This window comes from Pseudomonas sp. NPDC099000 (assembly GCF_044759925.1).
Taxonomy (GTDB): Bacteria; Pseudomonadota; Gammaproteobacteria; order Pseudomonadales; family Pseudomonadaceae; genus Aquipseudomonas.
Map to the genome: position 1 here is coordinate 1 of NZ_JBIWAF010000039.1, position 44,000 is coordinate 44,000.

Here is a 44,000-nt window from a genome sequence, read left to right on the forward strand (position 1 = left end):
CACAGTTACAACGGTTACCACTCACCTGTAGCAGCGGAAAAGCTGGCGGCGTGAGAACCGAAAAAAATGTCCAAAATTACTGGACCAGTTCAAGCTCGCTCCCACTGATCGTTCCCACGCTCTGCGTGGGAATGCAGCCCGGGACGCTCTGCGTCCCTACCGAAGCGGACGCGGAGCGTCCATTGAGGCATTCCCACGCAGAGCGTGGGAACGATCAGTGACTCGGGATCAGGGCCAATGCTGTTAAACTCCCGCGCCAAATTCCCTCCTGCAAGGCGCACAGCATGTCTTCCTTGAATCAGGCGCTGCGCGCCGCCCTCGATCATCGCCAGGACCTGCTCGCCGAGCTGCATCAGCAAGGCACCGATTGCTATCGCCTGTTCCACGGCAGCCAGGAAGGCGCCGGTGGCCTGACCATCGACCGCTACGGCCCGCAACTGCTGGTGCAAAGCTTCCACCAGGCGCTGGAGTGTGACGCGCTGCTGCAACTGCACGAGACCATCAATCAACACCTGGGCCTCGAAACGCTGCTGGTCTACAACGACCGCTCCCGTGGCAACTCGCGCATCGACCGCGAAGACACGGTCTACCGCGCCGACGAGGCCGCCCTGCAAGACTTGATCGGCCACGAATGGGGCCTCAACTACCGGGTTCGCGGGCGGCATGCCGGTCAGGATCCGCTGCTGTTCCTCGACTTGCGCAACACGCGCGGCTGGGTCAAGGAGCACAGCAAAAACAAAAGCGTGCTCAACCTGTTCGCCTACACCTGTGGTGTCGGCCTGAGCGCTGCGGCCGGAGGGGCAAGTGAGGTGTGCAACCTGGATTTCGCCGAGGGCAATCTGGCGGTCGGCCGCGAGAACGGTCTGCTCAATCCGCAATTGCCTGCGATGGAGTTCATCCAGTCCGATTACTTCCCGGCCATCCGCCAACTGGCGGGGCTGCCGATCAGTCAGCGGCGTGGGCAGAAACTGCCGAGTTACACGCGTCTTGAACAGCGTCAGTACGACCTGGTGCTGCTCGACCCGCCGGCCTGGGCCAAGAGCGCGTTTGGCACGGTCGACCTGCTTCGCGACTACCAGAGCCTGCTCAAACCGGCGCTGCTGACCACTGCCGACAACGGCGTACTGATCTGCTGCAACAACCTGGCAAAGGTCAGCATGGACGATTGGCGCGAACAGGTTTTGCGTTGCGCAGAGAAAGCCGGGCGTCCGGTGCGTGAGTGGACCGTGATGAAACCAGGCGGCGATTTCCCGTCGATGGATCAACAGCCGCCGCTGAAAACGTTGATTCTGCAACTCTGATCACACAGGAAATTTCCTACGCTAATTTCTGAAAAACCAGAAGAGTGCGATCACTTCGGAACCGGAATCGCGTGCCATACTCCAACGCACTCCGATTCAGACAGATGAAGCCGCACATGCCCAAAGGATTGATTCGCGCTATTGGCGCATTGTTGACTGCTCTGGCCCTTTACAGCCTGCTGGGGTTTCTGATTTTACCGGGCATCGCGTTACGGGTCGCCAATCAGCAATTGGCCAATTACGCCACGATGCCCGCTACGATTTCGCGGATCGAACTCAACCCCTTCAGCCTGGAAGTGACCCTCTGGGGCCTGATCATCGGCGAACCGGGCAAGGAACAGGTCGGTTTTGAACGCCTGTACGCCAACCTGCAGATCGACAGCCTGTGGACCAAGGCGCTGCACCTGTCCGATATCGAAATCGACAAACCCAAGACCGAAATCCTCTTCGGCAAGGACGGCAAGCTCAATCTGCTGGGCCTGTTCAAGATCCCTGCCAGTGAACCGACCCCGGCTGACCCGGACGCCAAGCCGTTTCCGTTGCGCATCGAGCGGATCAAACTGGCTGACGGCTTTGTGCACTTCCAGGACGCACGGCCCAGCGAGCCCATCGAGTTTCTCTACGACAAACTCGACTTCGAGCTGAAAAACCTCAGCACGCTGCCGGAAGATAACGCCGACATGACCTTGGTGGCCGTCGGCCCGGCAGGCGGGCAGATCGACTGGACCGGCAATTTCAGCCTGATCCCGATTGCCTCCGAAGGTAAGCTGAAGATCACCGACGGCAAGATGAAAGCCTTTTGGCCCTATGTACGTGACGCATTACCGCTGGTGCTGGAAAACGGCGTCGTCAACCTGAGTACTGACTACAAGCTCAACTTGTCCAAGGAAACCGAACTGCTGCTGAGCAACGTCGCCGTCAGCATCGCGCCCTTCGCCATCAAGGCTCCAGACGGTCGACCGCTGGCGAAACTCGAGCGTCTGGACATCAGCGAAACCACAGTGGACCTGGCCAAACAGCAAGTGGTGGTCGGCAAGATCCGTAGCAAGAAACTGGAAACCTGGGCCGCCCTGGAAGCCGATGGGCAACTGGACTGGCAAAAACTGTTCGCCAGCCAACCGTCCAAGGCAGCCGTGAAAGCTGATGCCGAACCGACCAGCACGCCGGCGGCCGCCGACTCACCAAAACCAGAACCCGCGCCACCGAGCAAACCGTGGCAAGTCCTGCTCAAAGACGTACAACTGCGCGATTACCAGGTGCATCTGGCCGATCGTAAAGCGCAACCCGCCGTGGCGTTGGACGTTGGCCCGCTGAACCTCGACTTGCAGAATTTCGACAGCCTCAACGGCTCGCCTTTCAACCTCAAGCTCGACACCGGCGTGGGCAAACAAGGCAAGCTCATGGCCGACGGCGTGGTCAATCTGGCGCCGGTCAGCGCCAAACTGAACGTGCAGACCAAGGACATCGACCTGCGTGTCGCCCAGTCCTACATCAACCCGTTCATTCGCCTGGAGCTGCGCAGCGGCATGCTCGGCAGTGATCTGGCGGTTGATCTGAAAAGCACCGAGCCATTGGCGTTCAGCGTCACCGGTAAAGCGCAGGTCGATCAACTGCACACCCTCGACACCCTCAAGACCCGTGACTTCCTCAAGTGGCAGCAGTTGGTGCTCGAAGGCCTGAACTATCAGCACGGCGACAGCCTGTCGATCGACAAGGTCAACCTGTTCCAGCCTTACGCGCGGTTCATGATCAACGATGACCGCACCACCAACATCGATGACCTGCTGATCCCGCAACCAGCCGACACCGCAGTTGCCAAGACCGCCGCAGGCAAACCCGCCAGCAACGAAAAACCGCTGGGCATCCACATTGGCGGCATTGCCATCAATGACGGTTCGGCGAACTTTGCCGACTTCAGCCTGACCCCGAACTTCGCCACGGCCGTGCAACAGCTCAACGGGCAGATCGGCACCATCGACAGCCGCCAGGCAAAACCGGCCACCGTCGATATCAAAGGCAAGGTCGATCGTTACGCGCCCGTGACCATCAAGGGTTCGGTCAACCCGTTCGACCCGATGTCCAGCCTCGACATCGCCACCAGCTTCAAACGTGTGGAACTGACCACGCTGACACCCTACTCCGGCAAGTTCGCCGGTTATCGCATCCGCAAGGGCCGGCTCAATCTCGACCTGCACTACATCATCGTCAAGGGCCAGCTCAAGGCCGAGAACAAAGTGGTGGTCGAGCAGCTGCAACTGGGTGAGAAAGTCGACAGTCCGGACGCCGTCAGCTTGCCGCTGAAACTGGCGATCGCCTTGCTCAAGGACGTCGATGGCAAGATTTCCATCGAGCTGCCTGTGACCGGCGACTTGAACAATCCGCAGTTCAGCGTCATGCCGATTGTCTGGCAGACCCTGCGCAACCTGATCGTCAAGGCCGCTGCCGCACCGTTCAAAATGATTGGCGGGCTGGTCAGTGGCGGGGGTTCCGAAGATTTGGGCACTGTCTCGTTTGCGCCGGGCTCCAGCGAGCTGAGCAAGGACGCCGAGGGTTCGTTGATCAAACTGTCCCAAGCCCTCAAGGAACGTCCGGCCCTGCGCCTGGAAATCGAAGGCACCGCGGCCGCCAAAAGCGACGGCCCGCTGATTGCCGAGCAACGGCTTGAGCGCGAATACCAGTACAACTACTACAAAATGCTCCAGCGGCGCGGTGACAAGGTTCCGGCCCAGGCTTCATTGCTGCAAGTGCCGGACGGCGAGAAAGGTCCGCTGCTGGAAGGGATCTACCGCACGCGCCTGAAGACCCAGCCACCGGCTGAATGGAAGGATCTGGGCAAGGAAGAACGCACCGTAAAAATGCGCGCAGACGTGATCAAATTCTGGAGTTCCAGCGATGTGCTGCTGCGCCAGCTGGGCCAGGAACGCGCCAGCAGCATCAAGGATTATCTGGTGGACAAGACCCAGATGGACGATGACCGTGTCTACTTCATCGACGCCCAACTGGGCGAGGCGGAAAGTGACGGTCGGGTGGTGACGCCGATGCACCTGGATGCCGAGTGATGATCAGACGATTGCTGATGAGCCTGACCCTGGCACTGGCGGCCAGTCAGGCCTCGGCGGCCGATACACTGCGCTGTGGCAGTCAATTGGTCAGTGTCGGGGACAGGTCCAGCGAAGTGCTGCAGAAGTGCGGAGAACCGGTCAGCCGCGACCTGTTGGGCTACAAGCGCAGCGCCAATCGACGGGAAGAGTTTCAGGTCGAGGAATGGACCTACGGGCCCAATGGCGGGATGTATCAATACCTGCGATTTGAAGGTAATCGGCTGAAACAGATCACCAGCAAGCGCGGGAACTGAACCACAATCCAAAGTGGGCACATACAAATGTGGGAGTGAGCCTGCTCGCGATAGCGGTGTGTCATTCAGCATTGATGTTGGCTGACACACCGCTATCGCGAGCAGGCTCACTCCCACATTGGTTTTTGCGGGTCCCACAATAGAACAGGCCCCCGACACGAATGTCGGAGGCCTGTAATGACCACATCCTTGTGGCCTTTCGCATGAACTCTCCAGATGCGGCTGGCGTATTGCTCGGCCCGCCTGCCGCGCCTTCTCCCAGTCCAGGCGAGAAGTCTTGCCTTACTCGGCTTTCAGGCCGTCAGCGGAGACCGCTTTGACGCCTTTGATTTTCTTGGCGATGGCTACTGCAACGTCTTTCTGGGAATCAGTTACGGCAGTAGTGGACGACAGGGAAACAACACCTTTGTTGGTCTCAACCTTGATGTCGGTACCAGGAATGCCTTTTTCGGTTACCAGGTCTGCTTTGACTTTGGTGGTGATCCAAGTGTCGGAGGTAGCTTCTTTGGCTTCGGTCACTTCACCGGCTGCCAGAACCATTGGAGCCTGGGTAGCCTGGGTTTGAGCGAATGCAGCGTTGGCCATGGTCAGGGTCAGCGCGGTAGCAGTAGCGGCAGCGATAGCGAACTTCTTCATACGAGTAACTCCTGTTTTTCTAGAAAGTCTGCTGCGTGTCTTGTCAGCAGGGTTACTGGGTATATTGCGAACGCTGTGCCAACTTTGAGACAGGCGATAAATCCTTATAAAACAGTCGCTTATGAAATAGCCCGATTTTCGAAATCATGCAAAATGCATGACTTCGAGATTCTCTACATGCAAGTTGCGGGTTTTGCCGCAGGCCTAAGGCCATGAATTGTCGGGGTTTTCTCGTTTTTCGAAATTCGAGGGGGTCGTTCCCACAAAAAACCCCGCTTTTCAGGGCGGGGCTTTGGCTTTCAAGAGAATTGTCGAGCGTTATGTGGCGGAACCGGTGCAGCCTTTAGGCAAGAAGTCTTGCTGAGCGTTACTGGTGCAAACCCAGCCAGTCGTCGAGCGCGTCAGCGTGACCGTCTTGCCTAAAACCGGTGCAGGCGCGTTAACGATCGTACAAACAATGGTCCCGGCACCATCAGCGGCGGTACCGGACGCTGTCAGCGTGCAGTTTGAAGTTGGGCTAGTCCCACCAACTGCCGCCACATTAGCCGGGCTGGTCCCGTTATTCATCAGTTCTTCAAAGGGCACTTTCAACGCCGAAATCTCCGCCAGACCCGCGGTGACTTTGGCCTTCGCTTGATACTTCGAATAAGCCGGCAACGCAAACGTCGCCAGAATCCCGATGATCGCCACGACGATCAGCAGTTCGATCAGGGTAAAACCTTTTTGAGTATTCATAGACAGGCTCCATGCATGAGTCGAAATCTCATGATCTGAATGAGCTTCAGCATACCCCGTGCCAAGCATCGCGCCCCCTGTTGGCGGGGCGCGAAGCCAGGTCAAAGACCTTTCCTATCCCCAGGATCCGCACTATCTGACACTATTTGTCACCTGACGGCCGCTGGTTTGGCTCAGCTCCTTGACTAGGCTATAAGTCATGAACTGTCTGCGTCCGGTATCCCAATGAATGACATCGCCCTTAGCGGTCTGGCCAAGCAATTGGTCCTGGCCGAACTGCTCACTGACCAAAGCGCGCAACAGGCGTATCAGCAAGCTCAACGCAGCAATATTTCCCTGGTCAGTTATCTGGTACAAAACAGACTGGTGAAGAGCCGGCAGGTGGCCGAGATTGCCTCGGAGCATTTCGGCATGGCGCTGCTCGACCTCAATTGCCTGGACAAGGAATCCCAACCCCGAGGACTGGTCAGCGAGAAGCTGATCCGTCAGCACCACGCCCTGCCCCTCTTGCGCCGTGGCAACAAGTTATTCGTGGGGGTTTCCGACCCTACCAATCATCAAGCCATCAATGACATCCAGTTCAGCACCGGGTTGAACACCGAAGCCATTCTGGTGGAGGACGACAAACTCAGCGACGCCATCGAGAAATTCTTCGACAGCCATTCCACCGGCCTCGAAGACATGGCCGATGTTGACCTTGACGGGCTGGACATCGAGTCGGTCGATGACAACAAAAAGGACTCCATCCCGGGCCAGGATGCCGATGACGCGCCGGTGGTGCGCTTCGTCCACAAGATGTTGCTCGATGCGATCAAGAGCGGATCTTCCGACCTGCATTTCGAGCCCTACGAAAAAACCTATCGGGTGCGCATGCGCACCGACGGCATGCTGCGCGAAGTCGCCAGGCCGCCGAGCCAACTGGCCAACCGCATCGCGGCGCGACTGAAAGTCATGGCCAGCCTCGACATCTCCGAGCGGCGCAAACCCCAGGACGGGCGGATCAAGATGCGCCTGTCCAAGACCAAATCCATCGACTTCCGGGTCAACACCCTGCCGACCCTGTGGGGCGAGAAAGTGGTGATCCGGATCCTCGACCCGTCCAGCGCGCAAATGGGCATCGACGCCCTCGGCTACGAGCCTGAGCAGAAAGCCTTGTACATGGCCGCGCTGAAGCAGCCACAGGGCATGATTCTGGTCACCGGGCCGACCGGTTCGGGCAAGACCGTGTCGCTCTACACCGGACTGAACATCCTCAACACCGTGGACATCAACATCTCCACCGCCGAAGACCCGGTGGAGATCAACATGGAAGGCATCAATCAGGTCAACGTCAATCCCAAGCAAGGGCTGGATTTCGCCCAGGCGCTGCGCTCTTTTCTGCGTCAGGACCCGGACGTGATCATGGTCGGCGAAATCCGCGACCTCGAAACCGCCGAGATCGCCATCAAGGCCGCCCAGACCGGGCACATGGTGCTTTCCACCCTGCACACCAACAGCGCCGCGGAAACCCTGACCCGCCTGCACAACATGGGCATTCAGGGCTTCAACATCGCCACCTCGGTCACCCTGATCATTGCCCAGCGGCTGGCGCGCAAACTGTGCAGCCATTGCAAGAAACCCATCGAGATTCCCCGCGAAGCGCTGCTCAAGGAAGGCTTCCCCGAGGAACGCATCGGCTCGTTCACGATCTATGAGCCGGTCGGTTGCGATCAGTGCAACGGCGGTTACAAAGGGCGAGTGGGGATTTATGAAGTGGTGAAGAACACACCGGACCTGCAACGGCTGATCATGGCCGAAGGCAATTCACTGGAAATCGACATCCAGATGCGCAAGGACGGTTTCAACGACTTGCGCACCTCGGGCTTGATCAAGGCCATGCAAGGCGTCACCAGCCTTGAAGAAATCAACCGGGTCACCAAGGACTGAACATGGCGGTCAAAGCAGCAAAAATCAGCGTCTACGCCTGGGAAGGAACGGACAGGAAAGGTTCAAAAATGACCGGCGAGTTGAGCGGTCTCAACCCGGCGTTGATCAAGGCTCAGTTGCGCAAGCAGGGGATCAACCCCGGCAAGGTGCGCAAGAAATCTGCCTCGATTTTCAGCTTCGGCAATCGGATCAAGGCTCAGGAAATTGCCCTGTTTACCCGGCAGATGGCAACGATGATGAAAGCCGGCGTGCCACTGCTGCAATCGTTCGACATCATCGGTGAAGGCTTCGATAACCCGGCCATGCGCAAATTGGTCGACGAGGTGAAACAGGAAGTCGCGGCGGGTAACAGCTTCGCCGCGTCCTTGCGTAAAAAGCCGCAGTATTTCGATGAGCTGTACTGCAACCTCGTCGACGCGGGTGAGCAGGCCGGCGCGCTGGACACCCTGCTGGAACGGGTGGCGACCTATAAGGAAAAGAGCGAAAGCCTCAAGGCCAAGATCAAGAAAGCCATGACCTACCCGCTGGCCGTGGTCTTCGTGGCAATCATTGTCACCGGGATTCTGCTGGTAAAGGTGGTGCCGCAGTTCGAGTCGGTGTTCAAGGGTTTTGGCGCCGAATTGCCGGCCTTCACCGTGATGGTCATCGGCTTGTCGGAGTTCTTGCAGGCCTGGTGGTGGATGATACTTGGCGGGTTGATCGCCGCCGTTTTCGGTGTGCGCCACGCCTTTAAAACCTCCCAGGCCTTTCGGGACCGGATGGACACCTGGCTGCTGAAGCTGCCGCTGATCGGCACATTGATGTACAAGTCCGCCGTGGCTCGCTACGCCCGCACCCTGTCGACCACGTTCGCCGCCGGCGTGCCGTTGGTCGAAGCCCTGGACTCAGTGGCGGGCGCGACCGGCAACATCGTGTTCAAACGTGCGGTGCTGCGCATCAAGCAGGACGTGTCGACCGGCATGCAGCTGAATTTCTCCATGCGCACCTCGGGCATCTTTCCCAGCATGGCGATCCAGCTGACCGCCATTGGCGAAGAATCCGGTGCACTGGACGACATGCTCGATAAGGTCGCGAGCTTCTACGAGGATGAAGTGGACAATATGGTCGATAACCTCACCAGCCTGATGGAGCCGTTCATCATGGTGGTGCTGGGTGTTATTGTCGGTGGCCTGGTGGTTGCGATGTACCTGCCCATCTTCCAACTCGGCTCAGCAATCTGACATGCCCTTGAACGAAATCCTGACCCTCTATCCGCTGGTGTTCGTGGTCATCGCCCTGGCAGTCGGCCTGCTGGTTGGCAGTTTCCTCAACGTGGTGGTCTGGCGCCTGCCGAAAATGCTCCACCGCGAATGGCGGCTGCAAGCTCATGACGTATTGGGCGTACCGCCCGAGGCACCGGGCCCGGCCTACAACCTGATGCTGCCTCATTCCCACTGCCCGCAGTGCGACCATCAAATCCGCGCCTGGGAAAACATTCCGCTGCTCAGTTATCTGTTTCTACGGGGTCGATGCTCGAACTGCGCCGCGCCGATCAGCAAGCGCTATCCGCTGACCGAACTGGCCTGCGGCCTGCTCTCGGCGTTTATCGCCTGGCATTTCGGCTTCGGCTGGCAGGCCTGCATGGTGCTGGTGTTGACCTGGGGCCTGCTGGCCATGAGCCTGATCGACGCCGAGCACCAACTGCTGCCGGATGTGTTGGTGCTGCCGCTGCTGTGGCTGGGGTTGATCGTCAACAGCTTCGGGTTGTTAGTGTCATTGCATGAGGCGTTGTGGGGCGCGGTGGCCGGTTACATGACGTTGTGGTCAGTGTTCTGGCTGTTCAAGCTGCTCACCGGCAAGGACGGCATCGGCCATGGCGATTTCAAGCTGCTGGCCCTGCTCGGGGCCTGGGGCGGCTGGCAGATATTGCCCCTGACCCTCCTTCTGTCATCGCTCGTGGGCGCCATCATCGGGGTAATTTTGCTGCGCTTGCGTCACGCAAATACCTCGACGCCAATCCCCTTCGGACCCTTTCTGGCGATTGCCGGCTGGATTGCCTTGCTCTGGGGTGGTCAAATAACCGGCTTCTATTGGCAGTTTGTCGGTTTGAAATGAATACCCCTGTGGAAAAACCCTGGATTCTCGGCCTGACCGGCGGCATCGGCAGCGGCAAAAGCGCGGCTGCCCAGCACTTCATCGACCTCGGCGTACACGTGGTGGACGCCGATCACGCGGCGCGCTGGGTGGTGGAACCGGGTCGCCCGGCGCTGGCAACGATCGCTGACCATTTCGGCCCCGGCGTGTTGCAAGCCGACGGGCAACTGGATCGCGCAGCGCTACGCAAGCTGATCTTCGAAGTGCCCGAGGAACGCCGCTGGCTCGAAGCGCTGCTGCATCCGCTGATCGCCAAGGAAATCGTCGATCACCTGGCCAAGGCACAATCGCCTTACGCGATTCTGGTTTCGCCGTTGCTGATCGAGTCCGGGCAGTACGCCATGACCCAACGGGTCTTGGTGATCGATGCCCCGGAACAGTTACAGATCGAACGCACCTTGCAGCGTGACCAGACCAGCGAGCAACAGGTCCAGGCGATCCTCAAGGCGCAATCCAGCCGCCAGGACCGCGTGAGCCACGCCGACGATGTGGTGGTCAACGACCGCGACCTCGCCTGGCTGCACAGCGAGGTCGAGCGCCTGCATCACTTTTACCTTACTTTGCGTGGAGGCCAGTCATGAGCCAGACCCCAACCGTCAATTGCCCAACCTGTGGCGCCCCTGTTGAATGGAGCGCCGAGAGCACGTTCCGGCCATTCTGTTCGGACCGCTGCAAACTGATCGACCTGGGCGCCTGGGCATCGGAAGAACACAAGATTCCGGTCAGCCCGGACGCCGAAGACGACCTGTTCAGCGAAGACTTCGAACCGCGCCACTGACACTCAGGGCCGCATAAAGCCGTAGTCCTGGCCTTCATCGAGGTTTTCCGCAAGAAAGCGCAACTCGTCGGCCAGGTCTTCGGCACTGCGCACCGCCTTGCTCTGCTGCACCACCGCGCTGAGCAAGGCGCGCAGGCTCAATCCCGGATCAAACCCCACTTCCTGCGCGCCATCCAGACTCTGACGCAACTCCTGCCTTGCCCATTCGTAGACACTCATTTCGATGCTCCTGAAGGTTTTGCGGAGCATGGAAGCGTCAGCGATTGATGGATTTGATGTGGATCAAGACTTGGGATCGTCGTCTTTCCAGGGCGCCGAAAGGTAGCGTGTGCGGTTGAAGGTCTCCAGCCATTCCGGGCTGAACACCACCAGTGCGCTGACAATCATGCCGTTGATAAAGGCTTCCGGAAAAATCAGCAGCCACAGATAACCGACAAAATCTTCCAGCCAGTACGGCATCTCGAAACGTTCGTTGAACCACAACAGCCACAGCGCCAGCAACAGACACAGCAACGCTGACAGCGCCGCGGCGAAGAAGCCGGAAACGAAGATATACACAAAGGGATTACGCGGCTGCGCGCGCTCGACCAGGATGGCACAGCACTCGGTCACCAGCACCGGCAGCAAAATCAGCAGCGCACCGTTGACCCCGACGGCCGCCAGGTCCTGACGCCCGAGCAGCACCAGCCCGCATTGCGCAACCAACGCACCGACGATCGCCAATGGCCAATCCAGCAGCAACGTCACGGCCGTCATGCCAATGAAGTGATACGACACGCCTGTATCGAAATCACGTCGCACCAGCCACAGCATGAACAGCGCGAACACCGTGCCGAACAGCAAATGCTGGCGGCGGCTGTCGGTGAACAGTTCAACCCACGGCGCACGCCAGAGCGCCCAGAGCAACACAGGCACAAGAATCAACCAGCCGACTGTCAGCGTCTGCGCCGACAGCAACTCTGCGCCGATCATGTAGGCACCCCCTTGAACGCCACCGCGGACTCCTTGCGTGAATACGGCTTTATGCCCGCAGTCTACACCGACGCAAAAGTTGCTCCACCCGATGCAAAGCTTTCAGCTTGTCGCATTTGAACGCTAAGCTTGGGCCTATGGATGACTCAGATTATTTACGCCTGCTGACCATCGCGGCCGAGCAAGCCAACGCGTTCCTGTCCAATGCCCGCAAATGGGAGCGTGAGCGTTGGGTCTGCCAGCGCCTGCTGCAAGGCCTGAACATTCCCTATCGCGCCGACGAATTCGCCCCCGCCGGGGAGCCGCCGGACGTGCTGTTTCGTGACGCCAGTTTCGAGGTGTTTTTCGTCCTCGACGAAGGCCGGCGCCTCAATGACGAATGGCGCGATGAGCTGCAACGCCGGCGCAGCGCGTTTTCCCTGAGCCAACTGGTGCGTCGCGAGGCCAAGCCCCGGCGCATCCCGGCCAATGAGTTTCTGCTGAGACTGGCGCCGACCTTGCGTAAAAAAGCACACAACTACAAAGAACGCGGCATGGACCTGGGGGAACTGGACATCATCGCGTTCGCCAGCCTCAAGCGTGAAGTGCTGGACCTCAACAGCCATTTCCCGCCGCCGACCGAATACCTGCGCCAGGGCTGGCGTTCGCTGTCGCTGGTCGGTCCGACGTTCGCCCGCGTGTTGTTCGCCCACCCGGATGCCCCGGATTTCCTGCGCAATAACCTGGGGCGCAGCATCGTCTTCGATGTCGGGATCAGCCTGTGAGCCCATTGCAAGCATTAATCGCCGAAGTCCCGCAAACCGGCCGCGTGCGCTGGATCGGCGTGCGCCCGGAACCTCATGTGCCGATGATCGAACTGGATGCCGTAGAGGCACGACTTGAAGCCGGCCTGACCGGCGATCGAGCCCGCCCCGGTGTACGTAACGCGCGGCAGGTGACGTTGATTCAGTGGGAGCATCTGCCGGTGATCAGCTCGCTGATGGGCCGTCCGCACGACCAACCGGTCTTGCCTGAAGAGTTGCGGCGCAACCTCGTTATCAGCGGTCTCAACCTGTTCAGCCTCAAGGGCCGTCGCTTCCGCATCGGCCAGGCCATTTTCGAAACCACCGGCTGGTGCCAGCCTTGCGCGCGTCTGCAAAACAACCTCGGCCCCGGGACATTTCAGGCCGTGCGCGGACATGGCGGAATCACGGCCCGAGTGTTACAAGGTGGAATCATTCGCCTGGACGATACGGTGAGCGTCGAGCCCATTCCCGACAGCGGCTATGCTCCGTTCAACGTTCGTTGAATCAGCCTGTAGCTTCTGCACCTTCAGCAACGTCTACCTGACGAGGCCCAATATGACCAGCCGCCTGAACCCCGACGACCAGAAGCATGTCGAAGAGTACCTGCACCTGTCCCAGCACCGAGTCGAGCGCCGGCCTTTCCGGCCGTGGATGCTCCTGGTGGTGGTGTTGGCAGTGACCATTGGTCTGGGCCTGTTGAGCCGATTTATCAGTTACCTGACGCTATGAGCTGCATCGCGCTCGCTCGGGTAATTGCACCGATTTCTTTTAGCCTTGCGAGATATCCCCATGACTCATCGTATTGTCATCGTTGGCGGCGGCGCCGGCGGTCTGGAGTTGGCTACCCGTCTGGGTAAGACTCTGGGTAAACGTGGCACGGCCAGTGTGATGCTGGTCGACGCGAACCTGACCCACATCTGGAAGCCGTTGCTGCATGAAGTGGCGGCCGGGTCGCTGAACTCTTCCGAAGACGAACTCAACTATGTTGCCCAGGCGAAATGGAACCACTTCGAGTTCCAGCTGGGGCGCATGAGCGGGCTCGATCGCGCGCAGAAGAAAATCCAGCTGGCCGCCACTTACGACGAAGCCGGCCTGGAACTGGTGCCGGCGCGTGAAGTGGCTTACGACTCGCTGGTGATTGCTGTCGGCAGTACCACCAACGATTTCGGCACACAGGGCGCGGCGCAGCATTGCCTGTTTCTCGACACCCGCAAACAGGCCGAGCGCTTCCATCAGCAATTGCTCAACCACTACCTGCGCGCCCATGCCGGGCAGACCGACAAGGTCGAGCAGATCAGCGTCGCCATCGTTGGCGCGGGTGCCACCGGGGTTGAGCTGGCCGCTGAGCTGCACAACGCCGCCCACGAGCTCGCAGCATATGGCCTGGACCGGATCAAGCCGGAAAACATGCACATCACCCTGATCGAAGCCGGCCCACGGGTGCTGCCAGCCCTGCCGGAACGCATCGGCGGGCCTGTGCATAAAACCCTGGAGAAACTCGGGGTCAATGTGATGACCAATGCGGCGGTCAGCGAAGTGACCGCCGACAGCTTGATCACTGCCGACGGCAAAGTGATCAACGCCAGTCTGAAAGTCTGGGCCGCCGGTATTCGTGCACCGGGTTTCCTCAAGGACATCGATGGCCTGGAAACCAACCGCATCAACCAGCTGCAAGTGCTGCCAACCCTGCAAACCACCCGCGACGAGAACATCTTCGCCTTCGGTGATTGCGCGGCCTGCCCACAACCGGGCACCGATCGCAACGTACCACCGCGCGCCCAGGCCGCGCATCAACAGGCTTCGTTGCTGGCCAAATCGCTGAAACTGCGGATCGAAGGCAAGGCATTGCCCGAGTACAAGTACACCGACTACGGCTCGCTGATCTCGCTGTCACGTTTTTCGGCTGTGGGTAACTTGATGGGCAACCTGACCGGGAGCGTAATGCTCGAAGGCTGGCTGGCGCGGATGTTTTACGTGTCGCTGTATCGCATGCACCAGATGGCACTGTATGGCGCGTTTCGCACGGCGATGTTGATGTTGGGCAGCAAGATCGGACGCGGGACTGAGCCGCGGTTGAAGCTGCATTAATACCCAACCACTGTGGGAGTGAGCCTGCTCGCGATAGCGGTGTATCAGGCGACATTGATGTCGACTGTTAAGGCGCCATCGCGAGCAGGCTCACTCCTACAGTTGATCTCCTCTGATTTGGAGATCTGTGTCTCACTGTATCTCCCCCCGCGATTCCACCCCTTCGCTTACAAACTCCCCCTTGCGCGACACAGTAGCGATACACCCCGCCCTTTAAATGGCCACATCCGAGCAAGGCAACTCGCCCGCTCCGGTTATCGCCGCACTCACGTGGCGTCCTTTATCGAACGGTTGTGTCGTGCAACCCAGGAGTATTGAAATGTCCCGAACTACCAAAAACACTATTGGCCTGCTCGGCGCAGTTTTGGCCGGTGGCATGATGTTGTCCGGTTCCGTATTCGCTTCGCAGCCTCTGACCCAGGGCTACTTGCTGGCCTCGGCCGAACAAGTGGTGAAAACCCCTGAAGGCAAGTGTGGCGAAGGCAAGTGTGGCGATGCGTCGATGGCGAAAACTGATACCGATGGCGACGGCAAGGTATCCCGCGCCGAATTCCAGAAAGTCGCGCCGAAGTCCAACTTCGACAAGATCGACACCAACCATGATGGCTTCATCGACGAGCAAGAGGCTTACGACAACGTAAAAGCCAACTTCGAAGCCAATGGCAAGAAAATGCCAAAAGGTCTGTTCGAACACCTGAAAGACCAAGACGGCGCCTAAGCCTCCAGGAATCAAAAACCGCGCTTTTCCTTCGGAAGCGCGGTTTTTTTTCGTCTGGCGGATTTACACCTGGAAGCGCTGCACCATGGGGCGTTGTTTCGGCAGTACCCCGTCGCCTCGTTATCGGCAAGTTATACGATGACTGAGGTGTATTTTTTTGAGGGCAAAAAAAATCCCCGTATCTTTCGATACGAGGATTTTTAATATGGTCGGGGTAAGGGGATTCGAACTCCTGACATCCTGCTCCCAAAGCAGGCGCGCTACCGGACTGCGCTATACCCCGGTTTGAAATTGGCTCCGTGACCAGGACTCGAACCTGGGACCCAATGATTAACAGTCATTTGCTCTACCGACTGAGCTATCACGGAACTACATATTTCAATTTACAACTGTGAAGCTTGCTTCACCTCTTCGATCCGTTCGCATCGCTGCGTTCGTGTGTCTGAGGCGCGCTATTCTACAATCTTAAGCACCTCTGTCAACCCCTTAAATTGCATTCAAGTTAATGATTTGCAACTTATTTCAGATTTCTGCTTGGGGAGCAGAAACCCTTACGGGCGACTTACTGCGGGGCGCACTTTACAAGCCTTTTCCTTTCAGTTCAACAACCTGACGAAAAAAAGGCCTCGCGATGCGAGGCCCTGTTTATTTCACTGCCGTAGAAGGTCAGGCAAATACGATTTCGTCGTTCGCCACCGTGCCGACAGCCGTTTCCCCGGGCATGAAACGACCGGACAGAATCAGCTGCGCCAGCGGGTTCTCGATCCAGCGCTGAATCGCTCGTTTGAGCGGTCGTGCGCCGTACACCGGGTCGTATCCCACCGCAATCAGCTTGTCCATGGCCTCTGGACTCAACTCCAGTTTCAGCTCGCGCTCAGTCAGACGACTGCGCAGACGACCCAACTGGATCTCGGTAATGCCCGCGATCTGATCCCGCGCCAATGGCTCGAAGATCACCACTTCGTCGACCCGGTTGATGAACTCCGGACGGAAGTGCGTGGAAATCGCATCCATCACCGCCGCACGCTGCGCTTCACGATCACCGACCAGCTCCTGGATCTGCACCGACCCCAGGTTGGAGGTCATGACGATCACGGTGTTCTTGAAATCCACCGTGCGGCCATGGCTGTCAGTCAGGCGGCCATCTTCCAGCACTTGCAGCAAGATGTTGAAGACGTCCGGGTGGGCCTTCTCGACCTCATCCAGGAGGATCACCGAATAAGGCTTGCGACGCACCGCCTCGGTCAGGTAACCGCCCTCTTCATAGCCCACGTAGCCCGGTGGCGCACCAATCAGTCGGGCCACGGAATGTTTCTCCATGAACTCGGACATGTCGATCCGCACCATCGCCTCTTCGGTATCAAAGAGGAACTCGGCGAGCGCCTTGCACAGCTCGGTTTTACCGACACCGGTCGGGCCGAGGAACATGAACGAACCGCTCGGGCGATTCGGATCGGACAACCCGGCCCGGGAACGCCGCACCGCGTTGGAAACGGCGATCACCGCTTCGTCCTGGCCGATCACACGCTGGTGCAACAGGCTTTCCATCTTCATCAGCTTGTCGCGCTCGCCCTCGAGCATTTTCGACACCGGAATGCCAGTCCACTTCGAGACGACTTCGGCGATCTCTTCTTCAGTCACCTTGCTGCGCAGTAACTGGTTCTCGCTTTTACCGTGTTGATCGACCATTTGCAGGCTGCGCTCCAGGTCCGGGATCACCCCGTATTGCAGCTCGGCCATGCGATTCAGGTCGCCTTTACGGCGCGCGGCTTCCAGTTCCTGACGGGACTGTTCGATTTTCTGCTGGATCTGCGCAGAACCCTGTACCTCGGCTTTTTCCGAGTTCCAGATTTCTTCGAGGTCCGAATATTCACGCTCAAGGCGAACGATTTCTTCCTGGAGTTTTTCCAGGCGCTTGATCGCAGCTTCGTCGCTTTCTTTCTTCAGCGCCTGGGATTCCACCTTCAGCTGAATCAGACGGCGCTCCAGACGATCGAGCACTTCCGGCTTGGAATCGATTTCCATGCGGATGCGGCTGGCCGCTTCGTCGATCAGGTCGATGGCCTTGTCCGGCAATTGACGATCAGTGATGTAACGATGACTGAGCTTGGCCGCGGCGATGATCGCACCGTCGGTGATCGCGACTTTGTGGTGAACCTCATAACGCTCTTTCAGGCCACGCAGAATCGCGATGGTGTCTTCTTCGCTTGGCTCGTCCACCAGGACTTTCTGGAAGCGCCGTTCGAGGGCTGCATCCTTCTCTATATATTGGCGGTACTCGTTGAGCGTGGTCGCGCCGACACAGTGCAGCTCGCCGCGCGCCAACGCAGGCTTGAGCATGTTGCCCGCGTCCATCGAGCCTTCGCCCTTACCGGCGCCGACCATGGTGTGCAGTTCGTCGATGAACAGAATGATCTGCCCTTCCTGCTTCGACAGTTCGTTGAGCAAGGATTTAAGGCGCTCTTCGAACTCGCCGCGGTACTTGGCACCGGCGATTAGCGACCCCATGTCCAAAGACAGCAAGCGCTTGCCCTTGAGGCCGTCCGGCACTTCACCGTTGATGATGCGCTGGGCCAAGCCTTCGGCGATGGCGGTTTTACCCACGCCAGGCTCACCGATCAGCACCGGGTTGTTCTTGGTGCGGCGCTGCAGGACCTGAATGGTCCGGCGAATTTCATCGTCACGGCCGATCACCGGATCGAGCTTGCCTTCTTCGGCACGCTTGGTCAGGTCGACGGTGTACTTGTCCAGCGCCTGGCGCGACTCCTCGTGGTTGGCGTCATTGACGGCCTCACCACCGCGCAGGTTGTTAATCGCGTTTTCCAGGGCTTTTTTGCTCACACCTTGGCCGAGCAACAATTTGCCGAGCTTGCTGTTCTCATCCATGGCGGCGAGCAACACCAGTTCACTGGAGATGAACTGGTCGCCCTTCTGCTGGGCCAGGCGATCGGCCTGGTTGAGCAGGCGCGCCAAATCCTGCGACATGTTCACGTCGCCGGTCGGGTTCTGGATTTTTGGTAGTTGGTCGAGCTCTTTGGTCAGTTCTTTACGCAGGCTGTTGACGTCAAAACCGACCTGCATCAGCAGGGGTTTGATCGAACCACCCTGCTGTTCAAGCATGGCCTGCATCAAGTGCGCCGGCTCGATGCCGGGATGGTCAAGGCCGACGGCCAGGGATTGGGCGTCGGATAGAGCTAACTGCAACTTGCTGGTTAAACGATCTATACGCATGGGTCACCTTCCTTTTGAGCAGGCCGGACCTATAAAACATCCTGAATGAAGAAACCTGCCAGATACCTCATTAGATGTGGTCGATTCTGGGAGATTCAAGCGTCGTACAGTTGATGTAGATCAGGAAAGCTTAGTCTTCGAGCCAGACAAGGGAGGCAAACCGACCGGTGCGTGGGTTGCGGCGGTAGGAAAAGAAGCGAGGATCGGTGACGGTGCAGAAACCGCCGCCATAAACAGCGGTGACACCACGAACGGCCAGACGTAGGCGCGCCAGCTCGTAAATGTCAGCCATGAATTTGCCAGCATTTGGGCTCGGCACGAAAGCTTTGGCCGCTTCGGGCAATTGCTCGACGAAGGTCTCGCGCACTTCGGGGCCGACTTCAAAGGCTTGCGGGCCAATGGCCGGGCCGAGCCACACCAGCACTTCTTCTGGTGGCACATTGAGACTGTCGAGGGTGGCTTCAAGCACACCCGCCGCCAAACCGCGCCAACCGGCATGGGCCGCCGCTACGCGAGTACCGGCACGGTCGCAAAACAAGGCCGGCAGACAATCGGCGGTCATTGCCGCGCAGGCAATACCTGGCGTGGCCGTCCAGCTGGCGTCGGCAGTGGCCGTGAGGCTTGGGTCCGCGTGAGCCACGGCGATGCCGTGAACCTGCTTTAACCAGGCCGGTTGAATAGAGAAATGATCAGTGAGGCGACGGCGGTTTTCGGCAACCGCTTCGGGGCTGTCGTCGACGTGATCGCCGAGGTTGAGGCTGTCGAACGGCGCCAGACTGACGCCGCCCGCACGGGTGGTCACACAGGCTTTCACCCCGGCAGGCGCAGGCCAGTCGGGAATCAGCCAGTCACTCATCCGATGAACGCCTCGCGGTCTTGCTTGAGCAGGGTCAGCAACCAGACGAAGTCGTCCGGCAGGGGCGATTCCCAACTCATGCGTTTACCGGTGGTCGGGTGATCCAGCTCCAGGAACCGTGCATGCAGGGCCTGACGCGGAAAAGCCTTCAACGATTCGACCATGGTCACACTGGCGGCTGGTGGAATACGGAAGCGACCGCCGTAGGCAGGGTCTCCGACCAACGGGTAGTTGATGTGGGCCATGTGCACGCGAATCTGGTGTGTACGACCGGTTTCCAGCTTCACCCGCACGTGCGTGTGGGAGCGGAAACGCTCGAGCACGCGGTAATGGCTGACGGCTTGCTTGCCCCCTTCCATCACGGCCATGCGCTGGCGTTGCTGGCCGTGACGACCGATCGGCGCATTGATCTTGCCGCCGGCAGTTACCACACCGATCACGATGCATTCGTAGATCCGGCTTACGCTGCGGCTCTGCAATTGCGTGACAAGCTGTGTCTGCGCCTGAATGGTCTTGGCCACCACCATCAGACCGGTGGTGTCCTTGTCCAGGCGATGCACAATACCAGCGCGGGGCACATTGATAATGTCCGGCACGTGGTGCAGCAAGGCGTTGAGCAAGGTGCCATCCGCGTGACCGGCGGCAGGATGCACCACCAGGCCCGCAGGTTTGTTGATCACCAGGATGTCGTCGTCTTCATAGACGATGTCCAGCTCGATGTCTTGAGCGATCCATTCGCCCTGAGCTTCCTGCTCGGCAGTCAGTTCAAGAATGGCGCCACCATGAACGATGTCTCGCGGGCGGATAACCGCCCCATCCACAGTCAGGCGGCCGTCTTTGATCCAGGCGGAAAGGCGCGAGCGCGAGTGCTCAGCGAATAATTGTGCGGCGACTTGATCGAGGCGTTGGCCGCCCAATTCGGACGGCACCTCTGCGCGAAGTTCAATTTTATCGGACATGCTCAGACTAGGCGTCGGCACAGCCTTTGGTTTCGGCTGCGCGCTTGTGGTTAAATACGGCGTCTTTTGCCCCGAGGCTTATCAACGGGGCGCTCATCATAACAGGACGGCCCCGCCCAAGACAGCGGCCGTCATAGGGACGCAAGCCGCCATGCAAGTGAAACACCTGCTGCTGATCGCCATCCTCGCATTGACCGCTGCTTGCTCATCGAAGGAAGTCGTAGACGAAAACCTTAGCGAAGTCGAGCTGTACCAGCAGGCTCAGACCGACCTGGACAACAATAGTTACACCGCCGCCACAGCCAAGCTGAAGGCGCTGGAGTCGCGTTATCCGTTCGGTCGCTACGCCGATCAGGCTCAACTCGAGCTCATCTACGCCAACTACAAGAACACCGAGCCAGAGGCTGCGAAGTCTGCTGCCGAGCGTTTCATTCGTTTGCACCCACAGCATCCGAACGTGGATTACGCCTACTACCTCAAGGGTCTGACCTCCTTCGATCAGGATGTCGGCCTGTTGTCGCGTTTCCTGCCGCTGGACATGACCAAGCGTGACCCGGGTGCCGCTCGCGACTCCTATAACGAGTTCGCCCAGCTGACCAGCCGCTTCCCCAACAGCCGCTACTCGCCGGACGCCAAGCAGCGCATGATCTACTTGCGCAACCTGCTGGCGGCCTACGAGATTCACGTTGCCGACTACTACCTGACCCGTCAGGCCTATGTCGCCGCCGCGAACCGTGGCCGTTACGTGGTGGAAAACTTCCAGGAAACCCCTTCGGTCGGTGACGGCCTGGCGGTGATGACCGAAGCCTACCAGCGTCTGCACCTGGACGACTTGGCAGCCACCAGTCTCGAAACCCTGAAGCTCAACTACCCGAACCATCCAACCCTGGTGGACGGTCAGTTCAAGCCTTCGGTCGACGAAGCCGACAACCGTTCGTGGTTGAGCAAGGCCACTCTGGGCCTGATCGAATCCCGTCCGCCGCTGCCGCCGGGCGAAACCCGCGCCAACCAGGACGTGCAGAAGCAGTTCCAGGATGCCAAGGACGCGATTCCAAACGATCTGAAGCCTAAAGATGCAGATGGCGACGTGATCGAAGAAGAGGAACACGAAGCGGAAGGCAACAACGAAGACCGCTCGTGGTTCAGCTACATGACCTTCGGCGTGTTCGACTGACACATCGGGTTATGCAAAAAGGGAGACTCTTGAGTCTCCCTTTTTTATTGCGCTGTGCGCAGGTCAGGTCCTTGGCTAAACTGCCTGCTCATTAGCCAATAAAGCAGCTCACCATGCTTCGTTTACTGTTCTGGATCGCCCTGATTGCCGCTGCGGTATGGTTCTGGCGTAAGTTCAAGGCTTCGACTTCCGCGCCCAGGTCTTCCGCCGAGCTGGATGCCGCGCCAATGGTCCGCTGCGCGCATTGCGGCGTACACCTGCCCCGCGATCGCGCACTGAGCCTTCAACAACAATGGTATTGCAGCCAGGCTCACCTTGAGCAAGGCCCCGGCTCAAGTGATCGCTGAGACGTCCAGTCCCGGCGGCAAACAGGCCCAGCGACTGCTGCGCCTTTACCATCTCTACCGTTTAAGCGTCGGCATCACCCTGGTGCTGTTGATTTCCAGCAACATGGACAACCAGTTGCTGGCCTTCGCCAAGGACGACCTGCTGCGCAGTGGCAGTTGGTTGTACCTGGTGCTGAACATCCTGCTGGTGGTCTTTTGGGAGAACACCCGACGGCCGGCACAGCTTTTCAGCCTCGCATTGGTCGATGTCCTGCTGCTGTGCGGCCTGTTCTATGCTGCGGGTGGCGTGGCCAGCGCCGTCGGCAACCTGCTTATTGTCTCGGTGGCCATCAGCAACACCCTGTTGCGCGGGCGTATCGGCTTGTTGATCGCGGCGGTCGCCGCCCTTGGCATCGTCGGCCTTAGCTTCCTCCTGAGCTTCAGTCACCCGATCAGTCCCGGCGAGTACCTGCAAGTCGGCACCGTCGGCGCGCTGTGTTTTGCCGCGGCGTTGCTGGTGCAAGGTCTGATCAAGCGGCTGGAAGTCAGCGAGAACCTCGCCGAACAACGGGCCAGTGAAGTGATTGGCCTGGAAGCGCTCAACGCGTTGATCCTGCACCGCATGCGCACGGGCATTCTGGTGCTGGACGACCAGCGACGGGTGCAACTGGCCAATCACAGCGCCTTGATCCTGCTGGGGCAAAACGACCTCGATGGTCAGTTGATCGACGACTATTCGCCGACACTGGTCGAACGCCTTCAGCTGTGGTTCAACAATCCATCGCTGCGACCGCAAAGCCTGAAAATCGCCAGCAGTGGCGTGGAACTGCAACCCAGCTTCATTGCCCTGGACCAAAGCCCGAACCACCAGACCCTGGTGTTTCTCGAAGATATCGCTCAGATCGCTCAACAGGCGCAGCAACTGAAGCTCGCCGCCCTCGGTCGCTTGACTGCCGGTATCGCCCATGAAATCCGCAATCCGCTGGGCGCCGTTAGTCATGCCGCGCAGCTATTGCAGGAATCCGAGGAACTGAACGGAGCGGATCGGCGTCTGACGCAGATTATTCAAGACCACTCTCAGCGAATGAATCGGGTTATCGAAAACGTCCTGCAACTGTCCCGCCGCCAGCAAACCGTGCCGCAACGGCTTGATTTGAAGCCGTGGCTGGAGCACTTCGTCGCCGAAACCCGTGAAGGTGCGACCGATCGCCAGTTGATTCACCTGCACATCGGCCCGAGCGACTTCAACACCCTGATGGACCCGAATCAGTTGACCCAGATTCTCGACAATCTGTTGCGCAATGCCTGGCGCCATAGCGCTCTGAATCACGATCTGGCGCAGGTCTGGCTCGAGTTGTTTGTCGAGCCCGACAGCCAGTTGCCCACGCTCGAAGTCCGGGACAACGGTCCCGGCGTGGCGCCGGACCAACAGACGCATTTGTTCGAACCGTTCTTCACCACCAGTAGCCAGGGCACTGGCCTGGGGCTTTATCTGTCCCGTGAGCTGTGCGAAAGCAACCAGGCCCGCCTAGACTTCAAACCACGCCAAGGCGGCGGCTGCTTTCGCATCACTTTTGCTCACGGACGGAAACAAAGTTGAACATGAGCCCACGGCCAAAAGTCCTGATCGTCGACGACGAACCGGATATCCGCGAACTCCTGGAAATCACCCTGGGACGGATGAAACTCGATACCTACAGTGCCCGAAACCTTGGCGAAGCCCAGGCCTTGTTGATGCGCGAGACATTCGACCTGTGCCTGACCGACATGCGCCTGCCCGACGGCACCGGCCTTGAGTTGGTGCAGTACATCCAGCAGCGTTATCCACACGTGCCAGTGGCGATGATCACCGCTTACGGCAGCCTCGAAACGGCGATCAACGCCCTCAAGGCAGGCGCTTTCGACTTCCTGACCAAACCGGTTGACCTGACACGCCTGCGCGAACTGGTCACCAGCGCCCTGCGCTTGCCGGCACCGGGGGGCGCCAGTACGGCCATCGATCGCCGGTTGTTGGGCGATTCATTGCCCATGCGCAACCTGCGCAAACAAATCGACAAACTTGCCCGCAGTCAGGCGCCGGTGTACATCAGCGGCGAATCCGGCAGCGGCAAGGAATTGGTCGCCCGCCTGATCCACGAGCAGGGCCCGCGGGCTAATCAACCGTTCGTCCCGGTCAACTGCGGGGCAATTCCGTCGGAGTTGATGGAAAGCGAATTCTTCGGTCATCGCAAAGGCAGTTTCAGCGGCGCCATCGAAGACAAACCCGGGCTGTTTCAGGCCGCCCATGGCGGCACACTGTTTCTCGACGAAGTGGCCGATCTGCCCTTGGCGATGCAGGTCAAACTGCTCCGGGCTATTCAGGAGAAAGCCATTCGCAGTGTCGGCGGTCAGCAAGAAATGGTGGTCGATGTCCGCATCCTTTGCGCCACCCACAAAGACCTCGACGCCGAAGTCACCGCCGAACGCTTTCGTCAGGATTTGTACTATCGGTTGAACGTGATCGAGCTACGCGTTCCCCCTTTGCGCGAGCGCCGCGACGACATCGAGCCGCTGGCCAGCCATGTGCTCAAGCGTCTGGCAGCCGGCAGCGGACAACCTGCCGCAAAACTCCACCCGCTCGCCCTCGACGCGCTGAAGAGCTACCGTTTCCCAGGTAATGTGCGGGAGCTGGAAAACGTGCTGGAACGGGCTTACACCCTGTGCGAGAACAAACAGATCGAAGCCAGCGACCTGCGACTGGCCGAAGGTAATTGCACGGCGGAGAACGGCGTGCCGGACCTGACGCAGATCGACAACCTGGAAGAATATCTGGAAAACGTCGAACGCAAACTGATCCTGCAGGCATTGGAGGAAACGCGTTGGAACCGCACGGCGGCGGCTCAGCGGTTGAATCTGTCGTTCAGGTCGATGCGTTATCGACTCAAGAAATTGGGGCTGGATTGAGGGCCTCTTCGCGGGCAAGCCTCGCTCCTACAAGGGGTGTGTCGTTCGCAAATGTATTGAACGACTCAAATTTGTAGGAGCGAGGCTTGCCCGCGAAAGCGATCTGGCAGGCGATAAAAATCGTGCGGTCAGATCCGCCCGGCCGGCGCATACGGCGCAGGATCAATAATCGGCGCCCTGCCCAACATCACATCCACAAACAACTGACACGACGCCGGCGCCAGCACCAGCCCGTTACGGTAATGCCCGCAATTGAGCCAAAGCCCTTCGAACCCCGGCACTTGGCCAATATAGGGAATGCCCTCCGGCGACCCCGGACGCAATCCGGCCCAATGCCCCACCACTTCGGCATCCGCCAGCGCTGGAATCAGTTCCACCGCCGATGCTTTCAGACTCTCCAGCGCCGAATCGGTCGGCGTCTTGTCGTAGCCTTCATGCTCCAGCGTGCTACCAATCAGAATGTGCCCATCGCGCCGGGGGATCGCGTAACGCCCCTTGGCCAGCACCATGCTCGGCAGGAAGTCCGCTGCGCACTTGTACAGAATCATCTGCCCCTTGACTGGCTCGACCGGCAATTCAAGGTCCAGACTCTTGAGCAAGTCACCACTCCAGGCGCCTGCCGTCAGGACCACCTGATCACCGTGAACAGGGCCCGCCGAGGTCTGCACGCCGACGACCTGATCGCCTTCACGAATAAACCCGCTGACTTCGCACTGTTCACGAATCGTCACGTTCGGCAGCGCCAGCAACGCAGCCTTGAGGGACTTTACCAGCCGCGGATTACGCACGTTGGCCACATCGGCCATGTAGATCGCCCGGGAAAACCCGGGGCCCAGCACCGGTACGGCATCGTGTGCCGCCGAGATATCCACAGCCCGCAACGGGCGGTTTTCCCGCTCGGCCCAGGCCAGCGCCTCGGCCTCGTCATCCAGATCCAGCCAGTACAGGCCGGTGGTGTGCACTTCAGGATCAACACCGGTCGCGGCGAACAGTCGCTCACCGAGCTGTGGATAAAAATCCTGGGACCAATGCGCCAGCGCGGTGACTGCCGGACTGTAGCGCCATGGATAGAGCGGCGAAACAATCCCGCCACCGGCCCATGACGACTCCTGCCCCACACTCGAACGATCCAGCAACACAACACTTTGCACTTCGGACGCGAGATTGAATGCCGTCAGCAGCCCAATCACGCCGCCGCCGACAATCACCACTTGCTGTTGCCTGCTCATGTTCTGATCCAACCGATAAATAGACAGAGGGCGCAAACAGGCGCCCGAAAAAAGAACTCAGCGACCCCAGCAATCTTTGGTGACGAGCCCGGACGTCGCATTGACCATGCTTCTGACGCCGGTGTTTGTGAGGGTGAAGTCCCCGCACTTGTCGGTCGCCATCGCAGCGCCGGTCTTGCGTGTTGCCGTCAGCAAAAAGGTTTGATCGGTCAGGGTCGGGGTGATGGTGTAAAAATCATTGCCGGCGCTCAGTCCGGTGGCAGCGGTGTAGACATTGTTCTTCGAGTAGAACCGCTCAAGGATCTGCGCCTGTTCGGAAAGCAGCCCGGCCACTTCGGTGCGGCGACCCTTTTTCACGTATTCGGTGAGGCTCGGGGCACCAATGGTGATGACGATCCCGATGATCGCAATCACGATCATGATTTCGATCAGGGTGAAACCTCGGTTGGATCTGCGCATTCCTTAACTCTCACTTACTGTATTTGTCGCCACATGATGCGACGGCTGCCGCCGCCGGATTTTTCCACCAGGGTGTTGATGCCGCCACTGGAATCGCTCGCGACCTTGCGGGTCGCGCCGTTGACGATGGCGTTCAGGGTCGGGATGCCACCGGTGAAAATCACTCCGCTGGACACCGTGTCCGTGCTGTCGACCGTCCCGTCGTTGTTGGTGTCGAGCACCGCATAGTTGAGCATCTTACCGCTGAACGCATCCAGTTCGACCAGTTTGCCGGTGCCGAAACTGGCACACGGGTCGGTGGTGTCCACACTCGCCGTGGTAAAGACGATCCGCCCCAGCACCAGGCTGGCCTGATTGATCACCCGTTCCCCCGTCAGCACGCTGTTGTACACCAGCGGCAGGTACCAGCCCTTCTCCCCCGGATAGGTCACGTCGTTCTGGCTGGTGGTGATGAATTGCCCGGTGCTGCCCGAGAACACACCGGTCACCGCTTGAGCCTGCAAACTGGACACAGTGATCTGGCCCGCTCCGCCCTCCGCATCCCACACGGCGTAGAACGCCTGCAAATCCTTGTTGGTCTTGTCGGCAGTCTCGTTGAATTTGCCGGTGCCGAAAAACACTTCCTTGCCGCCCAGTGGATTGTCCGCCAGCAACGGCTGCACAGTAATGGGCTGGGTGGCGCCACCCGCCGTGGTAAACAGCGGCTTGCCGGAGAATGCCACACCCCAGGTGTCGGGGGCGGTAGCGCTCAAATCGAACTTCCATAACCGTCCTTTCAAGTCGCCACCATAGGCGGCCTGCACCACATTCTGCGAGTTGACCCTGAGCTTCACCGACGACAGGCCATTGCTGGTGTCGGTGCTGTCGACCACGATTTTCTTGATCAACGAGCCGTCACGAATGTCCACCACATACAACGCCGCCACCCCGGTGTTGCTGCCATACCCGTTGGAGATGAACGCAGCCCAGCGACCGTCGGCCAAGCGTGCCACTTCCGGTCGAGCATAGGCATAACCCAGGTCATTGAAAACGTTCGCCGTGCTGGCGGTGGTCGGCGCACTGATCTCCCACAACGCCTTGGTCACATTACCCGCTGACGCATCGAACAGCTGCAACGCATAAAAAGTCCTGCCGCCGGCCCCGGTTCCGCCAATGGCCAGGGTTTTCCAGGCGCTGCTGGATTGGGCATCGAACACCCCGACCTGACCGTCGACCAGAAACTTGTGGCTCACACCGTTGATGTAGGTCGGATCGGCGATGTAGCGCAGTGATGGCAACACACTTGAAGGCATGTAGGCATAACGCCGAACGCCATTGGCCGAGTTGATGACATTCACAAATCCGTCGTTGGCATTCACCACCAGGCTGGGACTCATGGTCGCGGCCTTGGTGGCCAGGTAGGTGCTATAAGTGGTGTCGCCCACCAGATCGGAGGCGGTTTTGTCCGTGGGTGACGCCAGTACAAGGGGCGAATTGATAATGTCGCCGAGCAACACGCTGCGCACCTTGAGCCCGGTTTTGTTGGTGCCCTTGCTCCACTCCACCAGATCGCTGCCGGTGATGCCGGTGGGCAGGCTTTGACTGAGAGAGGTCTGCTGCGCCGGGGAGAAACTGGCAAAAGCGAGGGTGACGGCGGCGTTGGTCAGGGTGTTCCAGGACTGGTAAGTCGGCGCTGTGGCACCCGGGACGATCGTGGTGTCGGTGGTCCATAGTGTCGCAGCGGTATTCACGATACCCGCCGATGTGAAGCCAAAGGATTTGATCGTGCCGCGCCAGTCCTTGGGGTCATAACTGGTCTGAAAGTAACTCGAATTGCTGGCCAGGGTGGTGCCGCTGGCGACGCCACCGCCACCGGAACCGGCCTTTGAGGTGATATCGCTCAGCGCCGAGGACAATGCACTGTTGAGCCCTGCGCTGTCGGTCGCCTGATAGTACTTGCCCTGCCCGTAGTTGGCCGCGTCCGACAACATCTGGTTCGCGGCGGTAAAGCCCACGGTGTAGGTGTTTATATTCTGCTTGGGAAAATCCGCAGCATTCCAGCTTTTGCCTGCCAGATCGGTTCCTGTGGAGCGCATATCGATGTCAAAGGCAAACTTGGCGATGTCATCCAGATACAGCGTGTCGCCCTCTCCGTCACCACTCAGGTTGTCACCATCGTTATTCACACCATCCCAGTTGGGCAGACGAGTGCCACCCAGCGGATCGGTAGTCGGAAAAGTCCGGTCATAGGTCGGCAAGCCATCGGTAATTACCACACCATAGTTTTTCTGACAGCGATATTGAATCGGGCTGGTGTAAGTCGCAGGTGTCGAGTTATAGAACGGCGCCAACCCCCGGAAATAACGGTTTATTTCATAGTAGGTTTCCGCCAATGGGGTATTGGCTATTGCATTCAAACCACCAATCGATGAAATCAGGTTGTCGAAGTTGGTTTGCGCCTGGCCTTGGGTGACGCTGCCGACAGGAGACAGATCACTGACAGCACGGACAATTAATCCGCCGGGGCCGGAGTTATTGCTCGTGGGCGGATTGAACGTCGCCAGCCCGATACGCAGCGAGCGATTACTGGTTACAAGGTCTGTGGAAACGTCCTTCGCAACGTTCATTCGGAATTCATTGGGGATCGCCCCGGTACCACTGGTGAGATCCCTGCTCGAACCATTGGCCAAGCCCACCAGATAAGACAGATAGTCAGCCGTATAACGAGTGTTTTCATTGCCCACCGGGTCGGGCAGCTTCAAACAGATCGATGACAGTCCCAAGAAACCACGATAGAAACCGTACCAGTTGCCGTTCGTCGAACAACCGCCGCGATTCAGACTCGACAACAAAATATTGCTATTACTCATGTCCAGATTCTGGCCGCTTAAACATGATGAATTGGAACTGCAAATCGCAATCTGCGCACGGTTGACCGTTGGATCGAAACCAGGCGCCCAAATGATGTTGTTCATGCTCCCCGAGTCGTCGATCAGCAGCATGACGTTCGGTGCGACGGCGGCGGCGCTCAACAGCGGAGAGTCCGACGGTGTGAAGGCATACGCCGGTGCGGACAGGTAAAGCCCCAGAACAACGCCGCTAAACAGCCGCCACACGCCGCCGCGCCTTTCAATACTTCGCATAAATACTCTCCACGACGCTGCGCGAGTTTCCCGCGATGCCGACGGCGGTCACCCGGTAGAGCGTCGCCGAGGTGTTGCTCGGCACATTCACGGCAGTGAGTGTGGTGCCGATGTTTTGCACCCCGTAGAAGCCGCCGCTGGAGGCAATCCAGGTAACACCGGAGGTGGAACTGGAGCCGGCGGCAGTGACCGTCGACGAGTCCGACGGTGGTGCGCACTGGCTGCAGACCGGTAATGAATAGCTGTCCAGCTGCACCGCGCTTTCACCTACGCGTAACGCCGCTTCGGCGCCCTGGAACGACTGGTTGCGCAAGCTCACGCTACCGGCCATTTTTTCCTGCAACGTGGCATTGCGCATCGATGAAAGACCGATCAGCGTCAGCAACAGCAGAAACACCAGGCTGACCAGCAGCGCCATACCCCGCTGGGCATGAAAAGTCATGGAGGCCTCCCTCATAGCAACCTGTTGCGCAAGGCGGCAACCACGGTGAAGGTTTGATTTTTAACCCGACTGTTCGGGTCGTAGAGCGTCAGCGTCAGGCGCACGCTGCGAATTCGCGCGGGGTCGGACGGATTAGGGCTGTAGCTGGAAGTGGCCACATCAGTGGCAGAATTGGCGAGGCCGAAGAGCACGCTGAAGGCACTGACGTTATCGACCAGTACGAACTGGGTCGGCGTGCCGGTACCGGAGCCCATCATGATTTTGTTGCTGCTGAAGCTGTAGATCAGCCGTCGGATCGGAAACGCCAACTGCCCCGATGTCAGAGCCGGTGGATTCGTATAAGCCGTCGCCGTGTTTCGACAATCGGAAACCACTGTCCAGGCTGGCGCCCCGCCACCCGCTCCCACATCGGCGGTCACCAGGGTCAATTTGAGGTTGGCATTATCCCAACTGATCGGTGTTATCTGACTGACAGCGAAGCTCCCCCCCGTACTTGAATCGGCGATCGTCCCCAGGCAGCCAAACATGCCGACCATGCGGATTTCCTGAATCATCTTGCTCAACACAAAACGCGCATCTTCCTGCATGGCGGCGGAGGCGTTCTGGCTGACGTAGGTATTCTTGGCGGCGATGAAAATCTGCACCACGCCCAGCACCACAATCAGGCTCAACGCGAGGGCGATCAACAACTCGATCAGCCCGAAACCTCTGCTGGACCGCCTCATGGTGTTGCCACCGGGTCGACCATGGCGCGACTGGTCAAGACAAAACTGCGGCGCGAGTTGGTGATATTGGCGGCGCGCGAGTCATCCCAGGTGATGGTGATGGTGTACACCCGCTGGTTCAGCGTAACGGTGCCGGTGGCCGTCGCACCGCCGAAATTCACGATATTGGTGGTGAAATCGTAGAGGTCCTGATCGCGAGCGACATTCAGGTTGCCCGACGTCGGAGGCGTCACGGTGTAGTCGGCGCCGGAGTTGGCGCGGATACGGTCCATCATGTCGTAGGCAATAAAACTCGCCTGGCTGGTCATCCGCGAGCTGTCAGTGTATTTCAGCGCATTGAGCTGAATCGCCGCCGCGCCCAACAGCCCCACGGTCAGAATCACCAACGCGACCAGTACCTCGATCAGCGTCATGCCCTCCTGTGCATGTTTGCTCCGTTCCCTCATCCGCAACTTCCACCCAATAGAATTCGTCCGTTCAGGCACACATTCAGCGTCCTGCTTTGCGTCCCCAGCACGTAGCTGATCACCACGGGCGTGGACGGTGCCGACAAACCGCCCAGATTGTTGAAATCGATGGCGGTCACTCCTGAGGGTAGCGTCAGACTCGCGCCGCTGCTCATCGCTGGAACAACCCGCAATACATTGGCCGGTGTGCCAGTACTGTCATAAACCGCCAACTCACTGGTCCAGGCACTGCCACCAGCGGTCGGTCGAACCCGAGTGGCGACGCCCCGGTCGATGGCCTCAAGTCGTGCGAAATTGAGTCCGCGTTGCAGGTCGCCGATTTCGGTGTCTGCCTTGGTGCCTTGCACCGACCGGGTAAACGCCGGCACGGCCAGGGTGATCAGGATCAAAAATACCGCGAGCGAGACCAGCAGCTCGATCAGCGTGAAACCTTTTGTACGATGATCCATCGGTGCCCTCCGTTGCCGTCGGCTATACCTGCTTCTACACGCTAGAACATTCGACCGACCGGCGTACGGTTGATTTGCCATTACTCGCGCACGGATTGCGCGGGCCGCAGCACTCCACGGAGGGAGATGACATGCATCAGCGAGGTTTCAGCCTGATCGAACTGCTCATGGGACTGACAATTGCCGCAATTGTTCTGCTGTTGGTCAGTCCGGCGTTCGCGGCGCTTACGGAATCGAATTATCGCGAGGAGGCGGCGAAGTCGCTTGCCAGTGGTATTCGCAGCGCCAGGAGCGAAGCACTCGCGCGCAATCAGACCATCGTCATTCATGGCATCAACGACGACTGGGGGCAGGGCTGGCGCATCATTCTGGATATCAGTGGCAAAGGGCCGGAGGACAGCAGCAATCCGCTGCTGATTGAGCGCGTGAGTGGCGCTCGGGTGCCGATTGTTGGCAACTGGCCGGTCAGGCGACACATCCGTTTCAGCCGTATCGGCGAACCACAGATGCCTGGCCGGGCCTTTCAAGCAGGGACACTGCACATTTGCGCGGCCCGCGAACCGGTCAGCCAGCTCCAGGTGGTGCTGGCTGCGACCGGTCGCGTCAGCCTGCGCAGCGATAAGGCCGAGCAGGCGCTGTGTCCGGGAGGGAAAAAAGTTAAAGCAGGGAGCGCACGCGCAACTCTTTAGGCATGGAGAATGTGATGTTCTCCTCACGACCCGCCAATTCATCGGCCCCGGTAGCCCCCCAGGCCTGCAACTGCTGGATCACGCCACGCACCAGCACTTCCGGCGCGGAGGCGCCAGCGGTGATGCCGATACGCTCGACACCGTCGAACCAGCTCTTTTGCAAGTCTTCGGCGCCGTCGATCAGATAAGCCGGGGTGGCCATGCGTTCGGCGAGTTCACGCAAGCGGTTGGAGTTGGAGCTATTCGGGCTGCCGACCACCAATACCACGTCGCATTCATCGGCCAGTTGCTTGACGGCGTCCTGACGGTTTTGCGTGGCGTAGCAGATATCGTCCTTGCGCGGACCACCGATCGCCGGGAAGCGTGCACGCAGAGCGTCAATCACGCGGCTGGTGTCGTCCATGGACAGGGTGGTCTGGGTCACGAACGCCAGTTTGTCGGGATTGACCACCTGCAACGAGGCAACGTCTTTCTCGTCTTCAACCAGATAGATCGCGCCACCATTACTGCCATCATACTGGCCCATGGTGCCTTCGACTTCCGGGTGGCCGGCGTGGCCGATGAGGATGCATTCACGGCCGTCGCGGCTGTAACGCGCGACTTCGATGTGCACCTTGGTCACCAGCGGGCAGGTCGCGTCGAACACTTTCAGGCCACGGCCAGCGGCTTCGGTACGCACAGCCTGGGAAACGCCGTGGGCACTGAAGATCACGATGACGTCGTCGGGCACCTGATCCAGTTCTTCGACGAAGATCGCCCCGCGAGCACGCAGGTCCTCGACGACGAATTTATTGTGAACCACTTCGTGGCGCACATAGATCGGCGGCCCGAAGACTTCCAGGGCGCGGTTGACGATTTCGATCGCCCGGTCCACACCGGCGCAGAAGCCACGGGGGTTGGCGAGTTTGATTTGCATGCTATGCCTCGTGTCTTGCGCGCAAGAAGTTAGATCATTACATCCCTGTAGGAGCGAAGCTTGCTCGCGAAGGCTGTGTGTCAGTCGACATTGATGTTGAATGTGATGACGCCTTCGCGAGCAAGCTTCGCTCCTACAATTGACCGAGTTCGGTCAGTTACAGCGATTTGACGCTGATGATCTCGACGTCAAAGGTCAATGTCTTGCCGGCCAGCGGGTGGTTGAAGTCGATGGTCACTTGCTCGTCATCGAACTCCTTCACCACGCCCGGCAGCTCAGTATTGGCCGCATCGTTGAAGATCACCAGCAAACCCGGCGACAGGTCCATGTCCTTGAACTGCGAACGCGGGATGATCTGCACGTTTTGCGGGTTCGGCTGGCCAAACGCGTTTTCCGGCTGAATCGTCAACGTGCGCTTGTCGCCGGCCTTGAAGCCGAACAGCGCTGCTTCGAAACCTGGTAACAGGTTGCCATCGCCGACCTGGAAGGTCGCCGGGGCTTTGTCGAAGGTGCTGTCGACGGTGTCGCCGTTCTCCAGGCGCAGTGCAAAGTGCAAGGTGACTTCCGTGTTCTGGCGGATGCGTTGCTCAGCCAATAACTGTTCAGTCATGAACGGCTTCTCCAGTCTTTTTACTTTTGAACATGTCCAGCGCGAGCATCACGGCCCCGACGCTGATGGCACTGTCGGCAAAGTTGAACGCCGGGAAATACCAGCGGTTCTGCCAATGCACCAGAATGAAATCGATTACATGGCCCAGGGCGATGCGGTCATACAGATTGCCCAGCGCTCCGCCCAGCACCAGCGCCAAAGCGACGGCCAGCCAGGTTTCGTTGCGCCCCAGACGCTTGAGCCATACCACCAGCACCGCACTGACCACCACCGCAATCAGGGCAAACAACCAGCGCTGCCAGCCCGAGCTGTCGGCCAGGAAGCTGAACGCCGCGCCGGTGTTGTAGGCCAGGGTCCAGCTGAAATAATCGGGGATCACCACGATTTGCTGATACATCTTCAACGAGCCTTCGAAGTAAAACTTGCTGGCCTGGTCGATGACCAGGACCAACAAGCTCAACCAGAGCCAGCTCAGCCGCCCGAAGCGGCCAACGGCATTAGGCATAGTGACGAACCTCGCCCGCGCCGCTGATGTTGTCGACGCAACGACCGCAGATTTCCGGATGTTCCGGGTTCACGCCGACGTCTTCACGGCAGTGCCAGCAACGGGCGCACTTGGCGAAGGCCGACTTGACGATTTTCAGCTTCAGGCCGCTGACTTCGGTGACTACCGCGTCCGCCGGTGCCTGAACAAAAGGCGCCACGCTGGCGGTCGAAGTGATCAGCACGAAGCGCAGTTCGTTGCTCAGCCTGGCCAGGTCGGCGCTCAGCGCGTCTTCGGCAAACAGCGTCACTTCGGCTTGCAGGTTGCCACCGACGGCCTTGGCCGCGCGCTGGATTTCCATTTCCTTGTTGACCGCGACCTTCACCGCCATGATCCGCTCCCAGTAGGCGCGGCCCAGTTCGACGTTGTCCGGCAGTTCGGTCAAGCCTTCGTACCAGGTGTTGAGCATCACCGATTCGTTGCGCTCGCCCGGCAGGTATTCCCACAGTTCGTCGGCGGTGAACGCGAGGATCGGCGCGATCCAGCGCACCAGCGCTTCGGAGATGTGGTACAGCGCGGTTTGCGCCGAACGGCGGGCCTTGCTGTTCGCGCCAGTGGTGTACTGACGGTCCTTGATGATGTCGAGGTAGAAACCGCCCAGCTCCTGCACGCAGAAGTTGTGGATCTTGGAGTAGACGTTCCAGAAGCGGTATTCGCCGTAGTGCTCTTGCAACTCGCGTTGCAGAAGCAGGGTGCGGTCCACGGCCCAACGGTCCAGCGCCAGCATTTCTTCGGCGGGCAGGATGTCGGTGGCCGGGTTGAAGCCGGTCAGGTTGGAGAGCAGGAAGCGCGCGGTGTTACGGATACGCCGGTAGGCGTCCGCACTGCGTTGCAGGATCTGCTCGGACACCGCCATTTCACCCGAGTAATCGGTGGAAGCGACCCACAGACGCATGATGTCGGCGCCCAGGGTGTCGTTGACCTTTTGCGGCGCGATCACGTTGCCCAGGGATTTGGACATCTTGCGACCGGACTCGTCCACAGTGAAACCGTGAGTCAGCAGCTCGCGGTACGGCGCATGGTTGTCGATGGCGCAACCGGTCAGCAACGACGAGTGGAACCAGCCACGGTGTTGGTCCGAACCTTCCAGGTACAAGTCGGCACGCGGGCCGGTCTCGTGGCCCATCGGGTGCGAACCGCGCAGCACGTGCCAGTGCGTGGTGCCCGAATCGAACCAGACATCGAGGGTGTCGCTGATCTTGTCGTACAGCGGTGCTTCGTCACCGAGCAACTCGGCAGCGTCCATCTTGAACCAGGCTTCGATGCCTTCGACTTCAACGCGCTTGGCGACTTCTTCCATCAGCTCGGCGGTACGCGGGTGCAGCTCACCGCTTTCCTTGTTCAGGAAGAACGGGATCGGCACGCCCCAGTTGCGCTGACGGGAGATGCACCAGTCCGGACGGTTAGCGATCATCGAATGCAGGCGTGCCTGGCCCCAGGCCGGGACGAACTGAGTCTCTTCGATGGCTTTAAGTGCGCGCTTGCGCAGGGTGTCGCCGCTGACCGGCTCTTTGTCCATGCCGATGAACCACTGCGCGGTGGCGCGGTAGATCAGCGGGGTCTTGTGACGCCAGCAGTGCATGTAGCTGTGTTCGATGATGGTGGTGTGCAGCAGCGCACCGACTTCGGTCAGTTTGTCGACGATGGCCGGGTTGGCTTTCCAGATGAACTGGCCGCCGAAGAACTCCAGCGATGTCACGTAAACGCCGTTGCTTTGTACCGGGTTGAGGATGTCGTCGTTGACCATGCCGTATTTCTTGCAGGTCACGAAGTCGTCCACGCCGTAGGCCGGGGCGGAGTGAACCACGCCGGTGCCAGCGCCCAGCTCAACGTAGTCGGCCAGGTAAACCGGCGACAGACGATCGTAGAACGGGTGACGGAAGTTGATCAGTTCCAGTTCTTTACCGGTGGTGGTCGCAACGACCGAGCCTTCCAGGCTGTAACGGGCAAGGCACGACTCGACCAGCTCTTCAGCCAGCACCAGTAGTTTGTCGCCGACGTCGACCAGGGCGTAGTTGAATTCCGGGTGAACGTTCAGCGCCTGGTTGGCCGGGATGGTCCACGGGGTGGTGGTCCAGATCACGATCGAAGCAGGCTTGGCCAGGGACGCCAGACCGAAAGCGGCAGCCAGCTTGGCTTCGTCGGCAATCGGGAAGGCGACGTCGATGGTCGAGGACTTTTTGTTTTCGTACTCGACTTCTGCTTCAGCCAGGGCCGAACCGCAGTCAAAGCACCAGTTCACAGGCTTCAGGCCCTTGAACACGAAACCGCCCTTGACGATTTCGGCGAGAGCGCGGATTTCACCGGCCTCGTTTTTGAAGTCCATGGTCTTGTACGGGTTGGCGAAGTCGCCCAACACGCCCAGACGGATGAATTCGGATTTCTGGCCTTCGATCTGCTCGGTGGCGTAGGCACGGCACAGTTCGCGGGTTTTGTCCGCGCCCAGGTTTTTACCGTGGGTCACTTCGACTTTGTGCTCGATCGGCAGACCGTGGCAATCCCAGCCCGGAACATAAGGCGCGTCGAAACCCGACAGGGTTTTCGAGCGGATGATCATGTCCTTGAGAATCTTGTTCAGCGCATGACCGATGTGAATCGTGCCGTTGGCATAAGGAGGACCGTCGTGAAGTACGAACTTCGGACGATCCTTGCCAATCTCGCGCAACTTACCGTACAGGCCAATGCTGTCCCAGCGCTGCAGAATCTGCGGTTCGCGCTGAGGCAGGCCGGCCTTCATTGGGAAGGCGGTGTCCGGAAGGTTTAGCGTGGCTTTATAGTCGGTCATTTAAGGCTCTTCATTAGCGATTGGCGCTAGGTGCGACAGGGCACGGGCGGCGGCAACATCCGCATTGATCGCCGTCTTAAGCGCCTCCAGAGAGGCGAAACGCTGCTCTTCACGCAGCTTGTGGTGGAAAACCACCGTCAAACGCCGGTCATACAGATCGCCGGCAAAATCTAAAAGATGCACTTCGAGGTGGGCTTTGCCATCACCTTGTACCGTGGGCCGTACGCCAATGTTGGCGACGCCGGGCCAGGTCTTGCCGTCGATGTCGACGTTGACCAGGTAAACCCCGGTCAACGGCACGCGACGACGCTTGAGTTGTATGTTGGCCGTGGGCGTACCCAACTGGCGGGCCAGCTTCTGGCCATGCAGGACCCGCCCGGTGATCTGGAACGGACGCCCGAGCAGCCGCTCGGCCAAGGCAAAATCGGCAGCGGCCAGGGCATTGCGGACCTGGGTGCTGCTGACGCGAATGCCGTCCAGCTCGACGGTTTGCGCCGCTTCGACGGTAAAGCCCTGAACCATGCCGGCCTGTTGCAGGAAATCGAAATCCCCTACCCGGTCACAGCCGAACCGGAAGTCGTCACCGACCTCCAGGTGCTGGACGCCGAGGCCGTCGACCAGAATGGTATCGACGAACTCACTGGCGCTGAGCTTGCTCAGACGGTGATTGAAGGCCAGGCACAGGACCCGGTCGACACCTTCGTCGGCCAGCAGCTGCAGTTTGTCCCGCAGCCGGGCCAGACGGGCCGGAGCCGTGTCCGGGGCGAAGAATTCTCGCGGCTGCGGTTCGAAAATCACCACGCAGCTGGGCACGCCCAACTCGATAGCGCGCTCACGCAGCCTCGCCAGGATAGCCTGGTGGCCACGGTGAACACCGTCAAAGTTGCCAATAGTGGCGACACAGCCCCGATGCTGGGGGCGCAGGTTGTGGAGGCCTCGAACCAGCTGCATAACGCGCTTCTTGCTCATAAAGTGGTCGATTATAACCACACCCGGCGGCCGACGACAGGCAACACCGTAACCCAAAGTAATCGAGCCGACAAAACCGCCGGTTCGCCCATGTTTATCGAGGCCAACACCTCAGCTCAGCGCCTTGCGATTGAAGTCGCGCAAACGGAAGCCCATCAACAGCAGCATGCCGAAATAACTGACCACACCGGCAGCGACCAATGCACCCAGACGCAGGAACCGCTCCAGCATATGCCCCTGATCCCAGGCTGGCATGAAATGCATCCCGACCAGCAGCACAGCAGACATCACCAACACCGCAATCACAAGCTTGAGGCCGAACTTGGCCCAACCCGGTTGTGGCTGATACATCTGCTGCTTGCGCAGTTGATAGAACAATAGCCCGGCGTTGATGCAGGCACCGACACTGATGGCCAGAGCCAGACCGGCGTGAGCCAGCGGACCGATCAGCACCAGGTTGAACAACTGGGTAACGATCAGGGTGAAAATCGCGATTTTTACCGGGGTGCGGATGTTTTGTTGCGCATAAAACCCCGGCGCCAGCACTTTGATCACGATAATCCCGAGCAAACCGACCGAATAGGCGATCAACGCCCGCTGGGTCATGGAGGCATCAAACGCGCTGAATTGTCCGTACTGGAACAACGAAACCGTCAGCGGCTCGGCCAGAATCCCCAACGCCAGCGAACACGGCAGCACCAGCACGAAGCACAGGCGAAGGCCCCAGTCGAGGATGCGCGAGTATTCGTGGCGATCCTTGCTGGCGTAGGTCTTGGCCAGCGTCGGCAACAGAATGGTGCCCAATGCCACGCCCAGTACGCCGGACGGCAACTCCATCAAACGGTCGGCGTAATACATCCACGACACGGAGCCGGCGACCAGGAACGAGGCGAAAATGGTGTTGATGATCAGGGAAATCTGGCTCACGGACACGCCGAGAATCGCCGGCAACATCTGCTTCATCACCCGCCAGACGCCGCTGTCACGCAGATTCAGGCGTGGCAGCACGAGCATGCCGATCTTTTTCAGGTGCGGCAGCTGGTAAAGCAACTGCGCCAGGCCACCCACGAGCACCGCCCAACCCAAAGCCATGACAGGAGGATCGAAGTACGGTGTCAGGAACACCGAAAAGACGATCATGCTGACGTTGAGCAACGTCGGCACGAAAGCCGGCACCGAGAATCGGTTGTAGGTATTGAGGATCGCACCGGCCAATGAAGACAGGGAGATCAGCAATATATAAGGAAAAGTCACTCGCAACAGATTGGTGGTCAGCTCGAATTTTTCCGGGGTATCGGTGAAACCCGGCGCGGTTGCCCAGATGACCCACGGCGCGGCGAGTATGCCCAGCGCGGTGACCAAGGCCAGCACCAGCGTCAGCAGGCCAGACACGTAAGCAATGAAGGTTCGCGTCGCCTCCTCGCCCTTCTGGCTCTTGTATTCGGCAAGAATCGGCACGAAGGCCTGGGAAAAGGCACCCTCGGCGAAGATTCTTCGCAGCAGATTGGGCAGTTTGAAGGCGATGAAGAAGGCGTCAGTCGCCATCCCGGCGCCAAATGTGCGTGCAATGAGGGTGTCACGAACGAACCCCAGAATCCGGGAAAGCATCGTGATAGAGCTGACGGCGGCCAACGATTTGAGCAGATTCATTGAAAGAGTTTGTGCCTGTCGATAAACAGCAGGCGAACAAAGCGCCTACTTATGCGATACTCCGCGCCGCAGCAGCACAGAGCCAAAGCTCGCGAGTTTACAGGTCAAGCGCCGGAAATAAATATCCCGCCTCTTTATACCTACCACTTAGCGGAACGTCTCAACCGCCCTTGACAAGACATCAACTCATCGGCATGATTCGCGGCCTATTTTGTTTGCTATTTCCTAAAAAGTCTTTCGAGGAGCTCGACGGTGGCCAACACACCTTCCGCCAAAAAACGTGCAAAACAGGCTGAGAAGCGTCGCAGCCACAACGCCAGCCTGCGTTCCATGGTTCGTACCTACATCAAGAATGTAGTTAAGGCCATCGACGCAAAAGACGCTGAAAAAGCTCAAGCAGCTTACGTTCTGGCTGTGCCAGTTATCGACCGTATGGCCGATAAAGGCATCATCCACAAGAACAAGGCAGCTCGTCATAAGAGCCGCCTGAACGGTCACGTCAAGGCTCTGAACCTTGCTGTTGCCGCATAAGCGATAAGCTTGTTGAAAAACCGACCTCAGGGTCGGTTTTTTATTGCCTGCGATTAAGTGATCGCACCAAAAAAAATGTGGGAGCGTCACTCCCACATTTCGATTTGCGTCAGATTATTGAGCGTGCGTCCACGGCAGAATCGGGATTGCAGTGACCGCATTCTGCGGACTACCTTCGATCAAGCGATCGCTGTAGACCAGGTACACCAGCGTATTGCGCTTCTTGTCGAGAAAGCGCACCACCTGCATGGTCTTGAACACCAGCGATGTGCGCTCCTTGAACACCTCTTCGCCATCCTTCAGTTCACCCTTGAAGTTGATCGGCCCAACCTGGCGACAAGCAAGAGAGGCTTCAGCGCGATCCTCGGCCAGACCCAAGCCGCCCTTCACACCGCCAGTCTTGGCGCGCGAAAGATAGCAAGTCACGCCCTCGACCTTCGGATCATCAAACGCCTCGACGACGATACGGTCGTTCGGACCGACGAATTTGAACACCGTCGACACCTGACCAATCTCCTCGGCCGAGGCCAGCAGCGGCATTGCCAACAGCAGACCCAACAATCCTTTTGCCACACGCATTCAAATATTCCTTCAGACCAGAATCAGGTTATCGCGGTGAACCAGTTCCGGCTCCGCCATGTAACCCAACAGACCGACAATCGCCTCAGACGACTGACCGATGATTTTTTGTGCTTCCAGCGCGCTGTAGTTGGCCAGGCCACGGGCAATTTCACGACCGTCCGGCGCCACGCACACCACCATTTCACCGCGCCGGAAACTGCCTTGGACCAGTTTGACGCCAACCGGCAGCAGACTTTTGTTGCCCTGGGACAGCGCCGTCACCGCGCCAGCATCCAGCACCAGCGTGCCACGGGTTTGCAGGTGCCCGGCCAACCATTGCTTGCGCGCCGCCAGCATGCCGCGCTCAGGCGACAACAGGGTGCCGATGCGCTCGCCCGCCTTCAGACGATCCAGCACGCGCTCAATGCGCCCGCCGACGATGATGGTGTGCGCACCGGAACGCGCTGCCAGGCGCGCAGCGCGCAATTTGGTCTGCATGCCGCCACGACCCAACGCACCACCGGTACCGCCAGCGACAGCATCCAGCGCCGGATCATCGGCGCGCGCTTCGTAAATCAGGTTCGCATCAGGGTTGTTGCGCGGGTCAGCGTCGAACATGCCATCGCGATCGGTGAGGATCACCAGCAAGTCAGCCTCGACCAGGTTGGCCACCAGTGCCGCCAGGGTGTCGTTGTCGCCGAACCGGATCTCATCAGTGACCACGGTGTCGTTTTCGTTGATCACCGGGATCACTTTCAACTCGACCAGCGCACGCAGGGTGCTGCGGGCATTCAGGTAGCGTTTGCGGTCAGACAAGTCGTCGTGAGTCAGGAGAATCTGCGCGGTATGCCGGCCATGCTCGGCAAAGCTCGATTCCCAAGCCTGCACCAACCCCATCTGACCGATAGCAGCGGCCGCCTGGAGCTCGTGCATCGCACTGGGTCGTACGCTCCAGCCCAGGCGACTCATCCCCGCCGCCACTGCCCCGGAAGACACCAGCACCAGTTCGACGCCGGCCTCATGCAAAGCCACCATCTGCTCGACCCAGACACTCATTGCCGCGCGATCCAGGCCTTTGCCGTCTGCCGTCAGCAAAGCGCTGCCGATCTTCACGACCCAACGCTGCGCACCTGTCACCTTGCTCCGCATCATCTTCAACCTTAGCTTGAGGACAGCGCGACCCAGCGCTGCCCGTGACGTTATGTGACTACCGATTTCCAGATACTAAAACGCCGCTCCAGGGAGCGGCGTTCAAGTTTATCGCAACAGATCAGTCACGCACGTAAATGATTTCCGGACCGTCTTCGTCATCCACATCTTCTTCATCCCAATCATCGTCGCCGATGTCGTGGACCGACTTCACGCCGCTGCGACGCAGGGCACGCTGATCATCCAGCGCCTGCAACTGGGCACGGGCTTCGTCTTCGATGCGCTGATCGAGTTCGGCCAGCTCTTCCTTGTAGACCGGGTCGTTCGCCAGACGGTCAGCGCGATCTTCCATATAACGCATGATGTCGTGGCACAGACGCTCGGTGCCCAGCTTGGAGATGGCAGAGATCACGTAGACCGGACCGGTCCACTCCAGGCGATCAACGATTTCCTTGACGCGAGCGTCATGCTCTTCTTCAAGGATCTGGTCGCACTTGTTCAGCACCAGCCAGCGATCACGCTCAGCCAGGGACGGGCTGAACTTGGTCAGCTCGCTGACGATCACTTCAGCAGCATCCGGGGCGCTGGCGTCATCCAGCGGCGCCATGTCCACGAGGTGCAGCAGCAAACGGGTACGCGACAAGTGCTTGAGGAAGCGAATCCCCAGGCCCGCGCCATCGGAAGCGCCTTCGATCAAACCCGGAATGTCCGCGACCACGAAGCTTTTCCAGCGATCGACGCTGACCACACCCAGGTTCGGCACCAGCGTGGTGAACGGGTAGTCGGCGACTTTCGGCTTGGCGGCCGACACCGAACGGATGAAGGTACTTTTACCAGCGTTCGGCAAGCCCAGCAGGCCGACGTCAGCCAGCACTTTCATTTCCAGCTTCAGATCACGCGCCTCACCCGGCTTACCCGGAGTGGTCTGGCGCGGAGCACGGTTGGTACTGGATTTGAAACGGGTGTTGCCCAGACCGTGCCAGCCGCCATGAGCCACCAGCAGTTTCTGGCCAGCCTTGGTCAGGTCGCCGATCACTTCCTGAGTGGCAGAGTCGATGACGGTAGTGCCGACCGGAACCCGCAGCACCAGCTCCTCACCTTTCTTGCCGGTGCAGTCGGTGCTGCCGCCGTTGGAACCGCGCTCGGCATCGAAGTGCCGGGTATAACGGTAGTCCACCAGGGTGTTGAGGTTTTCGTCGGCGATCATGTAGACCGAGCCGCCATCACCACCATCACCGCCGTTCGGGCCGCCGTTTTCAATAAATTTCTCGCGACGGAAGCTCATGCAACCGTTGCCGCCGTCACCGGCCTTTACTCGAATCGATACTTCATCAACAAACTTCATAACAAAACGCCTCTCGTCATACGGACGAGCCGAAAAAATCCAGACATAAGACTCTTGCAAAAATGAGCGCAGCGACCTCAATCAACGACCGCAAATCCAGCGCTGGAGCCCATCACAAACAGCTTTGCAAGAGACTCACCCCACAAACGAAAAAGCCCCGTCGCGAGACAGGGCTTTTCCAGCAACTACGTAATTATGCCGCGACGACTGCAGTCTTCGGGACAATGCTCACGTAACGGCGGTTGAAAGCGCCTTTTACTTCGAACTTGATCACGCCGTCGATTTTAGCGAACAGAGTGTGATCTTTACCCATGCCAACACCGTAACCGGCGTGGAATTGGGTGCCGCGCTGACGCACGATGATGTTGCCCGGAATGATAACCTGGCCGCCATACATCTTCACGCCAAGGCGTTTGGCTTCTGAGACGCGACCGTTACGGGT

The 44,000-nt window shown here is 59.2% G+C and carries 43 protein-coding genes and 2 tRNA genes; 19 read left to right on the top strand and 26 right to left on the bottom strand.

From position 1 onward, the window contains the following. Positions 1-284: 284 nt before the first annotated feature. From ACIQV9_RS26835 to ACIQV9_RS26845, 3 genes are all read left to right on the top strand, one after another. Positions 285-1,301: a class I SAM-dependent rRNA methyltransferase gene (locus tag ACIQV9_RS26835; protein ID WP_403107844.1), complete on the top strand. Its 1,017-nt coding sequence runs from the start codon at positions 285-287 to the stop codon at positions 1,299-1,301. A 116-nt stretch (positions 1,302-1,417) separates the two neighbouring features. Continuing rightward, on the top strand, positions 1,418-4,360 hold the full coding sequence (locus ACIQV9_RS26840; protein WP_403107846.1) for a DUF748 domain-containing protein: 2,943 nt from the start codon (positions 1,418-1,420) through the stop codon (positions 4,358-4,360). Further along, entirely contained in the window at positions 4,360-4,656 is a 297-nt protein-coding gene (locus ACIQV9_RS26845; RefSeq protein ID WP_403107847.1) for a DUF2845 domain-containing protein, read from the top strand. Before ACIQV9_RS26840 ends, ACIQV9_RS26845 begins: the two co-directional genes overlap by 1 nt. Positions 4,657-4,938: 282 nt before the next feature. Here ACIQV9_RS26845 and ACIQV9_RS26850 read toward each other — a convergent pair whose 3' ends face one another. Beyond that, a complete protein-coding gene (locus tag ACIQV9_RS26850) occupies positions 4,939-5,292 on the bottom strand; it encodes a BON domain-containing protein (RefSeq protein ID WP_283189140.1) in 354 nt (117 codons plus the stop codon). 318 nt (positions 5,293-5,610) lie between these two features. Further along, on the bottom strand, positions 5,611-6,027 hold the full coding sequence (locus ACIQV9_RS26855) for a pilin (RefSeq protein ID WP_403107849.1): 417 nt from the start codon (positions 6,025-6,027) through the stop codon (positions 5,611-5,613). Positions 6,028-6,252: 225 nt separating this feature from the next. On the opposite strand from ACIQV9_RS26855, the gene pilB reads away from it, so the two are divergent. From pilB to yacG, 5 genes are read left to right on the top strand one after another with little or no spacing between them, the layout of a single operon-like run. Next, a complete protein-coding gene (pilB, locus tag ACIQV9_RS26860) occupies positions 6,253-7,953 on the top strand; it encodes a type IV-A pilus assembly ATPase PilB (protein WP_403107851.1) in 1,701 nt (566 codons plus the stop codon). A gap of 2 nt (positions 7,954-7,955) precedes the next feature. Then, positions 7,956-9,173, top strand: a complete 1,218-nt coding sequence (locus tag ACIQV9_RS26865; RefSeq protein WP_403107853.1) for a type II secretion system F family protein — start codon at positions 7,956-7,958, stop codon at positions 9,171-9,173. Between the two features lies 1 nt (position 9,174). Further along, the gene (locus ACIQV9_RS26870) at positions 9,175-10,047 is read left to right on the top strand and encodes a prepilin peptidase (RefSeq protein WP_403107855.1); all 873 of its coding nucleotides are present in this window, start codon (positions 9,175-9,177) and stop codon (positions 10,045-10,047) included. Next, positions 10,044-10,667: a dephospho-CoA kinase gene (gene coaE, locus ACIQV9_RS26875; RefSeq protein ID WP_403107857.1), complete on the top strand. Its 624-nt coding sequence runs from the start codon at positions 10,044-10,046 to the stop codon at positions 10,665-10,667. The genes ACIQV9_RS26870 and coaE overlap by 4 nt, the downstream gene beginning before the upstream one ends. Continuing rightward, the gene (yacG, locus tag ACIQV9_RS26880) at positions 10,664-10,864 is read left to right on the top strand and encodes a DNA gyrase inhibitor YacG (protein WP_208671404.1); all 201 of its coding nucleotides are present in this window, start codon (positions 10,664-10,666) and stop codon (positions 10,862-10,864) included. Before coaE ends, yacG begins: the two co-directional genes overlap by 4 nt. A 3-nt stretch (positions 10,865-10,867) precedes the next feature. On the opposite strand, the gene ACIQV9_RS26885 is transcribed toward yacG, so the two are convergent. Together ACIQV9_RS26885 and ACIQV9_RS26890 are read right to left on the bottom strand one after the other, a co-directional pair. Next, on the bottom strand, positions 10,868-11,083 hold the full coding sequence (locus ACIQV9_RS26885; protein ID WP_131061760.1) for a hypothetical protein: 216 nt from the start codon (positions 11,081-11,083) through the stop codon (positions 10,868-10,870). A 63-nt stretch (positions 11,084-11,146) separates the two neighbouring features. Then, positions 11,147-11,836: an energy-coupling factor ABC transporter permease gene (locus tag ACIQV9_RS26890; RefSeq protein WP_403107859.1), complete on the bottom strand. Its 690-nt coding sequence runs from the start codon at positions 11,834-11,836 to the stop codon at positions 11,147-11,149. Between the two features lie 137 nt (positions 11,837-11,973). Between ACIQV9_RS26890 and ACIQV9_RS26895 the strand changes: the two genes are divergently transcribed. From ACIQV9_RS26895 to ACIQV9_RS26915, 5 genes are all read left to right on the top strand, one after another. Next, positions 11,974-12,600, top strand: a complete 627-nt coding sequence (locus ACIQV9_RS26895; protein ID WP_109634930.1) for a DUF1780 domain-containing protein — start codon at positions 11,974-11,976, stop codon at positions 12,598-12,600. After that, a complete protein-coding gene (locus ACIQV9_RS26900) occupies positions 12,597-13,124 on the top strand; it encodes an MOSC domain-containing protein (protein ID WP_403107861.1) in 528 nt (175 codons plus the stop codon). The genes ACIQV9_RS26895 and ACIQV9_RS26900 overlap by 4 nt, the downstream gene beginning before the upstream one ends. A gap of 52 nt (positions 13,125-13,176) precedes the next feature. Beyond that, positions 13,177-13,350: a DUF3094 domain-containing protein gene (locus ACIQV9_RS26905; protein ID WP_008028730.1), complete on the top strand. Its 174-nt coding sequence runs from the start codon at positions 13,177-13,179 to the stop codon at positions 13,348-13,350. Positions 13,351-13,410: 60 nt separating this feature from the next. Next, positions 13,411-14,709 (top strand): NAD(P)/FAD-dependent oxidoreductase, encoded by a 1,299-nt coding sequence (locus ACIQV9_RS26910; protein WP_109634933.1) that lies wholly within the window; start codon positions 13,411-13,413, stop codon positions 14,707-14,709. 319 nt (positions 14,710-15,028) lie between these two features. Next, on the top strand, positions 15,029-15,427 hold the full coding sequence (locus tag ACIQV9_RS26915) for an EF-hand domain-containing protein (protein ID WP_134422320.1): 399 nt from the start codon (positions 15,029-15,031) through the stop codon (positions 15,425-15,427). Positions 15,428-15,633: 206 nt separating this feature from the next. Here the strand turns inward: ACIQV9_RS26915 and ACIQV9_RS26920 are convergent. The 5 genes from ACIQV9_RS26920 to rluD all read right to left on the bottom strand — a co-directional run bounded on the left by ACIQV9_RS26920 (position 15,634) and on the right by rluD (position 20,473). Next, a tRNA-Pro gene (locus ACIQV9_RS26920) sits at positions 15,634-15,710 on the bottom strand. A gap of 9 nt (positions 15,711-15,719) precedes the next feature. Next, positions 15,720-15,795 (bottom strand) — tRNA-Asn (locus ACIQV9_RS26925). 298 nt (positions 15,796-16,093) lie between these two features. Next, positions 16,094-18,658, bottom strand: coding sequence for an ATP-dependent chaperone ClpB (clpB, locus tag ACIQV9_RS26930; protein WP_403107864.1), 2,565 nt, complete (start codon positions 18,656-18,658; stop codon positions 16,094-16,096). A gap of 130 nt (positions 18,659-18,788) precedes the next feature. Beyond that, positions 18,789-19,514, bottom strand: a complete 726-nt coding sequence (gene pgeF, locus ACIQV9_RS26935; RefSeq protein ID WP_403107866.1) for a peptidoglycan editing factor PgeF — start codon at positions 19,512-19,514, stop codon at positions 18,789-18,791. Continuing rightward, positions 19,511-20,473 carry a 23S rRNA pseudouridine(1911/1915/1917) synthase RluD gene (gene rluD, locus ACIQV9_RS26940; protein WP_007942311.1) on the bottom strand — a complete coding sequence of 321 codons (963 nt, stop codon included), beginning with the start codon at positions 20,471-20,473 and terminating at the stop codon, positions 19,511-19,513. Before rluD ends, pgeF begins: the two co-directional genes overlap by 4 nt. Positions 20,474-20,624: 151 nt before the next feature. On the opposite strand from rluD, the gene ACIQV9_RS26945 reads away from it, so the two are divergent. The 4 genes from ACIQV9_RS26945 to ACIQV9_RS26960 all read left to right on the top strand — a co-directional run bounded on the left by ACIQV9_RS26945 (position 20,625) and on the right by ACIQV9_RS26960 (position 24,916). Further along, positions 20,625-21,647 carry an outer membrane protein assembly factor BamD gene (locus ACIQV9_RS26945; RefSeq protein WP_403107868.1) on the top strand — a complete coding sequence of 341 codons (1,023 nt, stop codon included), beginning with the start codon at positions 20,625-20,627 and terminating at the stop codon, positions 21,645-21,647. Between the two features lie 113 nt (positions 21,648-21,760). Next, entirely contained in the window at positions 21,761-21,994 is a 234-nt protein-coding gene (locus tag ACIQV9_RS26950; protein ID WP_403107870.1) for a PP0621 family protein, read from the top strand. Continuing rightward, positions 21,984-23,573: a sensor histidine kinase gene (locus ACIQV9_RS26955; protein ID WP_403107898.1), complete on the top strand. Its 1,590-nt coding sequence runs from the start codon at positions 21,984-21,986 to the stop codon at positions 23,571-23,573. Before ACIQV9_RS26950 ends, ACIQV9_RS26955 begins: the two co-directional genes overlap by 11 nt. 2 nt (positions 23,574-23,575) lie before the next feature. Beyond that, the gene (locus tag ACIQV9_RS26960; protein WP_403107872.1) at positions 23,576-24,916 is read left to right on the top strand and encodes a sigma-54-dependent transcriptional regulator; all 1,341 of its coding nucleotides are present in this window, start codon (positions 23,576-23,578) and stop codon (positions 24,914-24,916) included. Between the two features lie 128 nt (positions 24,917-25,044). Here the strand turns inward: ACIQV9_RS26960 and thiO are convergent, their stop codons facing one another. The 7 genes from thiO to ACIQV9_RS26995 are packed head-to-tail and all read right to left on the bottom strand — an operon-like array spanning position 25,045 to position 31,809. Continuing rightward, positions 25,045-26,145 carry a glycine oxidase ThiO gene (gene thiO, locus ACIQV9_RS26965; RefSeq protein WP_403107874.1) on the bottom strand — a complete coding sequence of 367 codons (1,101 nt, stop codon included), beginning with the start codon at positions 26,143-26,145 and terminating at the stop codon, positions 25,045-25,047. Between the two features lie 57 nt (positions 26,146-26,202). Beyond that, positions 26,203-26,604, bottom strand: a complete 402-nt coding sequence (locus tag ACIQV9_RS26970) for a type IV pilin protein (protein ID WP_083375726.1) — start codon at positions 26,602-26,604, stop codon at positions 26,203-26,205. A gap of 14 nt (positions 26,605-26,618) precedes the next feature. Next, a complete protein-coding gene (locus ACIQV9_RS26975; RefSeq protein WP_403107876.1) occupies positions 26,619-29,726 on the bottom strand; it encodes a pilus assembly protein in 3,108 nt (1,035 codons plus the stop codon). Beyond that, positions 29,713-30,183, bottom strand: a complete 471-nt coding sequence (locus ACIQV9_RS26980; protein WP_403107878.1) for a PilX N-terminal domain-containing pilus assembly protein — start codon at positions 30,181-30,183, stop codon at positions 29,713-29,715. Before ACIQV9_RS26980 ends, ACIQV9_RS26975 begins: the two co-directional genes overlap by 14 nt. Beyond that, the gene (locus tag ACIQV9_RS26985; RefSeq protein WP_403107880.1) at positions 30,180-30,893 is read right to left on the bottom strand and encodes a PilW family protein; all 714 of its coding nucleotides are present in this window, start codon (positions 30,891-30,893) and stop codon (positions 30,180-30,182) included. Before ACIQV9_RS26985 ends, ACIQV9_RS26980 begins: the two co-directional genes overlap by 4 nt. Continuing rightward, positions 30,890-31,339: a type IV pilus modification protein PilV gene (gene pilV, locus ACIQV9_RS26990; protein ID WP_403107882.1), complete on the bottom strand. Its 450-nt coding sequence runs from the start codon at positions 31,337-31,339 to the stop codon at positions 30,890-30,892. The genes ACIQV9_RS26985 and pilV overlap by 4 nt, the downstream gene beginning before the upstream one ends. Beyond that, on the bottom strand, positions 31,336-31,809 hold the full coding sequence (locus tag ACIQV9_RS26995) for a GspH/FimT family pseudopilin (RefSeq protein ID WP_403107883.1): 474 nt from the start codon (positions 31,807-31,809) through the stop codon (positions 31,336-31,338). The genes pilV and ACIQV9_RS26995 overlap by 4 nt, the downstream gene beginning before the upstream one ends. 131 nt (positions 31,810-31,940) lie before the next feature. Between ACIQV9_RS26995 and ACIQV9_RS27000 the strand changes: the two genes are divergently transcribed. Then, positions 31,941-32,498: a GspH/FimT family pseudopilin gene (locus ACIQV9_RS27000; protein ID WP_403107901.1), complete on the top strand. Its 558-nt coding sequence runs from the start codon at positions 31,941-31,943 to the stop codon at positions 32,496-32,498. Here the strand turns inward: ACIQV9_RS27000 and ispH are convergent. The 6 genes from ispH to murJ all read right to left on the bottom strand — a co-directional run bounded on the left by ispH (position 32,467) and on the right by murJ (position 39,972). After that, positions 32,467-33,414 carry a 4-hydroxy-3-methylbut-2-enyl diphosphate reductase gene (gene ispH, locus ACIQV9_RS27005; protein WP_109634961.1) on the bottom strand — a complete coding sequence of 316 codons (948 nt, stop codon included), beginning with the start codon at positions 33,412-33,414 and terminating at the stop codon, positions 32,467-32,469. The two genes, ACIQV9_RS27000 and ispH, sit on opposite strands and share 32 nt — an antisense overlap. A gap of 157 nt (positions 33,415-33,571) precedes the next feature. After that, complete coding sequence (gene fkpB, locus ACIQV9_RS27010; protein WP_174602658.1) at positions 33,572-34,009, bottom strand: FKBP-type peptidyl-prolyl cis-trans isomerase; 438 nt, start codon at positions 34,007-34,009, stop codon at positions 33,572-33,574. A 7-nt stretch (positions 34,010-34,016) separates the two neighbouring features. Continuing rightward, the gene (gene lspA / locus ACIQV9_RS27015; protein WP_403107885.1) at positions 34,017-34,529 is read right to left on the bottom strand and encodes a signal peptidase II; all 513 of its coding nucleotides are present in this window, start codon (positions 34,527-34,529) and stop codon (positions 34,017-34,019) included. Beyond that, positions 34,522-37,353 (bottom strand): isoleucine--tRNA ligase, encoded by a 2,832-nt coding sequence (gene ileS / locus ACIQV9_RS27020; protein ID WP_403107887.1) that lies wholly within the window; start codon positions 37,351-37,353, stop codon positions 34,522-34,524. Before ileS ends, lspA begins: the two co-directional genes overlap by 8 nt. Next, positions 37,354-38,304, bottom strand: coding sequence for a bifunctional riboflavin kinase/FAD synthetase (ribF, locus tag ACIQV9_RS27025; protein ID WP_403107888.1), 951 nt, complete (start codon positions 38,302-38,304; stop codon positions 37,354-37,356). Positions 38,305-38,433: 129 nt separating this feature from the next. Beyond that, positions 38,434-39,972, bottom strand: coding sequence for a murein biosynthesis integral membrane protein MurJ (murJ, locus tag ACIQV9_RS27030; protein ID WP_403107890.1), 1,539 nt, complete (start codon positions 39,970-39,972; stop codon positions 38,434-38,436). Positions 39,973-40,224: 252 nt separating this feature from the next. On the opposite strand from murJ, the gene rpsT reads away from it, so the two are divergent. Next, a complete protein-coding gene (gene rpsT, locus ACIQV9_RS27035; RefSeq protein ID WP_008154937.1) occupies positions 40,225-40,503 on the top strand; it encodes a 30S ribosomal protein S20 in 279 nt (92 codons plus the stop codon). Between the two features lie 114 nt (positions 40,504-40,617). On the opposite strand, the gene ACIQV9_RS27040 is transcribed toward rpsT, so the two are convergent. The 4 genes from ACIQV9_RS27040 to rpmA form a co-directional block, all read right to left on the bottom strand. After that, a complete protein-coding gene (locus tag ACIQV9_RS27040) occupies positions 40,618-41,082 on the bottom strand; it encodes a CreA family protein (RefSeq protein ID WP_403107892.1) in 465 nt (154 codons plus the stop codon). Positions 41,083-41,094: 12 nt separating this feature from the next. Further along, entirely contained in the window at positions 41,095-42,213 is a 1,119-nt protein-coding gene (gene proB / locus ACIQV9_RS27045) for a glutamate 5-kinase (protein ID WP_219096089.1), read from the bottom strand. Positions 42,214-42,334: 121 nt separating this feature from the next. Beyond that, on the bottom strand, positions 42,335-43,558 hold the full coding sequence (gene cgtA, locus ACIQV9_RS27050) for an Obg family GTPase CgtA (protein ID WP_010467530.1): 1,224 nt from the start codon (positions 43,556-43,558) through the stop codon (positions 42,335-42,337). Between the two features lie 193 nt (positions 43,559-43,751). After that, positions 43,752-44,000, bottom strand: a 249-nt coding sequence (gene rpmA / locus ACIQV9_RS27055) for a 50S ribosomal protein L27 (protein WP_403107896.1), incomplete at its 5' end; no start/stop codon positions are given.

What these genes read in the sequence shown, in the direction of transcription:
- coaE (WP_403107857.1), top strand. Translation starts at nt 10,044, where the DNA reads ATGAATACCCCTGTGGAAAAACCCTGGATTCTCGGCCTGACCGGCGGC.
- ACIQV9_RS27040 (WP_403107892.1), bottom strand. Translation starts at nt 41,082, where the DNA reads ATGCGTGTGGCAAAAGGATTGTTGGGTCTGCTGTTGGCAATGCCGCTG.
- lspA (WP_403107885.1), bottom strand. Translation starts at nt 34,529, where the DNA reads ATGCCTAATGCCGTTGGCCGCTTCGGGCGGCTGAGCTGGCTCTGGTTG.
- ACIQV9_RS27000 (WP_403107901.1), top strand. Translation starts at nt 31,941, where the DNA reads ATGCATCAGCGAGGTTTCAGCCTGATCGAACTGCTCATGGGACTGACA.
- ACIQV9_RS26845 (WP_403107847.1), top strand. Translation starts at nt 4,360, where the DNA reads ATGATCAGACGATTGCTGATGAGCCTGACCCTGGCACTGGCGGCCAGT.
- ACIQV9_RS26945 (WP_403107868.1), top strand. Translation starts at nt 20,625, where the DNA reads ATGCAAGTGAAACACCTGCTGCTGATCGCCATCCTCGCATTGACCGCT.
- thiO (WP_403107874.1), bottom strand. Translation starts at nt 26,145, where the DNA reads ATGAGCAGGCAACAGCAAGTGGTGATTGTCGGCGGCGGCGTGATTGGG.
- pgeF (WP_403107866.1), bottom strand. Translation starts at nt 19,514, where the DNA reads ATGAGTGACTGGCTGATTCCCGACTGGCCTGCGCCTGCCGGGGTGAAA.
- proB (WP_219096089.1), bottom strand. Translation starts at nt 42,213, where the DNA reads ATGCGGAGCAAGGTGACAGGTGCGCAGCGTTGGGTCGTGAAGATCGGC.
- yacG (WP_208671404.1), top strand. Translation starts at nt 10,664, where the DNA reads ATGAGCCAGACCCCAACCGTCAATTGCCCAACCTGTGGCGCCCCTGTT.
- ACIQV9_RS26950 (WP_403107870.1), top strand. Translation starts at nt 21,761, where the DNA reads ATGCTTCGTTTACTGTTCTGGATCGCCCTGATTGCCGCTGCGGTATGG.
- ACIQV9_RS26850 (WP_283189140.1), bottom strand. Translation starts at nt 5,292, where the DNA reads ATGAAGAAGTTCGCTATCGCTGCCGCTACTGCTACCGCGCTGACCCTG.
- ACIQV9_RS26870 (WP_403107855.1), top strand. Translation starts at nt 9,175, where the DNA reads ATGCCCTTGAACGAAATCCTGACCCTCTATCCGCTGGTGTTCGTGGTC.
- ACIQV9_RS26975 (WP_403107876.1), bottom strand. Translation starts at nt 29,726, where the DNA reads ATGCGAAGTATTGAAAGGCGCGGCGGCGTGTGGCGGCTGTTTAGCGGC.
- pilB (WP_403107851.1), top strand. Translation starts at nt 6,253, where the DNA reads ATGAATGACATCGCCCTTAGCGGTCTGGCCAAGCAATTGGTCCTGGCC.
- ACIQV9_RS26895 (WP_109634930.1), top strand. Translation starts at nt 11,974, where the DNA reads ATGGATGACTCAGATTATTTACGCCTGCTGACCATCGCGGCCGAGCAA.
- clpB (WP_403107864.1), bottom strand. Translation starts at nt 18,658, where the DNA reads ATGCGTATAGATCGTTTAACCAGCAAGTTGCAGTTAGCTCTATCCGAC.
- ACIQV9_RS26980 (WP_403107878.1), bottom strand. Translation starts at nt 30,183, where the DNA reads ATGAGGGAGGCCTCCATGACTTTTCATGCCCAGCGGGGTATGGCGCTG.
- ribF (WP_403107888.1), bottom strand. Translation starts at nt 38,304, where the DNA reads ATGCAGCTGGTTCGAGGCCTCCACAACCTGCGCCCCCAGCATCGGGGC.
- ispH (WP_109634961.1), bottom strand. Translation starts at nt 33,414, where the DNA reads ATGCAAATCAAACTCGCCAACCCCCGTGGCTTCTGCGCCGGTGTGGAC.
- ileS (WP_403107887.1), bottom strand. Translation starts at nt 37,353, where the DNA reads ATGACCGACTATAAAGCCACGCTAAACCTTCCGGACACCGCCTTCCCA.
- ACIQV9_RS26840 (WP_403107846.1), top strand. Translation starts at nt 1,418, where the DNA reads ATGCCCAAAGGATTGATTCGCGCTATTGGCGCATTGTTGACTGCTCTG.
- cgtA (WP_010467530.1), bottom strand. Translation starts at nt 43,558, where the DNA reads ATGAAGTTTGTTGATGAAGTATCGATTCGAGTAAAGGCCGGTGACGGC.
- ACIQV9_RS26985 (WP_403107880.1), bottom strand. Translation starts at nt 30,893, where the DNA reads ATGAGGCGGTCCAGCAGAGGTTTCGGGCTGATCGAGTTGTTGATCGCC.
- murJ (WP_403107890.1), bottom strand. Translation starts at nt 39,972, where the DNA reads ATGAATCTGCTCAAATCGTTGGCCGCCGTCAGCTCTATCACGATGCTT.
- ACIQV9_RS26905 (WP_008028730.1), top strand. Translation starts at nt 13,177, where the DNA reads ATGACCAGCCGCCTGAACCCCGACGACCAGAAGCATGTCGAAGAGTAC.
- ACIQV9_RS26970 (WP_083375726.1), bottom strand. Translation starts at nt 26,604, where the DNA reads ATGCGCAGATCCAACCGAGGTTTCACCCTGATCGAAATCATGATCGTG.
- ACIQV9_RS26910 (WP_109634933.1), top strand. Translation starts at nt 13,411, where the DNA reads ATGACTCATCGTATTGTCATCGTTGGCGGCGGCGCCGGCGGTCTGGAG.
- ACIQV9_RS26995 (WP_403107883.1), bottom strand. Translation starts at nt 31,809, where the DNA reads ATGGATCATCGTACAAAAGGTTTCACGCTGATCGAGCTGCTGGTCTCG.
- ACIQV9_RS26855 (WP_403107849.1), bottom strand. Translation starts at nt 6,027, where the DNA reads ATGAATACTCAAAAAGGTTTTACCCTGATCGAACTGCTGATCGTCGTG.
- pilV (WP_403107882.1), bottom strand. Translation starts at nt 31,339, where the DNA reads ATGAGGGAACGGAGCAAACATGCACAGGAGGGCATGACGCTGATCGAG.
- ACIQV9_RS26835 (WP_403107844.1), top strand. Translation starts at nt 285, where the DNA reads ATGTCTTCCTTGAATCAGGCGCTGCGCGCCGCCCTCGATCATCGCCAG.
- rluD (WP_007942311.1), bottom strand. Translation starts at nt 20,473, where the DNA reads ATGTCCGATAAAATTGAACTTCGCGCAGAGGTGCCGTCCGAATTGGGC.
- ACIQV9_RS26865 (WP_403107853.1), top strand. Translation starts at nt 7,956, where the DNA reads ATGGCGGTCAAAGCAGCAAAAATCAGCGTCTACGCCTGGGAAGGAACG.
- ACIQV9_RS26885 (WP_131061760.1), bottom strand. Translation starts at nt 11,083, where the DNA reads ATGAGTGTCTACGAATGGGCAAGGCAGGAGTTGCGTCAGAGTCTGGAT.
- ACIQV9_RS26890 (WP_403107859.1), bottom strand. Translation starts at nt 11,836, where the DNA reads ATGATCGGCGCAGAGTTGCTGTCGGCGCAGACGCTGACAGTCGGCTGG.
- ACIQV9_RS26960 (WP_403107872.1), top strand. Translation starts at nt 23,576, where the DNA reads ATGAGCCCACGGCCAAAAGTCCTGATCGTCGACGACGAACCGGATATC.
- ACIQV9_RS26915 (WP_134422320.1), top strand. Translation starts at nt 15,029, where the DNA reads ATGTCCCGAACTACCAAAAACACTATTGGCCTGCTCGGCGCAGTTTTG.